This window comes from Micrococcus sp. KRD128 (assembly GCF_017168395.1).
GTDB lineage: Bacteria > Actinomycetota > Actinomycetes > Actinomycetales > Micrococcaceae > Micrococcus > Micrococcus luteus.
The window spans coordinates 101,445-157,755 of the sequence record NZ_JABFAX010000008.1; the positions used below are offsets into that span (position 1 = coordinate 101,445).

The 56,311-nt window shown below is 73.9% G+C and carries 50 protein-coding genes, 1 pseudogene and 1 riboswitch; of the genes and pseudogenes, 31 read left to right on the forward strand and 20 right to left on the reverse strand.

Going from position 1 to position 56,311, the window contains the following annotated elements:
* The 5 genes and pseudogenes from J1M44_RS03860 to J1M44_RS03880 all read left to right on the forward strand — a co-directional run.
* A pseudogene (locus tag J1M44_RS03860) lies at positions 1 to 277 on the forward strand (DNA-formamidopyrimidine glycosylase family protein); the annotation flags it as partial.
* 76 nt (positions 278 to 353) lie between these two features.
* Positions 354 to 1,604 carry a glucose-1-phosphate adenylyltransferase family protein gene (locus J1M44_RS03865; RefSeq protein WP_206480601.1) on the forward strand — a complete coding sequence of 417 codons (1,251 nt, stop codon included), beginning with the start codon at positions 354 to 356 and terminating at the stop codon, positions 1,602 to 1,604.
* Positions 1,605 to 1,650: 46 nt separating this feature from the next.
* Positions 1,651 to 2,697: a pseudouridine synthase gene (locus J1M44_RS03870; protein ID WP_206480603.1), complete on the forward strand. Its 1,047-nt coding sequence runs from the start codon at positions 1,651 to 1,653 to the stop codon at positions 2,695 to 2,697.
* The gene (locus tag J1M44_RS03875) at positions 2,694 to 3,299 is read left to right on the forward strand and encodes a DedA family protein (RefSeq protein WP_098471171.1); all 606 of its coding nucleotides are present in this window, start codon (positions 2,694 to 2,696) and stop codon (positions 3,297 to 3,299) included. Before J1M44_RS03870 ends, J1M44_RS03875 begins: the two co-directional genes overlap by 4 nt.
* Before the next feature lie 2 nt (positions 3,300 to 3,301).
* Entirely contained in the window at positions 3,302 to 5,638 is a 2,337-nt protein-coding gene (locus tag J1M44_RS03880) for a hypothetical protein (RefSeq protein WP_144824639.1), read from the forward strand.
* 12 nt (positions 5,639 to 5,650) lie between these two features.
* On the opposite strand, the gene J1M44_RS03885 is transcribed toward J1M44_RS03880, so the two are convergent.
* A complete protein-coding gene (locus J1M44_RS03885; RefSeq protein WP_144824638.1) occupies positions 5,651 to 5,974 on the reverse strand; it encodes a hypothetical protein in 324 nt (107 codons plus the stop codon).
* A 111-nt stretch (positions 5,975 to 6,085) separates the two neighbouring features.
* On the opposite strand from J1M44_RS03885, the gene J1M44_RS03890 reads away from it, so the two are divergent.
* From J1M44_RS03890 to J1M44_RS03915, 6 genes are all read left to right on the forward strand, one after another.
* The gene (locus J1M44_RS03890) at positions 6,086 to 7,213 is read left to right on the forward strand and encodes an oxidoreductase (protein WP_144824637.1); all 1,128 of its coding nucleotides are present in this window, start codon (positions 6,086 to 6,088) and stop codon (positions 7,211 to 7,213) included.
* A 56-nt stretch (positions 7,214 to 7,269) separates the two neighbouring features.
* On the forward strand, positions 7,270 to 7,809 hold the full coding sequence (locus J1M44_RS03895) for an NUDIX hydrolase family protein (protein WP_036316089.1): 540 nt from the start codon (positions 7,270 to 7,272) through the stop codon (positions 7,807 to 7,809).
* Positions 7,810 to 7,811: 2 nt separating this feature from the next.
* Complete coding sequence (locus J1M44_RS03900) at positions 7,812 to 8,711, forward strand: DUF6707 family protein (protein ID WP_225941407.1); 900 nt, start codon at positions 7,812 to 7,814, stop codon at positions 8,709 to 8,711.
* A gap of 117 nt (positions 8,712 to 8,828) precedes the next feature.
* The gene (locus J1M44_RS03905; RefSeq protein ID WP_144824636.1) at positions 8,829 to 9,401 is read left to right on the forward strand and encodes a GNAT family N-acetyltransferase; all 573 of its coding nucleotides are present in this window, start codon (positions 8,829 to 8,831) and stop codon (positions 9,399 to 9,401) included.
* A 74-nt stretch (positions 9,402 to 9,475) separates the two neighbouring features.
* Positions 9,476 to 10,270 carry a glutamine amidotransferase gene (locus J1M44_RS03910; RefSeq protein WP_144824635.1) on the forward strand — a complete coding sequence of 265 codons (795 nt, stop codon included), beginning with the start codon at positions 9,476 to 9,478 and terminating at the stop codon, positions 10,268 to 10,270.
* Between the two features lie 30 nt (positions 10,271 to 10,300).
* Entirely contained in the window at positions 10,301 to 11,260 is a 960-nt protein-coding gene (locus J1M44_RS03915) for an ornithine cyclodeaminase family protein (protein WP_102708196.1), read from the forward strand.
* Between the two features lie 48 nt (positions 11,261 to 11,308).
* On the opposite strand, the gene J1M44_RS03920 is transcribed toward J1M44_RS03915, so the two are convergent.
* A complete protein-coding gene (locus J1M44_RS03920) occupies positions 11,309 to 12,256 on the reverse strand; it encodes a helix-turn-helix transcriptional regulator (RefSeq protein WP_102708197.1) in 948 nt (315 codons plus the stop codon).
* A gap of 229 nt (positions 12,257 to 12,485) precedes the next feature.
* On the opposite strand from J1M44_RS03920, the gene J1M44_RS03925 reads away from it, so the two are divergent.
* The 3 genes from J1M44_RS03925 to J1M44_RS03935 all read left to right on the forward strand — a co-directional run bounded on the left by J1M44_RS03925 (position 12,486) and on the right by J1M44_RS03935 (position 18,147).
* A complete protein-coding gene (locus J1M44_RS03925) occupies positions 12,486 to 15,521 on the forward strand; it encodes a S8 family peptidase (protein WP_102708198.1) in 3,036 nt (1,011 codons plus the stop codon).
* Between the two features lie 114 nt (positions 15,522 to 15,635).
* On the forward strand, positions 15,636 to 16,979 hold the full coding sequence (gene tgt, locus J1M44_RS03930; protein ID WP_060775709.1) for a tRNA guanosine(34) transglycosylase Tgt: 1,344 nt from the start codon (positions 15,636 to 15,638) through the stop codon (positions 16,977 to 16,979).
* Between the two features lie 226 nt (positions 16,980 to 17,205).
* Positions 17,206 to 18,147 carry an endonuclease domain-containing protein gene (locus tag J1M44_RS03935; RefSeq protein WP_206480605.1) on the forward strand — a complete coding sequence of 314 codons (942 nt, stop codon included), beginning with the start codon at positions 17,206 to 17,208 and terminating at the stop codon, positions 18,145 to 18,147.
* Between the two features lie 100 nt (positions 18,148 to 18,247).
* Here the strand turns inward: J1M44_RS03935 and J1M44_RS03940 are convergent, their stop codons facing one another.
* Positions 18,248 to 19,462 carry an acyl-CoA dehydrogenase family protein gene (locus J1M44_RS03940; RefSeq protein WP_144824633.1) on the reverse strand — a complete coding sequence of 405 codons (1,215 nt, stop codon included), beginning with the start codon at positions 19,460 to 19,462 and terminating at the stop codon, positions 18,248 to 18,250.
* A 126-nt stretch (positions 19,463 to 19,588) separates the two neighbouring features.
* Here J1M44_RS03940 and J1M44_RS03945 point away from each other — a divergent pair, with 126 nt between their 5' ends.
* Complete coding sequence (locus J1M44_RS03945) at positions 19,589 to 20,194, forward strand: TetR/AcrR family transcriptional regulator (RefSeq protein WP_036341145.1); 606 nt, start codon at positions 19,589 to 19,591, stop codon at positions 20,192 to 20,194.
* Positions 20,195 to 20,204: 10 nt separating this feature from the next.
* Here the strand turns inward: J1M44_RS03945 and J1M44_RS03950 are convergent, their stop codons facing one another.
* The 3 genes from J1M44_RS03950 to J1M44_RS03960 form a co-directional block, all read right to left on the reverse strand.
* Complete coding sequence (locus J1M44_RS03950) at positions 20,205 to 20,840, reverse strand: GNAT family N-acetyltransferase (RefSeq protein ID WP_002856702.1); 636 nt, start codon at positions 20,838 to 20,840, stop codon at positions 20,205 to 20,207.
* Positions 20,841 to 20,939: 99 nt separating this feature from the next.
* On the reverse strand, positions 20,940 to 21,263 hold the full coding sequence (locus tag J1M44_RS03955; RefSeq protein ID WP_144824632.1) for a putative quinol monooxygenase: 324 nt from the start codon (positions 21,261 to 21,263) through the stop codon (positions 20,940 to 20,942).
* Positions 21,260 to 21,724, reverse strand: a complete 465-nt coding sequence (locus tag J1M44_RS03960; protein ID WP_144824631.1) for a DUF4126 family protein — start codon at positions 21,722 to 21,724, stop codon at positions 21,260 to 21,262. The genes J1M44_RS03955 and J1M44_RS03960 overlap by 4 nt, the downstream gene beginning before the upstream one ends.
* A gap of 131 nt (positions 21,725 to 21,855) precedes the next feature.
* Here J1M44_RS03960 and J1M44_RS03965 point away from each other — a divergent pair, with 131 nt between their 5' ends.
* From J1M44_RS03965 to J1M44_RS03975, 3 genes are all read left to right on the forward strand, one after another.
* Positions 21,856 to 22,701: a hydroxymethylpyrimidine/phosphomethylpyrimidine kinase gene (locus tag J1M44_RS03965; protein WP_144824630.1), complete on the forward strand. Its 846-nt coding sequence runs from the start codon at positions 21,856 to 21,858 to the stop codon at positions 22,699 to 22,701.
* 56 nt (positions 22,702 to 22,757) lie between these two features.
* Positions 22,758 to 23,813, forward strand: coding sequence for a hypothetical protein (locus J1M44_RS03970; RefSeq protein WP_144824629.1), 1,056 nt, complete (start codon positions 22,758 to 22,760; stop codon positions 23,811 to 23,813).
* 89 nt (positions 23,814 to 23,902) lie between these two features.
* Positions 23,903 to 24,388, forward strand: a complete 486-nt coding sequence (locus J1M44_RS03975) for a hypothetical protein (RefSeq protein ID WP_144824628.1) — start codon at positions 23,903 to 23,905, stop codon at positions 24,386 to 24,388.
* Positions 24,389 to 24,638: 250 nt separating this feature from the next.
* Here the strand turns inward: J1M44_RS03975 and J1M44_RS03980 are convergent, their stop codons facing one another.
* Both J1M44_RS03980 and J1M44_RS03985 read right to left on the reverse strand, forming a co-directional pair.
* On the reverse strand, positions 24,639 to 25,856 hold the full coding sequence (locus J1M44_RS03980; protein ID WP_227449178.1) for a sensor histidine kinase: 1,218 nt from the start codon (positions 25,854 to 25,856) through the stop codon (positions 24,639 to 24,641).
* A gap of 63 nt (positions 25,857 to 25,919) precedes the next feature.
* Complete coding sequence (locus J1M44_RS03985; RefSeq protein ID WP_002856694.1) at positions 25,920 to 26,093, reverse strand: hypothetical protein; 174 nt, start codon at positions 26,091 to 26,093, stop codon at positions 25,920 to 25,922.
* A 151-nt stretch (positions 26,094 to 26,244) separates the two neighbouring features.
* On the opposite strand from J1M44_RS03985, the gene J1M44_RS03990 reads away from it, so the two are divergent.
* Entirely contained in the window at positions 26,245 to 26,928 is a 684-nt protein-coding gene (locus J1M44_RS03990) for a response regulator (protein ID WP_002856693.1), read from the forward strand.
* Between the two features lie 11 nt (positions 26,929 to 26,939).
* Here the strand turns inward: J1M44_RS03990 and J1M44_RS03995 are convergent, their stop codons facing one another.
* The 4 genes from J1M44_RS03995 to J1M44_RS04010 form a co-directional block, all read right to left on the reverse strand.
* A complete protein-coding gene (locus J1M44_RS03995) occupies positions 26,940 to 27,773 on the reverse strand; it encodes a thermonuclease family protein (protein ID WP_095695293.1) in 834 nt (277 codons plus the stop codon).
* Positions 27,774 to 27,890: 117 nt separating this feature from the next.
* Positions 27,891 to 29,057 (reverse strand): glycine cleavage system aminomethyltransferase GcvT, encoded by a 1,167-nt coding sequence (gene gcvT / locus J1M44_RS04000; RefSeq protein WP_144824626.1) that lies wholly within the window; start codon positions 29,055 to 29,057, stop codon positions 27,891 to 27,893.
* A 12-nt stretch (positions 29,058 to 29,069) separates the two neighbouring features.
* Complete coding sequence (gene gcvP / locus J1M44_RS04005; protein WP_065572888.1) at positions 29,070 to 32,006, reverse strand: aminomethyl-transferring glycine dehydrogenase; 2,937 nt, start codon at positions 32,004 to 32,006, stop codon at positions 29,070 to 29,072.
* Between the two features lie 162 nt (positions 32,007 to 32,168).
* A riboswitch (glycine riboswitch) is annotated at positions 32,169 to 32,285 on the reverse strand.
* Between the two features lie 220 nt (positions 32,286 to 32,505).
* Entirely contained in the window at positions 32,506 to 33,777 is a 1,272-nt protein-coding gene (locus tag J1M44_RS04010) for an Nramp family divalent metal transporter (RefSeq protein ID WP_095695290.1), read from the reverse strand.
* 199 nt (positions 33,778 to 33,976) lie between these two features.
* Here J1M44_RS04010 and J1M44_RS04015 point away from each other — a divergent pair, with 199 nt between their 5' ends.
* Both J1M44_RS04015 and J1M44_RS04020 read left to right on the forward strand, forming a co-directional pair.
* Positions 33,977 to 34,348, forward strand: a complete 372-nt coding sequence (locus J1M44_RS04015) for an ectoine synthase (protein WP_036316136.1) — start codon at positions 33,977 to 33,979, stop codon at positions 34,346 to 34,348.
* Between the two features lie 83 nt (positions 34,349 to 34,431).
* A complete protein-coding gene (locus J1M44_RS04020) occupies positions 34,432 to 35,172 on the forward strand; it encodes a YoaK family protein (RefSeq protein WP_049146719.1) in 741 nt (246 codons plus the stop codon).
* Here the strand turns inward: J1M44_RS04020 and J1M44_RS04025 are convergent.
* On the reverse strand, positions 35,147 to 36,355 hold the full coding sequence (locus J1M44_RS04025; RefSeq protein WP_144824625.1) for an acyl-CoA dehydrogenase family protein: 1,209 nt from the start codon (positions 36,353 to 36,355) through the stop codon (positions 35,147 to 35,149). The two genes, J1M44_RS04020 and J1M44_RS04025, sit on opposite strands and share 26 nt — an antisense overlap.
* Positions 36,356 to 36,505: 150 nt before the next feature.
* Here J1M44_RS04025 and J1M44_RS04030 point away from each other — a divergent pair, with 150 nt between their 5' ends.
* Entirely contained in the window at positions 36,506 to 38,287 is a 1,782-nt protein-coding gene (locus J1M44_RS04030; protein ID WP_144824624.1) for an AMP-binding protein, read from the forward strand.
* Positions 38,288 to 38,366: 79 nt separating this feature from the next.
* Complete coding sequence (locus J1M44_RS04035; RefSeq protein WP_144824623.1) at positions 38,367 to 38,924, forward strand: MarR family winged helix-turn-helix transcriptional regulator; 558 nt, start codon at positions 38,367 to 38,369, stop codon at positions 38,922 to 38,924.
* 29 nt (positions 38,925 to 38,953) lie between these two features.
* On the opposite strand, the gene J1M44_RS04040 is transcribed toward J1M44_RS04035, so the two are convergent.
* Positions 38,954 to 39,727, reverse strand: a complete 774-nt coding sequence (locus tag J1M44_RS04040; protein ID WP_144819937.1) for an SDR family NAD(P)-dependent oxidoreductase — start codon at positions 39,725 to 39,727, stop codon at positions 38,954 to 38,956.
* Between the two features lie 179 nt (positions 39,728 to 39,906).
* Here J1M44_RS04040 and J1M44_RS04045 point away from each other — a divergent pair, with 179 nt between their 5' ends.
* The 4 genes from J1M44_RS04045 to J1M44_RS04060 are packed head-to-tail and all read left to right on the forward strand — an operon-like array spanning position 39,907 to position 44,363.
* A complete protein-coding gene (locus J1M44_RS04045) occupies positions 39,907 to 41,433 on the forward strand; it encodes a CoA-acylating methylmalonate-semialdehyde dehydrogenase (RefSeq protein WP_144824622.1) in 1,527 nt (508 codons plus the stop codon).
* Between the two features lie 34 nt (positions 41,434 to 41,467).
* Complete coding sequence (mmsB, locus tag J1M44_RS04050; protein WP_144824621.1) at positions 41,468 to 42,385, forward strand: 3-hydroxyisobutyrate dehydrogenase; 918 nt, start codon at positions 41,468 to 41,470, stop codon at positions 42,383 to 42,385.
* On the forward strand, positions 42,382 to 43,179 hold the full coding sequence (locus J1M44_RS04055; protein ID WP_078025387.1) for an enoyl-CoA hydratase: 798 nt from the start codon (positions 42,382 to 42,384) through the stop codon (positions 43,177 to 43,179). The genes mmsB and J1M44_RS04055 overlap by 4 nt, the downstream gene beginning before the upstream one ends.
* Positions 43,176 to 44,363, forward strand: a complete 1,188-nt coding sequence (locus J1M44_RS04060; protein WP_144824620.1) for an enoyl-CoA hydratase/isomerase family protein — start codon at positions 43,176 to 43,178, stop codon at positions 44,361 to 44,363. Before J1M44_RS04055 ends, J1M44_RS04060 begins: the two co-directional genes overlap by 4 nt.
* 88 nt (positions 44,364 to 44,451) lie before the next feature.
* On the opposite strand, the gene J1M44_RS04065 is transcribed toward J1M44_RS04060, so the two are convergent.
* Complete coding sequence (locus tag J1M44_RS04065) at positions 44,452 to 45,585, reverse strand: acyl-CoA dehydrogenase family protein (RefSeq protein ID WP_144824619.1); 1,134 nt, start codon at positions 45,583 to 45,585, stop codon at positions 44,452 to 44,454.
* Between the two features lie 165 nt (positions 45,586 to 45,750).
* Here J1M44_RS04065 and J1M44_RS04070 point away from each other — a divergent pair, with 165 nt between their 5' ends.
* Positions 45,751 to 46,701 (forward strand): acyl-CoA thioesterase domain-containing protein, encoded by a 951-nt coding sequence (locus J1M44_RS04070; RefSeq protein WP_206480610.1) that lies wholly within the window; start codon positions 45,751 to 45,753, stop codon positions 46,699 to 46,701.
* A 139-nt stretch (positions 46,702 to 46,840) separates the two neighbouring features.
* Here the strand turns inward: J1M44_RS04070 and J1M44_RS11625 are convergent, their stop codons facing one another.
* From J1M44_RS11625 to J1M44_RS04085, 3 genes are read right to left on the reverse strand one after another with little or no spacing between them, the layout of a single operon-like run.
* Positions 46,841 to 48,334, reverse strand: coding sequence for a cytochrome b/b6 domain-containing protein (locus J1M44_RS11625; RefSeq protein WP_241252751.1), 1,494 nt, complete (start codon positions 48,332 to 48,334; stop codon positions 46,841 to 46,843).
* A gap of 52 nt (positions 48,335 to 48,386) precedes the next feature.
* Positions 48,387 to 49,424: an electron transfer flavoprotein subunit alpha/FixB family protein gene (locus J1M44_RS04080; RefSeq protein WP_144824617.1), complete on the reverse strand. Its 1,038-nt coding sequence runs from the start codon at positions 49,422 to 49,424 to the stop codon at positions 48,387 to 48,389.
* Complete coding sequence (locus J1M44_RS04085; protein ID WP_063189076.1) at positions 49,421 to 50,203, reverse strand: electron transfer flavoprotein subunit beta/FixA family protein; 783 nt, start codon at positions 50,201 to 50,203, stop codon at positions 49,421 to 49,423. Before J1M44_RS04085 ends, J1M44_RS04080 begins: the two co-directional genes overlap by 4 nt.
* Positions 50,204 to 50,382: 179 nt before the next feature.
* On the opposite strand from J1M44_RS04085, the gene J1M44_RS04090 reads away from it, so the two are divergent.
* The 3 genes from J1M44_RS04090 to J1M44_RS04100 all read left to right on the forward strand — a co-directional run bounded on the left by J1M44_RS04090 (position 50,383) and on the right by J1M44_RS04100 (position 54,105).
* A complete protein-coding gene (locus tag J1M44_RS04090; RefSeq protein WP_144824616.1) occupies positions 50,383 to 51,297 on the forward strand; it encodes an NUDIX hydrolase in 915 nt (304 codons plus the stop codon).
* Between the two features lie 184 nt (positions 51,298 to 51,481).
* Entirely contained in the window at positions 51,482 to 52,900 is a 1,419-nt protein-coding gene (locus tag J1M44_RS04095; RefSeq protein ID WP_144824615.1) for an L-serine ammonia-lyase, read from the forward strand.
* A gap of 107 nt (positions 52,901 to 53,007) precedes the next feature.
* Entirely contained in the window at positions 53,008 to 54,105 is a 1,098-nt protein-coding gene (locus tag J1M44_RS04100; protein WP_260840801.1) for a YihY/virulence factor BrkB family protein, read from the forward strand.
* Between the two features lie 93 nt (positions 54,106 to 54,198).
* On the opposite strand, the gene J1M44_RS04105 is transcribed toward J1M44_RS04100, so the two are convergent.
* On the reverse strand, positions 54,199 to 55,227 hold the full coding sequence (locus J1M44_RS04105; RefSeq protein WP_144824614.1) for a thermonuclease family protein: 1,029 nt from the start codon (positions 55,225 to 55,227) through the stop codon (positions 54,199 to 54,201).
* A 149-nt stretch (positions 55,228 to 55,376) separates the two neighbouring features.
* Positions 55,377 to 56,309 (reverse strand): tryptophan-rich sensory protein, encoded by a 933-nt coding sequence (locus J1M44_RS04110; protein WP_144824613.1) that lies wholly within the window; start codon positions 56,307 to 56,309, stop codon positions 55,377 to 55,379.
* Positions 56,310 to 56,311: the final 2 nt, after the last annotated feature.

Genomic DNA, 56,311 nt, shown 5'->3' on the forward strand with positions numbered 1-56,311 from the left:
CGCCGCCCCCGCCGCGGGCGCCCGGCGCCGGACCACGGGCGTGCGCCCGAACCCGGGGCGACCCTTCGGGGTCGAGGTGCTGGTCCCGGCCGGTCCGCCACCCGGCACGGTACCCGGCCGGACGCCCGGCGCGCGCGGCGGGACGCCGTCGTACTGGGTCTACGGGCACGACCGCGCCCCGTGCCTGCGCTGCCGCGGCCCCGTCCGCCAGGAGGACTACGGCTCCCCCGAGGACGACGCGCGGCGGTTGTGGTGGTGCCCGCACTGCCAGCGCTGACCCGGACGCACCCGAACGGTGGCCACGTGTCGTCCCCGCTCCCTACGCTGAACCCGCCCCGACCCGAGGAGGAGTCATGGCCGACCCGTTCCCGAAGGACCCGGAGGGTGCCGTCGTCGCGCTCGTGCTGGCCGGCGGCACCGGCGGCCGCCTCATGCCGCTCACCGCGGCCCGCGCCAAGCCGATGGTGCCGCTGGCGGGCCAGTACCGGCTGATCGACGTCGTGCTGTCCAACCTGGCCCACTCGCGCCTGCGGGACGTGTGGGTCGTGGAGCAGTACCGCCCCTTCACGCTCAACCAGCACCTGGCCGGCGGCCGGCCGTGGGATCTCGACGGCACCCGCCACGGCCTGCGGCTCCTGCCTCCCGCGCAGGGCCGCTCCGAGGAGGGCTTCGCCCGCGGCAACGGCCACGCGATCGCCCAGCAGCTGCCGCTGCTGGAGCAGTTCGGCGCCGAGACCGTCGTCGTGCTCTCCGCGGACCACCTGTACCAGCTGGACCTGCGCCCCGTGCTGGCCGAGCACGCCCGCTCCGGCGCCGAGCTCACCGTGGTCACCACCGAGACGGACGAGGACCCCTCGCGCTTCGGCGTCGTGCAGGTGGACGACGACGGCGCCGTGACCGACTACGCCTACAAGCCGGAGGACCCGGCGGGCACGCTCGTGGCCACCGAGGTGTTCGTGTTCGACGTCGCCGCGCTCTCCGAGGTGGTCGGCGACCTCGTGGCGGGCGAGGACGAGGCGGCCACCAAGGACGAGGGTGAGACCGATGAGGACGGCGACCCCGTGGGCTCCTCCCTCGGCGACTACGGGGAGAGCATCATCCCGGCGTTCGTGGCGCGCGGACGCGTGCGGGAGCACCGCCTGGTGGGGTACTGGCGGGATATCGGCACCCTGGACGCGTACGTCCGCGCCCACCGGGAGATCCTCGAGGGCACCGGCCTGGACGTGGCCGCCGAGGGCTGGCCGCTGATCACCAACCCCCACCAGGCGCCGCCGGCGTGGGTGGCCCCGGACGCCCGCGTCTCCGGCTCGCTGCTCAGCCCGGGCTGCCGGGTCGAGGGCGAGGTGTCGGACAGCGTGGTCGGCCCCGGGGTGGTCGTGGCGGCCGGCGCCACGGTGCGCGGCAGCCTCCTGCTCGGCGACTGCGTGGTCCCCGCGGGCGCGGTGCTGGACACCGTGGTGGTCGACGTCGGCGGGGCGGTCCCGGCGCACGAGGTGACGGGGCGCGCCGCGCCGGCCGAGGAGGTCGTGGTGCTCACCCCGCAGGACCGAGGCCTGGCCGAGGACGAGACGACCGGCTCCGGCCGGCCCGGCCGGTCGGACTGAGCGGCGCCGGTCGGACGCAGCCGCGCCGGGCTGGGAGGATGGACCCGTGGCCGTCCCCTCTCCCCTCCCCCCGCGCAACGGCGTCAACGCCACGCGCCTGCGCCTGCCCGCCGCCGGCTGGCCCACCGCGCTGGACTACGTGCTCCACCGGTTCGGTCACGTGGACCCGGACGGCATCCGCGCGCGCTTCGCCCGCGGCGAGGTCGTGGCGGCGGACGGCACCGCACTGACGCCGGCGACGCCGCTCGGCGTGCATGACGACCTCTGGTACTACCGGGACGTCCCCGACGAGGCCCCGCTGCCCGTGACGCACACGCTCCTGCACCGCGACGAGCACCTCGTGGTCATCCACAAGCCGCACTTCCTGCCCACCACCCCGGGCGGCCGCTTCGTCCAGGAGACGGCGCTGGTGCGGCTGCGCAACGAGCTCGGCCTCGATGACCTCGTCCCCCTGCACCGGCTCGACCGGGCGACGGCCGGCGTCGTGATGTTCTCCGCGAACCCGGCCACCCGCGGCGCCTACCACCTGCTGTTCGAGCGGCGTGCCGTGGCCAAGACCTACGAGGCCGTGGCGCTCCTGCCGGACGCGCCCGACGACGGCGCCCGCCGCCCCGGTGCCCCGGCCGACCCCGTCCTGGGGCGGTTCCCGCTGACCGTGCGCAGCCGGATCCGCAAGGACAAGGGGGTCCTGCGCTCTGTGGTGGAGGAGATCCCGCCGGCCGCGTCGGGACGCCGGGCGGGCGCGCCGGTGCGGACCCGGCGGGCGAACCGGCCCCACGCCGGGGCGAACGCGGAGTCCCGGGTGGAGCTGCTGGGCGTCGGCGTCTCCGCCGGGACCCTGGCGGGGCGGCGCGTGGCGCACCTGCGACTCACCCCGCGCACGGGCCGCACCCACCAGCTGCGCATCCACCTGGCCGCCCTGGGCCTGGGCATCGCGTTCGACCCGTTCTACCCGGACCTGCTGGACCTCGCCCCGGACGACGTCACACGGCCCCTGCAGCTGCTCTCCCGGTCGCTGCGCTTCACGGACCCGGTGACGGGTGAGGAGCGGGAGTTCACCTCCCCCGCCGAGCTGCAGGAGCGACCGCGGTGACGGGCGGGGACCCGGCCGGCCTGCTGGACGCGCTCGGAGTGTGGTTCCACCCGCTCACCGCGCTGCTCGTGGCTCTGGACGCCCCGATCCCGCCCGTCCCGTCGGAGGTGGTGGTCATCGGCTCGGGCGCGCTCGCGGCGGAGGGCCGGGTCTCCCCCGTGGCCGCGGTGCTGGCGGCGTGGCTGGGCTGCTGGGCCGGGGACGTCGGCCTCTACGCGCTGTTCCGCCACGGCCTCGCCGACCGCCTGGACCGCTGGGCGTGGTGGCGGCGGATCCACCGGGGGATCCGGACTCTGCTGGTGCGGGTGGGCCCGGCGGGCAGCCTGGCGGGGCTGTCCGTGCTGCGGTTCGTCTCGGGCGGACGGACGGCGTCGATGGCGGCGGCCGGGATCGGCGGGATCCGCTGGCCCGTGTTCCTGTGGCTGTCCGGGGCGGGCTCGCTCGCGTGGTCCGGGTCCATGGTGGGGCTCGGCTGGATCACCGGCCGGGCCACCGGCCTGCCGTGGTGGGCGTCCGCGGTGGTCGGCATGGTGTTCGGTACCCTTGCAGGGTTGATGATCGCGGGGATCGTGGCCCACCGTCGCCGGGGCCGGAAGGGGTGAGCATGCAGGACGCGTCCTCCGAGTCCCGCGCCGCGCTCGAGCGCCTCCGGGACGCCTCGGCGCCCCGTCCCGACGACGACGCGCCGCGTACCCCCGCCGCGCGCCCCCGCCGCGCCCTGGCCGCGCCCGGGGAGATCTCCCGCCGCGATCTGCGCCGTCACGAGCGCGCCCTGCGCTCGGGCCGACCCGAGACCGCCGCCGAGCGCCGCGTGCGCGAGGACCGCCGCGCGGACGTGCACCGCGCCATGGACCGCCTGCGCACTCCGGGCGCTCCCGCCCAGCAGCGCCCACGCCGCGACCTCAGCGAGATCCTGGACCGCCTCGGGAGCCCGGACCTCGCCCGTTTCGCCGACCCGCTCGTCGGCACGGTCGAGCGCATCCTCCCCGCCCCGGGGCGGGACCCGGAGAAGGCCGCGGAGGCCGCACGCCGCCGCACTGCGGCCGAGGAGCGCCGGCGGGCCCGCCTGCGAGCCGGCCGGGAGCGCGCCGCCGAGGCCGCCCGTCGCCGGGCCACCGAGCACGAGCGGCTCGCCGCCGAGGCCGCCGCCGAGGCCCAGGCCCGCGATGCCGCCCAGGCTCGCGACGCCGCCGCCCTCCAGGCCCGCCTCGACGAGGAGGCCCGCCGGGCCCAGGCCGCGCGGGTGGCCCGCCGCCGCCGCGAGGAGGAGAAGCAGCGCCGTCGGCGTGACGCCGAGCGGCGCCGTCGGGTGGCGGCCGAGGAGAAGGCCCGTGCCGCCGCCGAGGCGGAGGCCCGCCGCCGAGAGCAGGAGGAACGGCGCCGCCGGGAGGCGGAGGTCGCCGCCGAGCGCGCCCGCGTGCAGGCGGAGCGACGGGCCCGCGAGGAGGCCGCGCTCGCCGAGCGGGAGCGGCTGCGGCTCGAGGCGGAGGCGGAGGCGGAGCGCCGTCGGCAGGCGGCCGAGGCCGAACGCCGTCGCCTCGAGGCCGAACGCGTCGAGGCCGAGCGGCGCCGTCGGGCCGAGGAGGCCGAGCGGCTCCGTCGCGAGGCGGAGGAGGCCGCCCGCCTCGAAGCCGAGCGACGTCGTCGCCAGACCGCACGCGTCCGCGCGCACACCGTGCTGCACGCCGAGCGCGCCCTCGCCCAGGCCCGGCTCCTCGAGGACCGCGCCCAGGAGGCCGAGCGCCGTGCGGCGGAGGACGCCGCCCGCCGCCGTCGCGAGCACGAGGAGCGGGAGTCCCGCGCGCTCGCCCGGGCCGCGCGCGAGCTCGAGGGCCCCGAGGTCTTCCCGGCCGCCGCCGACCGGCCGCTGCTGTCCGACCCGGAGGAGCGGCTCACCGACGAGGAGCTCTTCGCCCGGGCCCGGGTGGCCCTGCCCGAGTGGCGGCGGCGGCAGCGACTCTCCACGAAGGCGCAGGCCGTCCAGGCCGAGGCCATCGCCCACTCCTCGGCGGGGCCGGTCACGGGCGCCCTGCCCCTGATCCCCGGCTACACCCCCGCCCCGCCCGAGGAGCCGGCCGGCTCACCGACCCCTGCGGACCGACGCGGCCAGGCGCTGCTGACCGTCGTGTGGGCGCTGTTCGTGCTCTCGAGCGCGTGGGGCCTCGGTCTGGCCGGGCGCGTCCCGGGACTCGGCGCGCTCGACGCCGGCGCCTACCCGTTCACCGTCGACGGCCGACACGGCCCCGGCGCGAGCGTGTTCGGGCTGTCCCCGCTGCACCCGGCGATCTGGCCGGTGCTGTGGCTGCTGACCGGGATGTACGTGCTCCGGCAGTGGGGGCGGGGCCAGGGCGCGTCGCCGCGGCACCGCCGCATCCGAGGGGCGGTCGCGGGGACCCTGCTGGCGCTGGCCCTGTGGTTCCCCCTGGCCGTCCTGGCCCCCGGGGGCCTCGACGTCGTCCCGTGGCTGCTCGCCCTGGTCCTCATGCTCGGCGTGGTCCGGCGGCTCGGCGCACGCCCGGCAGCCCGCCGCGTCGCACGGGTGGCCGAGGACGGCGCGCTCGGCGTGCTGCTGGGCACCCTCCTCGCCGGCGCACCCACCGCGGTGGGCGCCGCCCTCCACGCCTGGGGCGTGCACGTCGACGGGTTCCCGACCGAGCTGCTCGCCCTGCTGGTGCTGGTGGCCCTGCTGCTGGCGGCCCTGCGCCTCGTGCTCGGTGGGCGCGGCCGCATGGGTGTGGCCCTGGGCATGGCCTGGACCCTGCTCTGCCTCGCCCTGCCCCGCCTGCTGCCCAGCCCGCTCGGGGCGCAGCAGAGCGTGTGGGTGGGTCTCGCGGCCGCCTTCGGGGCGCTGCTGCTGGTCACCGCCGCGGCCGTGCGCCGCTCCTGGGCCCGCCAGATCGAGCGCGACGCCGCCCGCCGGCCGCTCCCGGCCGGCGCCTGAGCCCGTCCCCGTTCAGCGCCCGGGCCCAGCGGGCACCGGGACCCACCGGCCGCCGTCGCGCCGGAGCACATCGAGCCGGCCCGTCACGGCGACGCCGGCCACCGCCTCCGCCATCCGCCGCGCCACCTCGGCGGCCTCGGCGTCCTCGCCGGCCCGGTGCGAGCCGGGCACCGTGAAGCGCAGCACGATCCGCGGGACGCGCGCGACGACCTCGATGTCCTTGGCCGCGAGCACGTGCGTGGCCTGGACGGCCGCCTCGGCCAGGTCCATGACCTCTTCGGGCTGGTGGCCGGGCAGGAGATCGCCGATCTGCAGGCGGGCGCGGTAGGAGGGCATGGGCCCAGGGTAGGGGTGGCGACTTCCCTCGTCGCACGGGCCGGGCCCGCCCGTCCGCCCGCGGCGGACGCGTGCCCTCCCGTGTCCGGACCCGCTCGTAGGGTGGGGCGCATGACTCAGACCGCCACCCCGCAGACCGACGCCCCCGCCGTGCCCGCGATCTTCGAACCGATCGAGATCAACGGCGTGCGCGTGCGCAATCGCCTGATCCTGCCGCCGATGTGCCAGTACTCGTGCGAGGCGCGCGACGGCGTCCCGCACGGCTGGCAGTTCCAGCACCTGGGCGCCCGCGCGGCCGGCGGCTTCGGGATCGTGGTGGCCGAGGCCACCGCCGTCACGCCCGAGGGGCGCATCTCCCCGTGGGACACCGGCCTGTGGAACGACGAGCAGCGGGACGCGTGGGCGCCGATCGCCGAGTACATCGCCTCCGAGGGCGCCCTGCCCGCCATCCAGCTCGGCCACGCCGGCGCCAAGGCCTCCACCGTCCCCATGCACCCGGGCGCGCCCGCCGGGCAGCCGATCCTCGAGGGCCCCGACTCCTGGGAGACCCTCTCCCCCTCCGGCGTGGCCACCAACTCCATGGAGATCCGCACCCACGCGATGCGGGTGGACGAGATCCGGGAGACCGTCCAGGCCTTCGCCGACGCCGCCGAGCGCGCCGACCGTGCCGGCTTCGGCGCCGTGCAGCTGCACGCCGCCCACGGCTACCTCATCCACCAGTTCCTCTCGCCGCTGACCAACACCCGGACCGACGAGTACGGCGGGGACTTCGAGGGCCGCACCCGCTTCCTCAAGGAGGTCGTGGCGGCCGTGCGCGAGGTGTGGCCCGCGGACAAGGTCCTCGGCATCCGCATCTCCGGCTCGGACTGGGTCGAGGGCGGTTGGAGCATCGAGGAGACCGTCCGCCTGGCGCAGGAGCTGCAGGAACAGGTGCACTGGTTCGACCTGTCCTCCGCGGGCATCGGGGACACCTACGAGGGCCCCCAGGGCCCGGGCTATCAGGTGCCGCTGGCCACCGCCGTGAAGGAGGGCACCGAGGGGATCGTGGTGTCCGCCGTCGGCTCGCTGACCGGCGCCGAGGAGGTCGCGGCCGTGGTGGACGAGGACCGCGCCGACGCCGTCTGCGTGGGCCGCGCCGCCCTGGCGAACCCGAACTGGCCGACCGCGGCCGCCCTCGCGCTCGACGTCCCCTCGGAGCAGGTGCCGATGGCCCGTCAGTACTTCCGCGCCAAGTGGTGAGCGGAACACGCGGGACCCGGTGTGCCCCCGGCGCGGAACTCCGGTAGAACAGAACCATGAGCGTGCGCACCCCCGACCCGAATCCGGGCTGGCTGTCCGACGAGGACCTCTACGAGGCCCGGCGTCGGCTGCCCATGGTGTATGTGGAGGCCATCCCGGTGCGGCTGGACTCCCTCGGCTACGTCACCGAGATCGGCCTGCTCTACGTGGCGGACGAGACCGGCACGTTCCAGCGGACGTTCGTCTCCGGCCGCGTCCAGTACCGGGAGACCATCCGCGCCGCGCTGATGCGCCACCTGGAGAAGGACCTCGGCCCGCTCGCGTTCCCGCAGCTGCCGCCGTCGGTGGTCCCCTGCACCGTCGCCGAGTACTTCCCGGCGCCGTCCGAGACCGGGCTGACGGACGACCGCCAGCACGCCGTGGCCCTGGTCTACGTGGTGCCGGTGACGGGTGAGTGCCAGCCGCGCCAGAACGCGCTCGAGCTGACCTGGCTCACCCCCGAGGAGGCCCTCGGCGAGGACATCCAGGCCGAGTTCATCGGTGGCCGCGGGGACCTGGTGCGCCAGGCCCTCGCCCACGTGGGATGGGGGCGCTGAGCATGGCACCGGTCGTCGGCGGCTATCTCCGCCATCTGAAGTCCCAGGACGTGCAGCCCGGGGACAGCTTCCTGACCCGCCGCGGCGAGCCCGCCCCGCCCGTGGCCTCGACCCGGGTGATGCGGGACGACTTCGGCACCCCCGCGCTCGTGATCGCCACCCTCGAGGGCGGCCGCGAGGTCAAGATCGCGCACGGCTCCGTGATCCGGGTCCGAACGGACCGCCCGGAGGAGCGCAGGGCCGTCCCGGACACCACCTTCTCCCCCGTGGACGCGGGATCCCCCGAGGAGCGGATCGTCGCCGTCGGCAAGCGCCACCTCGAGGACACCGAGCTGACCGCCACCGCGGCCCGGCTCTCCCACGGGTTGAACCTGCGCTCCGGCTCCCAGCTGGAGGACGTGTTCGGCATGGCCGAGCGGCTCTACCTGCTGCACGAGGACACCGAGGGCACGCTCGCCACCCTGGGCCTGCTGACGAACCTGCCGTGGGACGGGGCCGTGGGGCGGTGGAAGTCCATCCAGGCCGCGCTGTCCCTGGCGTCGCTGATCCTGCGCGAGGAGGGCGAGCACATCGCCGCCGCCAACCTCGGTCGGCGCCTGCTCGAGGCGGACGAGGTCCCCTCCGAGCCGGGCCGGGCGGCCCGGGTGCTCGAGGTGCGCCAGCGTCAGCTCAACGAGCCGCCGCTCTACGACCGGGAGATCTCCCGCGCCCTGCAGGCCCGCGACGCCGAGGCCGAGTATCAGTGGCGCCGCGCCCGGTTCGACCAGCTGCTGTACCTGCGCGCCCGCGGCGGCTCGGAGACGCTCACGGACGCCGACCTGGATTCCCGGATCGCCCGGGAGCTCGGCACGCTGCGCACCCTCGCCGACGAGCTCGAGGCGAAGGCCGCCACACGCCGGTGAGGTCCGGCCGCGAGACGGGCGTCGGGAGCCGACCCCGTCCCCGGTGACACGCCCTCCGGGGTGCGGTTCGTGTGGCGCACCTCACTTTCCAGCCCCTGTCGGGGCTATGCTCCCGGCATGACCGGCTCCGCACCCGTCCAGCTCCGCCTCCTCCGCGCCACGGACGCGCCCGCCGTCCTGGCGGCCTTCCACGCGGGCACCGTCGGCATGGCCGATCCCGCAGAGGTCACCGACGAGGCCTCCGCCCGCGCCTACGTCGACGGACTGGTCCAGGCGGAGGGGACGGACGCCATCGCCGTGGTGGAGCGCGGGACGGACACGCTGATCGGCTTGGTCGCCGTCGTGCGCGACGAGGCGCACGGCACCGGCGCGCTCACCGCCTGGCTGCATCAGGGCTGGCGCGGGGACGCGATCATGTCGCGTGCGGCGACCACCGTGGCGGATGCCGAACTGGCCGAGGGCGGCCTCGAGCGGATCGCGCTGGCCCACCGGGCGGACAGCCCGACGGCGGGGGCCGTCGCCCGGGCCGCCGGGCTCCGTCACGAAGGCACGCAGCGCGGCCGCCTCCGCGCGGGCGGGCGGCGGCTCGACGTGCACCGCTACGGCCGGCTGGCCACGGACCCGCTGCCCGAGGAACGCGTCCGTCCTCTGCCGTGGGCCTCCGACGCCCGCCCCTGGGCCGACCGCTGACCGCGGCCCGCCCCCGACGACGCCCCACGACGCCGCCACGCCATCCCGGCCCGATGCCCCGCTAGTCTGCCGGGATGACCACCCCGACCGCGGACTTCCCGAGCCCGGACCCACGACCGTTCCTCCTCGTCCAGACGCGCCCCGAAGACGACGCCGCGGCCGCCGAGGTCGAGGCCGTCCAGCGACTGGGAGGCTATCCGGAGGGCCGGCTGCGGGTGCTGCGCCTCGACCGCGTCGTGCAGCGCCCGGACGTGGCCACGCATGGTCTGGACTGGGAGGCGGAGCTCGCGGACGTCGTCGCCGTGATCCTGCCCGGCAGCCCGTTCACGGGCACCGATCCCGAGGAGACCAAGTCCCCCGTGCAGCGCGCCGTGGAGGCGGAGCTGGGCCGGATGCTCGACGTCGTCCGGCGCCGCGACCTGCCGTTCCTCGGCTGCTGCTACGGCGTCGGCACGCTGGGCCGGCACGCCGGCGGCGTCGTGGACAACGCGTACGGCGAATCGGCCGCGCCCGTCGAGGTCACGCTCACCGACGAGGGCGCCGCGGATCCGTTGCTGGCCGGGGTGCCGCGCACGTTCGCGGCGTACGTCGGCCACAAGGAGGCGATGAGCGCGCTGCCGCCCGGCGCGGTGCTGCTCGCCGCGGGCGCCGACTGTCCCGTGCAGATGTTCCGGCTCGGCACCCGCCAGTACGCCACCCAGTTCCACCCGGAGCTGGACCAGGCCGGGATCCTCGAGCGCCTCGAGATCTACCGCGACCACGGGTACTTCGCGCCGGGCGAGTACGAGCCCACGGTGGCGGGGCTGGCCGCCGTCGACCCCGAGCACCCCCGCCGGATCCTGGCGAACTTCCGCACGCTGTTCGGCTGAGCCGCCCGGCCCACCCCGTAGCGTGACCGCATGGACACGCACCTCGCCACCGCTTCCCTGCCCTGGATCGACGGCCCCGCCGTGCGCGCCGCCCTGAGCCCGCGCGCCGCCGTCGACGCGCTGGAGGCGGCCCTCGCCGCCGGCCTGGACCCGGAGGCCGACGCCCCCCGCACCCGCGTGTCCACCGCCGCCGGGCAGCTGCTGCAGATGCCCTCGACGCGCGGGACCGAGGTCGGCACCAAGCTGCTCACCCTCACGCCGGACAACCCCGAGCGCGGACTGCCCGTCATCCAGGGCGTCTACGTGCTGTTCGGCGCCCCGGGCACCCCCGGCCAGGCACCACGGGCCGTGCTGGACGGCGTCGAGCTGACGGGCCTGCGCACCTCCGCGGTGTCCACGCTCGGGGTGCGGCTGCTCGCGGACGCCTCGCCCCGGCACCTGGTCGTGGTCGGCACGGGCGTGCAGGCGTGGGAGCACGCGCTCACGCTCCAGGACGTGTTCGGGCTGGAGCGGGTGTCCGTGGTGGGCCGCGACGCCGGCCGGGCCGCCGCCCTGGCCGCGCGGATCACAGCGGAGCTGGGCGTGACCGCGAGCGCCGCGGGCCCGGAGGCCGTGGCGGAGGCGGACGTCGTGGTGACGTGCACGGCCGCGACGACCCCACTGTTCGACGGGACGCTCGTGCCGGAGCACGCGACGGTCGTGGCGATGGGCTCGCACACCACGGACGCCCGCGAGACCGACGACGCCCTGGCCCGCCGCGCGACCGTGGCGGTGGAGTCGCGGGACTCGGCCGCCCGCGAGGCCGGGGACGTCACCCTCGCGATCGACTCCGGCGCGCTGGCCGGGATCGAGGACACGGTGACGCTGACCGAGCTCGTGGCCGGGACCGCGCGTCGTCGGGAGGGCGCGCCCGCCCTGCTCGTCACCACCGGCATGCCCTGGCAAGACCTGGTGGTGGCGAGCGCGGTGGCGCGGGAGGTGCTGGGCTGAGCCGGGGCGGCCCGCTCCGCTTGACGCCCGCGGCGGTGACCTCGGCCGTCACACCCAGCCGCGGCGCGCAGCCTGCACGCCCAGCTGGAACCGGCCTTCCGCACCCACCCGTCGGGCAAGGTCGGCCAGGCGCCGTTGCACCGTGCGGTGCGAGAGCCCGATGGCGCGGGCCATCGCCTCATCCGTCATCCCGGAGCTGAGCATCGCCACGAGCCGCCGTTCCACCTCGGTCAGGACGTCACCCCCGAGGCCGTCAGCCCCGTCGTCTCCGCCCCGGGCGACGTCGGCGATCGGCAGGGCCAGCTCCCACTGGAGTTCGAACAGCCGCACGAACGCGTCGACGAGCAGGGATCCCCGCACCACGAGGGCCTCCCCCTGGCCGGCCGCACCGGCCAGGCCGACGAGCGCGGCGTCGTCGTCGGCGATCAGCAGCTTGAACGGCAGCCGCGGCAGGATCCGGCCGGTCTCTCCGGGCGTCGAGCCGAGGTGTTCCCACCGGTCCGGCGGCTCGGCCTGCAGGGACCGCCCCTCGTAGACCACGCGCCACGGCACACCGCGCGTCCAGGAGCGGGATTGCGCGTCGTCCGGCAGGGAGCCGTCATGGAAGTAGGGGCCGCGGTCGAAGCCACGGACGAGCCGGCGCGCCTGCCGCGCGATCTGCACGCCCGCGCCGACGATCTCCGGCCCTCCGACCACCACCTCCACGGCGTCGCGGGCGGCCCCGGGACGCCGGTGGAACTCCGCCCGCAGCGTCTCCGCGGTCTCCCGCAGGGCGTCTGCACGGGACTGGGCCCGGTGCGCCTCCGCCAGCAGGGGCCGGTGCGGGGGCAGTGCGGCGAGGGCCCCGTCGACGCCGCGGCGCACCAGGCCGAGCGCCTCCAGGCGGTCGACCGCGGCGGGGTCGAGGTCGGCGGCCAGAGTCTCGGGCCGGGCCAGGAGGGCGCGGAAGACGTCGACGTCCGCCGGGTCCAGCCCGGCGTGGCCCGCCATGTCCATGCGACCCCTCCCTTCCTGCCGGGCGAGCGGCCTCGGTCACGGCCCGACGCGCGGAGCTCCCCCGGGGTGGCGGGATCACGCCATGGCGTGTTCACGCTAGCGCACACCACCCTGTGACGGCTCTCACAGTGATGGGATGGCTCGAACGGCCCGCGGGCGGGCCGGCGCGGGTTCGAGGAAGCACCCCGTCCCCACCCGCGGGCCGGACCCACTCACCGAAGGGCTTTCCATGACTCACTCGCACTCCCGCCGCCAGCAGGCGCTCGGGATCACCTCTGCGCTCGCCCTGGTCCTGGCGGGCGCGGCCTCGGCCTCCGCCACGACCGACCCGGACGGCTCCGCCGTCGACGACGCTGTCGCCGCGGCCCCCGCGCCGACGCCGGATCCGGCGCAGCCGCGCACCGCCCCCGAGACGTTCGAAGACGGCGGCTACATCGTCCTGCTCGCCGAGCAGCCCGTGGCCTCCTATGACGGCGGCACCCCCGGGTTCGCCCCCACCAAGCCCGGCAAGGGCAAGGGCCGGGAGAACGGGTTCCAGCCGAAGAGCGCGAACGCCAAGGCGTACGCCGCCCACCTGAAGAAGAACCAGGACGCGACCCTGCGGCGCGCCGGCGCCGGTCCCGACACCCCGCACACCCGCTACACCACGGCCCTCAACGGCTTCGCGGGCACCTTCACGGCGGAGGAGGCCGCCGCCCTCTCGGCGGACCCGGCGGTGCTGGCCGTCGTCCCGGACGAGATCCGCCCGCTCGACACCGTCTCCTCCCCCGACGTCCTCGGGCTCACCGGCAAGAAGGGCCTCTGGGCCCAGGTGGTGGGCAAGAAGACGCCCGCACAGGACGCCGGTCGCGGTGTCGTCGTGGGGATCGTGGACTCGGGGATCCGTCCGGAGGCGCCGTCCTTCCAGGACCAGGGGCACCCGGCCGCCCCTGCCGACTGGGTCGGCGGGTGCGAGACCGGTGATGAGGACGCGTTCGCCACCGACTCCTGCAACGACAAGCTGATCGGCGCGAAGTACTTCGTCAACGGCTTCGGCACGGGACGCCTGGCGCCGGTCGAGACCCTGTCCCCGCTGGACGCAGGCGGTCACGGCACCCACACCGCGTCCACCGCCGCGGGCAACTCCGGGGTGAGCGCCGTCGTCGACGGTGTCGAACGCGGCACGATCTCGGGCATGGCCCCCGGCGCCCACGTGGCCGCGTACAAGGCGTGCTGGGAGGGCGTGCCCTCCGGCGGCTGCGCCACGTCAGACACGGTCGCGGCGATCAACGCCGCCGTCGCCGACGGCGTGGACGTGCTCAACTACTCCATCTCCGGCACCACGACCAACGTGGTGGACCCGGTGGAGGTCGCGTTCATGCACGCCGCGAGCGCCGGCGTGTTCGTGGCCGCGTCCTCCGGCAACTCCGGGCCCACGGTCTCGACGACGGCGCACCCGTCCCCGTGGATCACGACGGTGGCCGCCTCCACCCATGCGGTCTACGAGCAGACCCTCGTCACCGGGGACGGTCAGCGCTTCATCGGCTCGTCCATCACCGCACCGCTCGAGGCGGAGACCCCGATGGTCTACGCCGGCGACGTCGCCGCGGCCGGTGCCACCTCTGCCTCGGCGGCCCTCTGCCTGCCCGGCACCCTCGACTCGGCGGCCACCGCGGGCAAGCTCGTGGTCTGCGACCGCGGCGAGAACGCCCGCGCCGAGAAGTCCCAGGTCGTCGCAGACGCCGGAGGCGCCGGCATGGCCCTCGTGAACGTGACCGACGCCGGGCTCAACGCGGATCTGCACGCGATCCCCGCCGTGCACCTGTCCCACACGGAGCGGGACCGGCTGCTCGCCTACGTGAAGACGGACCGCCCGACCGGCCGCATCCTGGCCACGAACGAGGGCACCGCGACCCGCGTGCCCGAGGTCGCCGGGTTCTCCTCGCGCGGGCCGTCGCTGGCGGCGAAGTCCGGCCTGCTCAAGCCGGACGTCTCGGCACCGGGCGTGGACGTCCTCGCGGCCTACTCGCCGGACAACGGCGGCGAGCGGTTCGCCTACTCCTCCGGCACCTCGATGTCCTCCCCGCACATCGCGGGCCTGGGAGCGCTTCTGAAGCAGGCGCGCCCGGATCTGAGCCCGATGGGCATCAAGTCCGCCCTGATGACGACGGCGCGCGACCACGCCTCGGCCACCTCGCCCTTCGCGGGCGGCGCCGGGTTCGTCGACCCGCTGAAGGCACTGGACCCGGGCCTGGTCTTCGACTCGGACCAGCAGGACTGGTACGACTACCTCGCCGGCCAGGGCATCGCGTGGTCGAACACGGGTGAGCCGGTCTCGGAGCACCCCATCCCGGCCGCCGAGCTGAACGTCCCCTCCCTGGCGATCAGTGAGCTGTACGGCTCGCAGACCGTCACCCGCACCCTGAAGAACGTGGGCGGCAACAACGGCACCTGGACCGCCCACGTGGAGGGGCTCCAGGGCCTCGACGTCGCCGTGTCCCCGAACGTCATCCGGCCGACGCGCGGCAGCGAGCAGGACGTGGCGATCACCGTCACCGCCGCAGGTGCGCCCGCGGGCCAGTGGGCCACCGGCCACGTGGTGTGGTCCGGCCCCGCCGGCAAGCAGGTCCGGATCCCCGTGGTGGTGCGCCCCGGCATCGCCGACGCACCGGCCGCGATCACCGTGGCCCGCGACGCGGACACGCTGGAGCTGCCCGTGGTCTCCGGCATCGACGGCACGCTGTCCACCCGCGTGAACGGGCTCGTGCGTGGTGACCAGTACACCGGCTCCACCGTGCGCCGCGCAGTGTTCGACGCCTCGGACGCGGCTCTCACCGCCCACGACTTCGCGTACCCGCGGGGCTACCCCAAGGTCCGCATCGAGGCGGAGGCCGCGAACCCGGACGTGGATCTGGACATCTACGTGACCAGCTCGTGGTCCAGCTACCCGGTGGCACGGTCGGTCACGCGCGGCACCGGAATGGAGGTGCTGGAGCAGTCGATCATCAGCTCGGCCCCGCAGCACAGGATCTACGTGGTGGCCAAGCCCGGCGCGGACCTGAAGGACTCCGACGCGCCGATCGACTACACCCTGCGCGTGTTCTTCCCGAAGGACGGAGACGCGGGGAACCTCGTGTTCGACCCGGCGTCCGCGGACGTGAAGCCCGGGGCGGAGCACGTCTTCCAGGGCACCCTGACCACGGACGGCACGAGCGTGTACCTGGGCACCGTGGACATCCTCCACGGCAGCACGGTCGTCGACTCCACGAAGATCCGCGTGGAGTGACCGGTCCCGGCGACGGCTGCCGGGCCTGAGGACGGGGCGGTCTCCCAGCGGAGGCCGCCCCGTCGTCGTCCGCACGCCCGCTCCGCCCGACGCCCGCGCACTACCCTGGGTCCCATGCCTGAGACCCCCGCCGCCCCGACGCCGCAGCCCGCCTCCGGTGCCCCCGCGCATCCCTCGCAGTTCGGCTTCGAGGTGACGCACCGGCTGGAGACCGGCGGTGCGGACGGCGCCCCGCTCGGGCGCACTGGCGTGATCACCACGCCGCACGGGCGGATCCAGACGCCGGCGTTCATCCCCGTCGCGACGCAGGCCTCGGTGAAGGCCGTGCTGCCCGAGTCCATGGCGGAGCTCGGCGCGCAGGCGCTGCTGGCCAACGCGTATCACCTGTACCTGCAGCCCGGTGACGACCTCCTGGACGAGGCCGGCGGCCTCGGCGCGTTCATGAACTGGCCCGGGCCGACCTTCACGGACTCGGGCGGCTTCCAGGTGATGAGCCTCGGCTCGGGCTTCAAGAAGGTCATCGACATGAAGGGCCCCGGCGCGCCCGAGGGGCAGGGCGCCGACGACGCCGTCGCCCCCGGCAAGGAGCGCCTGGCCAACGTCGACGACGACGGCGTCTGGTTCAAGTCCCACCTCACCGGGGACCGGCACCGGTTCACCCCCGAGGTGTCCGTGGGCATCCAGCACAACCTTGGCGCGGACATCATGTTCGCCTTCGACGAGCTGACCACCCTGCACAACTCCCGCGGCTACCAGGAGGAGGCGCTCGAGCGCACCCGCCGCTGGGCCCAGCGCTGCCTCGACGAGCACGCCCGCCTCACCGGGGTGCGCGCGGCGCGGCCGTACCAGGCGCTGTTCGGCGTGATCCAGGGGGCCCAGTACGAGGACCTGCGCCGCAAGGCCTGCCGCGACCTCGCGGCGATGCGGGCCGAGTTCCCGGCCGCGGGGGAGCTCGACGGCGTGGCCTCCGGCTTCGACGGCTACGGCGTCGGCGGGGCCCTGGAGAAGGAGAACCTCGGGACCATCGTGGGCTGGTGCGCGCAGGAGCTGCCCGAGGACAAGCCGCGCCACCTGCTGGGCATCTCCGAGCCCGACGACCTGTTCACCGCCGTCGAGAACGGCGCCGACACCTTCGACTGCGTCTCCCCCACCCGGGTGGCCCGCACCGGCGCGTTCTACACCCGCGACGGGCGCTACAACCTGCCCGGGGCGAAGTACCGCCGCGACTTCGGGCCGCTGGATCCCGAGTGCGACTGCTACACGTGCGCCCACTACTCCCGCGCGTACCTGCGGCACCTGTTCAAGGCGAAGGAGATGGTGGCGCACACGCTCCTCTCCATCCACAACGAGCGGTTCACGGTCTCGCTCGTGGACCGGATCCGCGCGGCCATGCAGGACGGCACGCTCGCGGAGCTCAAGGCCGAGACCCTCGGCCGGTACTACGCCCCGAAGGGCTGAGCGGTGCTGGGTGCGCCGGCACGCTTCGGCGGGCGCGAGCCAGACGTTTCTGCTGTTCTGAGGGGGCTGTCAGGACCGATTCGTCTGGCTCAGCGCCGCGCGGACGCGTGGGGGACGTGAGCCAGACGATTCAGCGGCTCCTGCACAGGGCCGCCGACCCGGCTCGCCCTCCACGGCCCTCGCGGTCGCGGCGCCGGGGCCGCCCATGGAAGGAGAAGGTGGCGGCATGGTCGCCCCTCCTCCGCACGACGACGCCACCCTCAGCCCCGTCTTCCCGGTCGCCGCGGGGCTGCAGGCCGGCCTGACGGCCTCGCAGCTGCGCGGCCCCCGGTTCGACGCCCCGCACCACGGGCTGCGGCACACCGCCGGGGGTCAGCCCTCACTGGCCGACGTCGTCCGCGCCCTCCAGCGGACGAACCCCGGCACCGCGGCCACCCACGCCACCGCCGCTCGCCTCTGGGGGATGTGGCTGCCGCGGCAGTGGGAGCGCGGCCCCATCCATCTGGCGCGCACGCGGGCCGAGGGCAGGGCGCCGCGCCGCAGCGGCGTCGTCGGGCATGAGCTGCACCCGCAGGACCCCGTGCTGGTGCGCTCGGGGGTGCGGATCACGACGCCGGCCGCCACCTGGGCGGCGCTGGCGCAGCTGGGTCTGCCATTGGCCGACGTCGTCGCCGCCGGGGACAGCCTGCTGCAACGGGCTGACGGCCCGGCGGGCCGGCGTCACCCCGGCGAGCATCCGCGGTGCACCGTGCGTGATCTGGAGGCGGAGGTGCTCCGGGTGCGCGGGAGGCGAGGGACGCGGACCCTGCGGGCGGCCCTGCCGCTGCTCAGGGACGGCGCGGATTCGAGGGCCGAGACGCTCCTGCGACTGGCGCTGACCGACGCGGGTGTGCCGGATCCGGAGGTGAATCCGCTGCTTCTGCTGCGTGACGGGTCCACCGTCCGGCCGGACCTGGTGTGGCGGGAGGCCCGCGTCTGCGTGCAGTACGAGGGCGATCATCACCGGACGGACCCGCAGCAGTGGCGCCGTGACATCGAGCGCGACCGCCGGATGCAGGCCGAGGGGTGGATCGTGCTGCGCGTGGCCGCCAGCGTCTTCACTCGGCGCGGCCTCACCGCCCTGCTGCGCGACCTCGCCGCCCACCTGCGGCTCCCTCTGCCTGCGTGAGCCAGATGAATCGGCCGCCGAGCCAGACGAATCGGCGGCAGGGGGGCGTGCGTACCAGCAGAAATCTCTGACTCACGCCGCCGCCCCCGCTCGCATCATCTCACACGAACGCGCCGACCCCCGTGATCTCGCGGCCGATGATCAGCCCCTGCACGGTCTCGGTGCCCTCGTAGGTGTGGATCGCCTCGATGTCCGCGAAGTGGCGGGCCACCTCGTTCTGGATGAGGATGCCGTTGCCACCGAGCAGGTCGCGCGCGTTCGCGGCGATGGATCGCGCGGCGCGCGTCGCCGAGTACTTGGCCAGGGACGCCATCGGCCCGGTGAGCCGCCCCTCGTCCTCGAGCCGGGTCGCACGCAGCACGAGCAGCTGCACCTGGGTGAGCTGGGAGAGCATCTCGGCCAGGCGGGTCTGCACGCTCTGGGCCGCCGCCAGCGGCCGGCCGAACTGGACGCGCTGCCCCGCGTAGTGCACCGCCGCCTCGTAGCAGCCCACGGCCTTCCCGAGGGCGGACCACGCGACCCCCACGCGCGTGGCGAAGAGGACGCGGGAGGTGTCCTTGAAGGAGCGGGCCTCGGGCAGGACGTCGGCGTCGGGCACGAACACGCCGTCGAGGGTGATGTGGGCCTGGTCGATGGCCCGCAGCGCGACCTTGCCCTTGATGACCTCGGCCGTGTAGCCCTCGGACTCCTGGCGCACGATGAACCCGCGGACCTTCTCGTCCTCGGCGCTGCGCGCCCACACCACGGTCACCCCGCCGGCGGCCCCGTTGCCGATCCACTTCTTGTGCCCGTGCAGCCGCCAGCCGCCGTCGACGCGCTCGGCGCGGGTCTCCAGCGAGACCGAGTCGGAGCCGTGGGTCGGCTCCGTGAGCGCGAAGGCGCCGTAGAGCTCGCCGCGCGCCATGGCCGGCAGGTGCTCGGCACGCTGCTCCTCGCTGCCGCACAGCTGGATCGAGCGCATGGCCAGACCGCCCTGCACGCCCATCATCGTGGCGATCGAGCCGTCCAGGCGCGAGAGCTCCATCATGGCCAGGCCCGCTGCAACGCGGGAGACGTCGGGCAGCCCGTCCACGGGGACGCCGTCGCGCAGCAGGTCGGCCTGCCCCAGGCGGGCCACGAGGTCCAGCGGGTACTCGTGGCGGTCCCACGCCTCCCGGATCCGGGGCAGCACGTCCGGCTCGAGCGCGAAGGCGCGGGCCCGACGCCACACATCCTTCTCGGCGTCGGAGACGTCCGCGAGCGCGAGGTAGAAGTCGGTGTCCAGCGGCGTGGCGACGTCGTACTCGGGCTCGACGGTGGGCAGGGTCTCGGTCATGGTGGCCTCCCGGGCGGGGTCGGAGAGATGGGTGTGTCCGCCATCACCCTACACCAACTGACACGCCATCTCACAGAATCAGACGCAGTCTCACCTCCTCTCCGCGCCCGTGGCACCATGGCCCGCATGACGACGCCCGCCGAGGACACCCTCACCGCCCTGATCCACCTGCTGGACCGCGAGGGCTACGACGCCGTCACGGCCGACCAGCTCGCCCGCCAGGCCGGCATGAGCCGGGCCAGCTTCTTCCGCCACCTCGGCGGGAAGGAGGAGGTGGTCTTCGCCGACCACGCGGCGCTGCTCGCCCGCCTGGACGACTTCCTGCGCGGCACCTCCCTCGGCGTGCGGGAGGCCCTGGAGGAGGCGGTCCTCCAGGTCTTCCGGCATCACACCGCCGATCCGGACCGGGCCCGGGCGCGCTCCCGCCTGCTGCGCGGCTCCCAGGCGCTGCGCACGCGCGAGCTGCTCACCTCGCACCGCTACACGGAGCTGTTCTCCGGCTGGCTCGCCACGGCCCTGCCGGACACGCCCGCGCGCGGCGGGGTCGCCGTCGGGCTGGCGGCGGCCGTGGTGGCCGTCCACAACCGCGCCCTGCGGGCGTGGCTCCACGCCCCGGCCGACGACGCCGAGGCCGGCCTGCGCGCGGACCTCGCGGAGGTCATCGCGCGGCTCACGGCCGAGCCGGCCGAGGCCGAACGAACGCTCGCCGCCGTGCGCCGACTCGTGGGCTGACGCCCCGCCCTCAGCGGCCGGCGACCTGCGCGTTCTCCGCCCCGAACGCGGGCGGGTAGCGGAACTCGCCGGCCGGCACCTCCGCGCCGTCCTGGAGCGTGAGGATCTGCAGCGCCTCGGGTTGACGCGCGAAGGCCGCGTGCACGCCGTGCTCGGAGGCCCGGTGGAAGCCGAACTTCGCGTAGTACTCGGGCCAGCCGTAGACCACCACGACCTCCTCGCCGTCGGCCTGGGCCTTCTGGAGCAGAGCGTTGACGAGCGCGGTGCCGGCGCCCTCGCCCTGGTGCTCGGGCAGGACGCCGTGCGGGGCGAGGGCGATCACCTCGGCGTGGTCGATGTGGGCCCGGACCAGGGTGCCGTAGCCCATCGGGTCCGACTGCAGGTCCGTGCCGGGGATCGCGGCGGTCATGGCCACGAGGGAGTACTGGGGCAGCCAGCCCTCCGCGCCGCCGGCGAGCGCCTCGACGAGGTCGGCCTCGGCCGTGGACGCGAAGGCGAGCTCGGCGATCTGGCGGACGGCGCGGCGGTCGGCCGGATCGTCGTGATCGGCCTCGCGGGTGGACCAGCGGTGGCCGAGATCCTGGCCGGCAGGGACGTGGGCGGTGCGGTGGCCGGGGGTCTGGGTGCTGTTCTGCTCGGCGCTCATGCGCTCACCGTAGCCAGGGTGTGACCCCGGATACAGAGACGGCGCCCTGCGTCACGCTCGTGACGCGGGCGCCGTCGCCTCCTCTGGCCGGGGGCGGGCTCAGTCGATCTGCAGCTCGCCCATCGGGCCGAAGCCCTCCGCACCGACCTGCTCGGAGATGATCTGGGGCGTGCTCGCCAGCAGCGGGCGCATCGCGTCCAGGCCCTCCTGGAAGTGCGGGGACGCGACGTGGGCCTGCGCACCCTCGTCCGTGAACCCCTCGATCAGGAGGTACTCGTTGGGGCCGCCTTCCACCGGGCGGTACCACTCGAAGAACAGGTTGCCGGGCTCAGAGCGCACGTCCGCGGTGTACTTCGCGACGGCGTCCATCCACTCGTCGGCACGCTCGGGCTGGACGGTGAACTTCAGGTTGATGAGGATCATGCCGTCCATTCTGGCCCACCCGGGACGGCCGCGGCACGGCCTCGCGTCCGCCGGTCGCGGAACCGCCGGGCCAGCAGCCACAGGCCCACGACGACGGCGACCACCAGCACGGCGACCAGCACCGGCAGGAACAGCGCGGCCGCGACGAGGCCGGCCGCCGAGACGTCCTCGGCCGCCGAGAGCACGGGCGCGGCGGCCCCCACCGTGACCGTGTCGGCTCCCACGACCGTCTGGACGACGTCGTTGACCGCGTCCACCCCGGGGATCTTGTCCGCGACGAGCTCGAGCGCGAGCAGGGCGCCGAGGATCCAGAGGGAGGCGTCGGCGGCGAGCCACGTCCAGCCCGCGGGCAGGTCGACGAGCCCCGTGAACCGGTCCAGCAGACCCAGGGCGAGCAGGGGGATGTAGGCGTTGAGCCCGGCCGAGGTGGCCAGGCCCGTGCCGGTGAGCAACTCGAGCACGTCCGTCCCCGTCCTTCGCGGGTCGCTCGGGGCGCCCGGGCGGACGCTCCGGGTCCGAGGACCCTCGTTCCCCGGTGAACACCGCCGGCCGTCGGGCGCTTCCCGTCCGGGGTCGGTCCTACCATGGGCGCATGCCCCAGACCGCTCACTCCCCCCAGCACTCCGCCTCCACCCCCGCGCTCGCCCTGACCATCGCCGGGTCCGAGGCCACCGGCGGCGCCGGCGCCCAGGCCGACCTCAAGACGTTCCAGGAACTCGGCGTCTTCGGCATCGTGGCGCTGACCTGCATCGTCTCCTTCGACCCGGAGGACGACTGGAACCACCGCTTCTTCCCCGTGCCCACCGAGATCCTCCAGCAGCAGCTCGACGCCATCCAGGGCGACTACCCGGAGCGGCTGCGCACCGTGAAGCTGGGCATGCAGGGCTCCCCGGAGGTCATCCGCACCTCGGCCGCGGCCCTTCGCCGCGCCGAGTGGGACCACGTGGTCCTGGACCCCGTGCTCATCTGCAAGGGCCAGGAGCCGGGCCACGCCCTGGACACGGACCAGGCGCTCAAGGCCGAGCTGCTGCCGCTGGCCACCTTCACCACCCCGAACCACTTCGAGACGGAGCAGCTCTCCGGCATGACCGTGCGCTCGGTCGAGGACCTGACGGCGGCCGCTCGGCGCATCCACGAGATCTCCGGCGCGGCCGTCCTGGCCAAGGGCGGGATGCACCTGCCCGGCCCGGACGCCGTGGACGTGTTCGTGGACGGGGACACCGTGGAGGTGCTCTCCGCCCCGAAGATCGGCCAGTCCGGCGTCTCTGGTGCGGGCTGCTCGCTCGCCGCCGCCGTCACCGCCGAGTTGGCCAAGGGTGCCACCACGCTCGAGGCCGCGCGCCGCGCCAAGGAGTTCGTGCGAGCCGGCATCGCGCAGGCGGTGGAGGGCCGCACGCCGTTCGCCGCCCTGTGGCAGGGCGGCCTGCGCTCCGCTTGAGCGCGCACGTGGGCCGCTGACTCGTCCTGAGCCGGGCGGTGCGCCACACTGGGGGCATGAAGCTCCCCTCCCCCGCCCCTTCCGTCCCCGGCGAGGTCCACCACTCGGCGTCGTCCGTTCCCGTCGACGACGCGGAGGCCGTCGTCCCCGCGTTGCGCCAGCGCGCCCTCGCCCCGGGCGGCCGGCTCTACGGGCTGGCGGCGGCGGCCGCGGTCGGCGGGCTCACCCTGTTGGATCCGCACGCCCGCCGAGGGCGCGAGCGCCGGGCCCTCGCAGAGCTCGAGGCCGCCGTCAGCGGCACGTTCCTCGCGGCCGAGACCGCCGGCGCCCTCCACACCGCCGCGATCGCCGACGGCGAGGTGGCCCCCTCCCCCGCCGCGCGTGCCCTGCGCGGGCTCGGCGGGCTGGCCGTCGGCGGCGCGGTCGCGGCGGTCGCGCTGCGTGCCACCGGCCTGAACGACCGGATCGACGGTGCCCTGGTGCGCGGGCTCCAGCGGGTCGGCGTCCCCGCCCCGCGCGTCGCGCTGGCCGCAGCGGCCTCCCTGGCGATGCTGCTGGCCAACGAGGACGCCCGCCGGACCCGCCGCGACGCCGTCGAACTCGCCGTCACCGGCCCCGCTGGCCTGGACGAGGACACGGTCGACGAGGTCGAGCCCGAGGCCACCGCCGAGCTGCCGGTGGAGGTGCGCGTGCTGCTCGAGACCCTGCTCGACCCGGCGCTGGCCGAGGGCCGGGACCTGCCCGGGGCTGAGGCGCTGCGCTCCCAGCTGCCGCACGCGCGCACCGTCACCTCGGTGGCCGAGGCCATCCGTGAAGCCGGCGAGGTCCCGGACTGGGTGCCGCTCGTCGTCGAGACCGACGACGACATCCGTCGCGCGGTGCCGAACGACTGCGTCTGGCCCGTCCGCGGCCGCTTCGCCTCCGGCTCCGCGGGAGGGCACGAGCTCGAGCTGCGCCTGCAGGTGATCGACGGGGAGATCGGCGCCCTGACGGTGACCCTGCCCGCGGACGCCGAGGCGGACAGCGACGCCTGGGACGCGTTCCAGGAGATCGAGTCCTTCCCCGGCGTCGAGGACCTGACCTTCCACGTGGACGGCGACCGGCGGGCCTGACCCGGGCCCTCCCGGGGCCCGTCCAGCCCGGCCCACTACAGTGGGGACCCGCCCGACGTCGTCGATCCCCCTCCCGGAGAGTTCCCGCCATGACCACCCCCGCCCCGGTCGCGTCCGCCGCCCGTGCCCGTCGCCGCGCGACCCGTTCCGGCCCCCGCCCGCAGCTGCGCATGGGACTGAACGGGTTCCTCGTGGCCTGGCTGCTGCCCAACCTCGTGATGGCCGCCGTGGTGGCGATCCTGGCCGTGGTCCCGGGGCTGCAGGCCTTCGGCAGCCTGACACCGCTGCTGACGGTGGTCGGGATCGCCGGGCTGGTGGTGGGGCTGCCGCTGTGCCTGCTCGTGAACTGGGCGTTCCGGCACGTGCTCAACCAGTGGGTCCACGTGTTGGCGTACGCGCTGATCGGCATGCTCTACGGCCTGGTGGTGCTCACGCAGGGCGCGGCGGGCATCCTGCCGATGCTCATCCCGGTGATCGGCTTCCCGGCCGCCGTGCTCATGGCCCTGGGCCGGACGGCGGCCCGTCCCCTCGTCCGCACGGTCACCCCGGAGCCGTCGCCCGCCGAGCCGGCCTGAGCACGCCCGACAACGAGAAAGGACGATGGCCGGATGGCCATCGTCCTTCTCGGAACCGCGTCCGGGGCCCGCATCCCCTCAGGCATGTATCCCGGCTCGTGATTCGCACTGTGCACCGTCTCAATGGGGCATGACCCACTCTAGGAGGGACGACGGCGCCCCCGACAGTGGCGAAAGGTGCAGACTTTCGGGCTCTGATGTGAGGCAGATCACATGGGTCTGGTCCGCCGCTGCGGCGGCGTCGGCCTCGTCAGACGGACCTGGGGAGCACCGCGCGCACCCGCCACCCCCAGCCCCCCGGCCCGGCCTCGATCGTGCCGCCGAAGGTGGCCACGCGATCCCGCATGGAGTTCAGGCCCACACCGGAGGAGTTCCACTGCGGCGGGCCGGACCGCTCGGTGACGGTGTTCTCCACCTCGATCACCACCTCCGACCCCGCGTCGCGGAGTTCGATGCACACGCGCGCGCCCTCGCCGGCGTGCTTGGCGACGTTCGTGGTGGCCTCTTGGAGCACCCGGTGCAGGGTGGAGCGCACGGAGATCGGCATCGCGCTCTGGTCGCAGCGGACGTCCGTCACCACCGTCATTCCGAGACTGCGCAGCTCCTCGGCCAGGCGGGCCACGGACAGCACCGGATCCGCGGACGTCGCCCCGTCCGCGCCCCCCGCGGCGCCCGGCTCACCGCTCGGGTCCACGATCCCGTCCTCCTGGAGGATGGAGAGCATGCGCCGCAGGTCCCGCAGCGCGTCCTTCGCGGAGTCGCCCACCACATCCAGCACGCCCTGAGCCGCCTCCGGAGTGCCGAGGTAGCGTGCCGTCCGGGCCTGCATCGAGATGATCGTGAGGTTGTGCGCGACCACGTCGTGCAGGTCGCGGGCCAGGGAGCGACGCTCGGCCTCGGCGGCCAGCCGGGCCCGCTCCTCCGCCTCGAACACCCGGTGGCGATCCCGTTCCCGCCGGGCCAGGCTCTCGCGGATGAAGAGCCCGCCGCCGAGGCCCATGGACATGAGCAGCAGGATGAACCACGTCGCGTTCGACTGACCCACCGCGAACGGCTGGGCGACGCCCCAGGTCAGTGCCAGGACGGCGGCCGTGACGACGAACCCCCAGGAACGGGCGGTCGCCGCGACGGCCCCGAGGACCACGGGCGCGACGACGGCGAAGAGCACCTCGGAACCGCCGACGACGGTCGCGACGGCCCCGGGCAGGAGCAGGGCGAAGCCCACCGTGCTGCGCCACCACTGGGCGAGGAAGGCGCTGGTCGCCGACGCGATGGCGATCCCGTCCAGGACCGGGATGACGCCGTGGCCCGGGCCGAACAGACCGATGTCGGACGCGGTCGAGGCGAGCAGGAAGGCCGACCCGAAGGCGAGGTAGACGCGGCTCAGCGGCGCCGCGGCCCAGAACTCGCCCCACCGCAGGCTGCGCGGCTGACGCCACGTCGAGGAGCGGCGCGCCCGGGAGGGCACGCCGCTCCGGACGGAGGGGGTCGATGGGCTCGAATCAGGCATCGGGGGCGGACCGCCCCGGGGTCAGTCGCACCAGATGCCGAAGTGGCGGCACGTCCACTCCGCAGTGCCTTTGCCGAGGCCCAGGGTCGTGACGACGTCGTCCTCGGCCGAGGCCGCCGAGGCGGCGGCGGCCGGAGCGCCGACGAGGGTGGAGGCGAGCAGGAGAGCGGAAGCGAGGAGAGCGCGAGTCTTCATGGCCCCAGTATGTATGACGCCCGTCACAAATGGTGCACGCCGCGCACAGGCCGCGCCGCGGCATGGCGCAGATGACGGCCGGCGGGCACCCCGGCCTCGCCCCGACGCCGACAAGGTGGCATGCGCCACAGCACCGGTTACGCTGACCTGCGTGTCCGAAGAGCTGCGCATCCTGATCGCCGACGACCAGCCGCTCATGAGCGGCGCGCTCCGCGTGCTCGTCGACTCTGCCCCCGGCATGACCTGCGTGGGTGTGGTCGCCAACGGCGTCGAAGCCGTGGAGGCGTGCGCCGCCATCGAGCCGGACGTGGTCCTGATGGACATGCAGATGCCCCTGATGGACGGGGTGGAGGCCACACGCCGGATCAAGGACACCCACCCCGCGATCCGGGTCCTGGCGATCACCACGTTCACGTCCGAGGACTACCTCGTGCCGGCCCTGCGCGCCGGAGCGGGCGGCTACCTCCTCAAGGACGCGGAGCCGCCGGCCATCCTGGGCGCCATTCAGGCCGTCCATCGCGGCGAGTCCGTGCTCTCCCCCGCCGTGGCGACCAAGCTGCTCGCCTCGATCGAGCGGGACCGGCCGACGGTGGGCCCCACCTCGGTGCAGCCCGGCAGCCCCGACGGCTCCGACCTCACCGAGCGGGAGCTGGGCGTGCTGCGGCTGCTGGCCCGGGGCCAGTCGAACCCGGAGATCGCCGCCAACCTCTTCGTCTCCGAGTCCACGGTCAAGGCCAACCTCACGCGGATCATGGCCAAGCTGGAGGTCCGCGACCGCGTCCAGCTGATCATCCGGGCGGCCCAGCTCGGGCTCGTCACCCTCGCCCTGGACTGAGCGCGGCGAGGTCAGCCGCGGGCCGCGATCTCGTTGCGCCGCGTGTTGAGGTCCTTCAGGACCTGCATCCCGTGCTCCACCACCGGGTCCGCCTCGGCCAGGAGCGAGTCCTTGGCCGGGCCGTAGGCGAGGTCGGCGAACGTGCCGTTCTCCGGGTCGAGGGCCCGGACCTCCTGCTGCACCAGGCGCACCTGGTCCAGGCCGGCCGCGTACTCCACCGATCGCTCGTCGATCTTCGTCAGGGACGCCTCCGCGTCCTCCGGGATCTGCTCCAGGGCGAACTGGGCCTCGTAGAGCAGGTTCTGGTACGTGCAGGGCTCCTCGATGTCGTAGAGCCCCACGCCACGGCCCACGGCCTCCTGATTGGCCTGGGCGATCTCCTCCGCCAAGCGCTCGCTGACGGCGACCTCCGTGGGGGCGCCCATGCCGGCCTCCGCCATGGCCACGTTGACGGTGCCGCCGCCGATCGAGATGACCGCGCTCTCCATCCCCTCGGGCGCGCCCTCGTCCGAGGTGGTCATGCTCGCGGTCGCCCCCTGCGGCAGCCGATCACGCAGCCAGGCGTAGGACTCCTCCCCCATGCAGAGGTTGGGGCCGACCTTGAGGCCCTCCGGGTTGCGGCCCGCGCTCGTGACGCCGGCGAGGACCACGGTCCGCTCGGTGCCGCCTTGGTTCACCACCACGGTGTTGCCGTCCAGCACGGTGACGATGTCCACGCGGGCGGCGTCGGCGGCCACGCCGCGGAGGACGGTGACGATGCCCAGCAGGAGCAGGACGGCGGCGACGGCGAGGAAGACCAGCAGCCCCTTCAGGGGGACCCGGGCACGGGCGGCGACGTGAGTCATGCGGACTTCCTGCAGGTGGACGGCGGGACGGGGGGCCGCGACGACGGCCCGGAGCCCGAGTCTAGCGAAGGGCCCCGGGACCGCCGAGCGGCGGGCCGAGGGACGGCTGCGTCGGGCTCAGCGCTCCCGGCGGTAGAACGGCGTGGCCACCACGGTGAACGGCTCACCGCGGCCGCGCAGGTCCACCTGCAGGGACGTGCCCTCGGCGGCCACGTCGCGGCGGACGCGGGCCAGGGCGATGGGGTGTCCGAGGGTCGGGCTGGGGGCGCCCGAGGTCACCTCGCCCACCCGCTCGCCGGACTCGTCCAGCACGGCGTAGCCGTGCCGGGCGGCACGCCGGCCCGCACCCTGCAGCCCCACGACGACCTCCTCGACGTCGTCCTTGCCGACCAGCGCGGACCGGCCGACGAAGTCGGCCTCCTTGCTCGCGGGCACCGCGAAGCCGACGCCGGAGGCGTGCGGCTGGTGCCCGGTGTCCAGCTCGTTGCCGTAGAGCGGCATGCCCGCCTCGAGGCGCAGCGAGTCCCGCGAGGCGAGCCCGCACAGCGTCAGTTCCACGCCCGCCTCGTCCGCGGCCGAGAGCATCGTGTTCCACACGGCGGAGCCGCGGTCACCGGCCTCGGCGGTGGAGGCGGCGGGCAGGAACAGCTCGAAGCCGTCCTCACCGGTGTAGCCGGTGCGGGCGACGACGGCGGTGACGTCGCCGGCGTCCGTGGGCACGGTCAGGGTCAGGTGGCCGTAGTACTTCAGCTCGGCCAGCTGCGCCGCGGCCTCGGGCATGGCCCGGGCAAGGATCGTCTCGGCCTGCGGGCCCTGCACGGCCACGAGGGCGGTGGTCGAGGACTCGTCCTCGACGACGGCGTCCCAGCCCGACGCCCGCTGGTTCAGGGCGGTGTGGACCGCGGCGATGTTGCCCGCGTTGGGCACCACCAGGTAGTCGGGCTCGGAGCCGGCCTCGCCGTCGTCCATCCGGTAGACGATCGTGTCATCCAGGATGGTGCCGGCGTCCGTCAGGCACAGGGCGTACTTGGCGCGGCCGGGCTTCAACGTGGAGAGCACGCTCGAGAGGGCGTAGTCCAGCATGGCCCCGGCCTCCGGGCCGGTGACCCGGATCTCGCCCATGTGGGAGAGGTCGAACAGGCCTGCGGAGGTGCGGACGGCCTTGTGCTCGGCCAGCTCGGAGCCGTACTTCAAAGGCATGTTCCAGCCCCCGAAGTCCGTGAACGTGGCGCCCGCGGCCTCGTGGACCGGGTGCAGCGGGGAGTTGCGCGTCGAATCGCTCATGGGGTGATCCTCTCAGTCCTCGTCGGCGGTGTCGGCCACGGCGTCCTCGAACGCCTCGGGCGGCGGGCACGAGCACACGAGGTTGCGATCGCCGTAGGCGCCGTCGATGCGGCCCACCGGCGGCAGGTACTTGTCCAGACGCAGGCTCGGCACCGGCGTGCCCGCCTGGGCGCGCGAGTAGGGGCGGTCCCATTCGTCGGCCATCAGGACGTTGAGGGTGTGCGGGGCGCGGCGCAGGACGGAGTCCGCCACGGTCTCCGGGGTGACGGCGGTGATCTCGGCGTGGATGGCCTCCATGGCCTCGATGAACCGCTCGATCTCCTCGAGGTCCTCGGACTCGGTGGGCTCCACCATGAGCGTGCCCGCCACGGGGAACGCCAGGGTCGGGGCGTGGAACCCGTAGTCGATGAGGCGCTTGCAGACGTCCTCGGCGGTCACGCCCGTGCGGGCCGTGAGCTCGCGCAGGTCGAGGATGCACTCGTGCGCCACGAGGCCGTCGTTGCCCGTGTACAGCGTCGGGTAGAGGGGCGCGAGGCGGCGGGAGATGTAGTTGGCGCCCAGCAGCGCGTGCTCGGTGGCGGAGCGCAGGCCCTCGGCGCCCATCAGGTGGATGTAGGCCCAGGAGATGGGCAGCACGCCGGCCGAGCCGTGCGGGGCCGCGGTCATCAGGGCCTCGCGGGAGGGCAGGTACGGCACCAGGTGCTCGCCCACCGCCACGGGGCCCACGCCCGGGCCCCCGCCACCGTGCGGGATGCAGAACGTCTTGTGCAGGTTCAGGTGGGAGACGTCTCCGCCGAACTCGCCCGGCTGGGCCAGGCCCACGAGCGCGTTGAGGTTGGCGCCGTCGATGTACACCTGGCCGCCCGCGGCGTGCACCGTGGCGCAGACCTCCTTGACGTCGGCGTCGTAGACGCCGTGCGTGGAGGGGTAGGTGATCATGATGGCCGCGATGCGGCCCTCGTTCGCCGCGATCTTGGCGTCCAGGTCGGCGGCGTCGATCGTGCCGTCGTCGGCGGTGGCGACGACGACGACCTTCAGCCCCGCCAGCACGGCCGAGGCCGCGTTGGTGCCGTGGGCGGAGGCCGGGATCAGGCAGATGTCCCGCTCACCCTCACCGCGGGCCAGGTGGTACTGACGGATGGCCCACAGGCCCGCGAACTCGCCCTGCGAGCCGGCGTTCGGGGCCACCGAGACGCCCGCGTAGCCGGTGATCTCGGCGAGCTTGGCCTCCAGGTCCGTGATCAGGAACCGCCAGCCCTCGGTCTGGTGGTCGGGCGCGAACGGGTGGATGGAGCAGAACTCGGGCCAGGAGATGGCCTCCATCTCCGCGGTGGCGTTGAGCTTCATGGTGCACGAGCCCAGCGGGATCATGGTGCGGTCCAGCGCCAGGTCGTAGCCGGAGAGGCGGCGCAGGTAGCGCAGCATCTTCGTCTCCGAGTGGTGGGTGTTGAACACCGGGTGCGTCATGAACGCGGAGGAGCGGCGCAGCGCCTCCGGCACGGCCGGGGTGGCCACGGCGCCCTCGTGCGCGGAGGCCGGCAGGGAGCCCGCGTCCAGGCCGAACGCCGTCAGGACGGCCACGAGGTCGGCGTCGACGGTGGTCTCATCGGCCGCGATCCGCAGGGTGTCCGCGTCCACCAGGCGCAGGTTCACGCCGTTCTCCTCGGCGGCCTGCAGGACCTGCTCGGCCCGGCCGGGCACGCGGACGGTGATCGTGTCGAAGAAGTGCTCCTCGGCGACCTCGACGCCGCCGGCCCGCAGCGCCTCCGCCAGGCGGACGGCCTGGGCGTGGGCGTGGCGCGCGATGCGGGCGATGCCCTGGGGGCCGTGGTAGACGGCGTACATCGAGGCGACGATCGCGAGCAGCGCCTGGGCGGTGCAGATGTTGGACGTGGCCTTCTCGCGCCGGATGTGCTGTTCGCGCGTCTGGAGGGCGAGGCGGTAGGCGGGCTTGCCGGCGTCGTCGTGGGAGACGCCCACGAGGCGGCCCGGCATGCTGCGCTGCAGGCCCTCCTTCACGGCCATGTAGGCGGCGTGGGGGCCGCCGAAGAACAGGGGCACGCCGAAGCGCTGCGTGGAGCCGACGGCGATGTCCGCGCCCTGCTCCCCGGGCGGGGTGATCAGGGCGAGGGAGAGGATGTCCGCCGCGACGGTCACGAGGGCGCCGGCCTCCTTGGCCTGCGCGATGACGGCGGCGTGGTCGTGGATGCGGCCGGAGTCGCCGGGCTGCTGCAGCACGACGCCGCACAGGCCCTTCTCCTCGACCTCGGCGCGGACGTCCTCCGGGATGCCTGCGGAGAGGTCGGCCACGCGCACGTCGATGCCCACGGCCTCGGCGCGCAGGCGCACCACGGAGAGGGTCTGCGGGAAGAGGTCCGCGTCGAGGAGGGTGACGCCGTCGGTCCTGCGGCGGTTGGCGCGGTGCATGAGGAGCACGGCCTCGGCGGCGGCGGAGGCCTCGTCCAGCAGAGAGGCGTTGGCGATGTCCAGGCCGGTGAGGTCCTGGACCATCGTCTGGTAGTTCAGGAGGGCCTCGAGGCGGCCCTGGGAGATCTCCGGCTGGTACGGCGTGTAGGCCGTGTACCAGGCCGGGTTCTCCAGCACCTTGCGGAGGATGACGCCCGGGGTGACGGTGTCCGAGAAGCCCTGCCCGATCATCTGGGTCTTCATGACGTTGCGGCCGGCGATCTCGCGCAGCTGCTCCAGAACCGCGGACTCGGTCAGCGGGGCGGGCAGCTCGAGGGGCTTCGGCTGGCGGATGCCGGCGGGGACGGCGGTGTCCACGAGGGCCTCGAGCGAGTCGTAGCCCAGGGTCTGCAGCATGTGCTCGACGTCCGCGGGGCGCGGGCCGATGTGGCGGGCCACGAAGGGGGCCGAGGCGGTGTCCTTGGGCTCGACGCGCTCGTGGGGCAGCGCGGTCGTGCTCTCGGTGGTCTGGGGGCTGGTCACGGGGTACCTCCGGGGGGATCCTGCCGTGGTCACGGCGTGGGTCTGCTCCTCCCCGCTCTGTCATGGACCTGAGAGTTTCCGACGCCCGGGTGGGCGGCTTGCACCGTCGGTGGTCTCGGTCCGGACGCGGGCGCGGCGGAGTGAGACGCTTTCCAGAGCGCCTGACCCCACGCGGTACGGATGCCTGAGAGATTCCCGGGGAGGGTTTGCTCCTTCGGCGGCCTGCTCACGCGGCCGGCCGGGGCAGGACGCGCGCCGACGCTCTCCCGCGCGGGGCATGCGGCGTGCCGTCAGTATCCCACACGTGTAGGCCGCGTCACAGGGCCGCCGGGAGGGGTCGAGACGGGGCGTGTCGGAGCGCTTTCGTTGACGAAACGGCGGCGTGTCGAAGCGCTTTCGTTCAGGAAACGGGTGACGGGAGGAATGACTCAGTCGCATGCCGTCGGCTCACGACAGTCGGTAAGGGACGTCATTCGGCGGCGCGCGTCATCGCCGGGCCTCAATCCCACAGCCCGGCAAGCCCGCCCAGCTGGTAAACCGCGAGCCCGATGACGACAAGACAGACAAGCCCTCCCAGGGCGTTGGCCAGTGGGCCGTTCCGATGCGAGCCCATCAGCCGACGACTGTTCATCACGACCATCAGGAACACGGCCACGATGGGCAGGAGAAGCCCGTTCGCCGCCTGTGCGATGACGATGACCTCCGTGGGATTCGTTCCCGTCAGGGCAATGACGGCACCGATCGCAAGGACTGCGCCCCACACGATGCGAGCAGGGACGCTGCGCAGATCGGTGTCCTGGCCCAGTGTGCCGGCAATCGCGTACGCCGCGCCGAGCGGGCCAGCTACGGCGGACGTGAACCCGGCCGCGAACATGCCCGCCGCGAACACCCAGCCAGCCGCGTCCCCGAGGAGGGGTTCCAGGGCGGAGGCGAGGTCCCGACCGGTCTCGGCCTGCATGCCCTTGACGTACATCCCACCGAACGCCGTCGCCATCACGGCCAGAGTGATGACACCTCCGACGGAGATCGACACCGCCGTGTCCGTCCTCGCCGCTCGGAGAGATTCCCGCGAATCCAGACCCGGCCCCCATTTCTCCTGCACCAAACTCGCGTGCAGGAAGAGGTTGTAAGGGACCACGGTGGTCCCGATCAGTGCGACCGCCAGCAACGCCGTGCCGGGTGGCAGCCGGGGAATGAACATGCCCATCAAGAGGTCGCCGATCGGAGGCTGAACTAGGACAGCAGTGACGATGAACAGCAGCCCCAATAACCCGACCATGACGGTCAGCACCCGCTCGATCAGTTTGTAGCTGCCCGTCCAGAGCAGAACGCCGATCGTGAGGACGATCCCGATGACGACCACGGGCTGGCTGAGTCCGGTCACACTAGTCAAGGCGAGGGCGGTGCCGACTGTGTCACCGCCGGCGTAGGACGCCCCTCCGATGCCGATCGCCGCGACGACGAGGATCGCCATGACAAGTCGTGCCGGCACCGAGGAGAACACCTCGCGCAGAGCGTGTCCCAGACTCATGCGGGTCGCGAGGCCCAGCCGTCCCGACATCTCCTGCAAGACGATGGTGGCCAAAATTGAGAAGACGACAGCCCAGGCCAGGACGAATCCCTGCTCGGCACCGGTAACGATGGAGGTTGTGATGGTCCCCGGCCCGATGAAGGACGCGGCGATGATTAGCCCCGGACCGAAACGACTAGGCCTCTCGTCTTGGGGCAACACCTCATTGGAGAACCGGCCATCCCTCGCCTGCGTTGCCATTGCGTCTCCTCCATCTCCGGGCCGCATGGGTCAAGATGAAGCGTATGCCAGGTGTGATACACATCATAGTGGATCTGGACTATTTCATCCCATATGAGCCCTCACGTGTTGCCCCTCACAGTCTGAGACGGGCATCCCTACGATGGAGCCAGGGCTACGGCCCCTTGCCCGACCCACAGAGCTCGCCGAAAGGAACGCCATGTACACCCGCAGCCGGAACGACGTCGAGAAGGTCGAGTGGGGCGGAGGCACCTCCGAACGCCTCCTCACCGCGAAGGACGAGATGGGCTTCGCCGTCGCCCACACGATCGTGCGCGCCGGATCGTCCTCGAAGCTCCAGTACCGCAACCACCAGGAGGCCTGTTACTGCATCGCGGGCAACGGCTCCGTGGTGGAGCCGGACGGCACCGTTCACGAGATCACGCCGGGTGTCATCTACGTCCTGCCGGACCACGAGCCGCACGACCTGCGCGGCGGCACCGAGGACATGCACCTGATCTCGGTGTTCAACCCCGCCATCACCGGCGACGAGAAGCACACCCTGTCGGAGGACGGCTACTCCAGCTACTGAGCCCGGGCACGGTGACGGGAGGCGTCGACGACGGCGCCTCCCGCGTCGGCGCCGACGGCGGCGTCCGGTCGTAGGGTGGCGGGGTGCTCAACCTGTGCGCCCCCGAGCGCACCGTGCGCCGCAACACCCACCTGGCGCTGGTGCTGACCGCGATCGCGGGGATCCTCAACTCCGTGGGCTTCGTCGCCGTGGCCACGTACACGTCCCACATGACGGGGATCGTGGCGTCCATGGCGGACGCGGCGGTCCTCCACGCCCCGGGTCTGGTCGGCACGGGCCTGCTCGCGCTGGCCATGTTCATCCTGGGCGCGGTCGTCTGCGCGCTGGTGTTCAACTGGGGCCGGGTCAACGGCCTCCGGTCGCGGTACGCCAACATCCTCCTGCTCGAGGGCGTCGGCATGCTGGTGTTCGGCCTGCTCGCCGAGCACGTCCGCGATGCGCACCGGCCGCTGGTCGTGGTGGCCGTGCTGTGCTTCACCATGGGCCTGCAGAACGCCTTGATCACCCGCATCGGGGCGTGGCCGATCCGCACCACGCACGTGACGGGCATGGTCACGGACATCGGCGTCGAGCTCGGCAAGATCCTGTACCGCAACGGCCCCGGGGCCGCGGCCCCCGTCGTCGGGGAACCGCGGCGCGTGGGACTGCTGGCGCTGCTCGTGGCCCTGTTCTTCCTGGGCGGGGTGGCGGGCGCGGCCGGCTACCTCTGGCTGGGCTTCGAGGTGGTCATCCCGGTGGCCGGCGTGCTGCTGCTCATCGCCCACCGCCCGCTGATCCAGGACCTGCAGGACGCGTGGCTCACACGAAAGCCGAGACACCGGTGAGGGCCCGCCCCACGATCAGGGTGTTCATGCCGTAGGAGCCCTCGTAGGAGTAGATGGCCTCCACGTCCCCCATGATCTTGGCGATCTCGTGCTCCGTGAGCAGGCCGTTGCCGCCGAGGGCGTCGCGGGCGAGCGCCGCCGAGGACCGGGCCAGCCGGGTCGAGGTGGCCTTGGCCATCGCCGCGTGCATCATCTCCATCCGCCCCTCCTGCCGCAGGGCGTCCACCTGGAGCATCATCCCGGCGGAGGCGGCCAGGTTGCCGGCGACCTCGGCGATCTGGGCCTGGATCAGCTGGAACGCGGCCAGCGGGCGGCCGAACTGCTCCCGCCGCAGCGCATAGGAGCGCAGCACGTCCAGCACGCCCATCTGCGCGCCGACGCCCTGCCAGCCGACCCACATGCGCGAGTCGCGCAGCAAGGCACGGGTGGCGGCGAAGGTGGTGGCGCCGGGCAGGATCGCGTCCGCGGGCAGGCGCACGTCCAGGGTGATGTCCGCGTTCTGCATGATCCGCAGGCCCATCTTCCCGCTGATCTTGGTGGCCTCGTAGCCGGGGGTGTCGGTGGGCACCACGAAGCCCTTGATCTCGCCGTCGGCGGTGTCGCGCGCCCAGACGAGCGCGACGTCGGCGATCGTGCCGGCCCCGATCCAGCGCTTGGCACCGCGGATGACCCACTCGTCGCCGTCGCGGGTGGCGGTGGTGGCGAGGCCGCCGGCGATGTCCGAGCCGTGGTCCGGCTCCGTGAGGCAGAACGCGCCCAGGGCGTCGAAGGATTCGAGGCGCCCCTGCCACGTGGCCTTCTGCCGCTCCGAGCCCAGGCCGGCGATCATGCCGAGGTTGAGCTCGTTGTGGATGCCCACGAGGGCGGACAGGGACAGGTCCACGCGGGCGATCTCCGCGTGCACGAGCTGCTGGAACAGCGAGGACGAGCCGTCCAGGACGAGGCGCCCCAGACCCAGCTCGGCCAGGCCCGGCAGCAGGTCGAACGCGAACTCCTCGGCGTCCCAGTACCGGGTCAGGTGCGGCCGCACGCGGGTCTGGAGGTGGTCCTCGATCGCGTCGAGCTGGGCACGCTCGGCCGGCTCGAGGCGGTCCCGCAGGCGCAGCAGGTCCACGTGGGGCAGGCCGGGGGTGACGGCGGGCGCGCCGGAGGCGGGGACGGGGCGGTCGGCGATGGCGGTCATGGCTCTCCTTCGGGGGCGGTCCGACGACGGCGGGCGGTTTCGCCGCGAATCCGACTGTAGGACTTCCAACTATCCAGGTCTGCCAGTAGTGTTCCAGATCACAGACCCCCGGCCAAGGATCCGTTCAGCAGCCATCCCGAGGAGGGACCCATGACCGTCCAGGACCCCACCGCCGTCGCCGCCCCGTCACCGACGGAGGTGTTCCGCGCGGCCCGCGACCTGCTGGTCGAGTGCCAGACCGACGACGAACGCGCCCTCGCCGAGTTCGAGTGGCCCCACTTCGAGCACTTCAACTTCGGCTTCGACTGGTTCGACCGCCTGGCCCAGGACCCGGCCCGCGCGGACGTGCCGGCGCTGATCATCGCCGAGGACGACGGGCGCAGCACCGAACGCACCTTCGCCGAGCTCTCCGCAGCCTCCAACCGGGTGGCGAACTGGCTCTCCGCGCAGGGCCTGCGCCGCGGCGACCGCCTCATCCTGATGCTGAACAACCAGGTGGAGCTGTGGGAGTTCATGCTCGCCTGCATCAAGCTGCGGGTGGTCATGGTGCCCACCACCACGCAGATGACCTCCGGGGACCTCGAGGACCGCGTGACGCGCGCCGGCGCCGCGTGGGCCGTGGCCGGCGCCGAGGACCTGGCCAAGTTCGCCGGCGTCGGCGAGGGCCTGCACCTGGTGCACGTGCCGGGCGTCTTCGCGGAGGGCCCGGCGCGCCGCGCTCCCGAGGTCGCCGGCCACACCGTGCTCTCCTACGACGACGCCGCCGACGCCGCCACCGAGCTGGCCCCGGCCGAGCCGACCCCCGCGGACGAGACCCTGCTCTTCTACTTCACCTCGGGCACCACCTCGAAACCGAAGCTCGTGGAGCACACCCACACCTCGTACCCGGTCGGCCACCTCACGACGCTCTACTGGATCGGTCTGGAGCCGGGCGACGTGCACCTCAACGTGGCCTCCCCGGGCTGGGCCAAGCACGCGTGGTCCAACTTCTTCGCCCCGTGGATCGCGGAGGCCACGATCTTCGTGCACAACGCCCGCAAGTTCGACCCCGCGGCCCTGATGGCCAACATGGAGCGCTACGGCGTCACGAGCTTCTGCGCCCCGCCCACCGTGTGGCGCATGCTCATCAAGGCGGACCTGGCGCAGCTGACGACCCCGCCGACCAAGACCATCTCCGCGGGCGAGCCGCTCAACGCCGAGGTGATCGACCAGGTGCACAAGGCGTGGGGCACCACGATCCGCGACGGCTTCGGGATGACCGAGACCACCTTGCAGATCGCCAACACCCTCGGCCAGAAGGTCGTCATCGGCTCGATGGGCCGCCCGCTGCCCGGCATGGACGTCACCCTGCTCGACCCGCTCACGGGCCAGGAGGCCGAGGAGGGCGAGATCTGCCTGCGCCTCGACCCGCGTCCGGTGGGCCTGCTGAAGTCCTACTACGGCAACCAGGAGAAGACGGACGAGGTGTTCCGCGACGGCGTCTTCCACACCGGTGACATCGCCCGCCGCGACGAGAACGGCGTGCTGACCTATGTGGGGCGCGCGGACGACGTCTTCAAGTCCTCGGACTACAAGGTGTCCCCGTTCGAGCTGGAGTCGGTGCTGGTCAAGCACCCGGCCGTGATGGAGGGCGCGATCGTCCCCACCCCGGACGAGCTGCGCCTGGCCGTGCCGAAGGCCTTCGTCACCCTCGCCCCGGGCCATGAGCCCACCGCGGAGACCGCCCGGGCGATCCTACAGTTCACGCTCACCCAGCTGCCCCCGTACAAGCGCATCCGGCGCATCGAGTTCCTCGAGCTGCCGAAGACCATCTCGGGCAAGATCCGCCGCGTGGAGCTGCGCAAGGCCGAGGTCGAGCGCGCCCAGACGGGCGCCGCTCCGGACGGCTACGGCACCGAGTTCCGCGAGGAGGACCTGGACCTGCAGCGCTGACCGGGCCGTTCCCCGCCGCCGCCCCGTCCTCGTCCGGCGGTGGCGGGGGACCCCCGGTGCGCCGCTAGTCTGGAGCGCCATGAAGAAGCCACCCCTCGCCCAGGACCCCATCCGGGAGGCCGCCCGGAACTGGGAGCGTCACGGATGGGGTGACGTCGCCCGCCCGATGGCCGCCATCACCTCGATCATGCGGGCCCAGCAGATCCTGCTGGGTCGGGCGCAGGCCGCGCTCAAGCCCTACGGGCTCACCTTCGCGCGGTACGAGCTGCTGGCGCTGCTGAACTTCTCGCGCGAGAAGCGGATGCGGATGTCCAAGGCGTCCGCGCTCCTGCAGGTCCACCCCACCTCGGTGACCAATGCGGTGGACCGGCTCGAGGCTGCCGGGCTGGTGGAGCGCACCCCCCACGAGTCGGACCGCCGCGCGCTCGTGCTCGCCCTCACGGACGAGGGCCGGCGCGTCGCTGTCGCCGCCACGGAGACGCTCAACGCCGAGGTCTTCGGCCGCTCCGGCTTCGACCCGGCGGACGTGGACACCCTCATCGACGTCCTCGGCCGGTTCCGCGCCGAGGCCGGCGACTTCGAGGCCGACGGCCCCGACGCCGGCGCGCCCACGACGGCGGAGCACACCTCCTCCTGACGCGCCCTCCGGCCTCCGGACCGTCCGGCTCAGCGGGGCTCGAGGCGCACGGCGCCGTCGAGCCGGATGACCTCGCCGTTCAGGAACGGGTTGGACACGATCTGCTCGACGAGCAGCGCGTAGTCCTCGGGTCGGCCGAGCCGGGCCGGATGCGGGGTCTTGGTGGACAGCGCCTCGCGGGCGGCCTCGGGCAGGCCGGCCATCATGGGCGTCTCCATCAGGCCGGGGGCGATCGTGACCACACGGATCTGCGAGGAGGCGAGCTCGCGGGCCGCGGGCAGGGTCAGCGAGACCACGGCGCCCTTGGAGGCGGAGTACGCGATCTGGCCGATCTGCCCGTCGTAGGCCGCCACGGAGGCGGTGTTGACGATGACGCCGCGGTCCTCGCCGAGCGGCTCCTGCGCCTTCATCGCGGCGGCGGCCTGGGCCATCATCGACACGGTGCCGACCGCGTTGATCGCCAGGACCCGGCTCAGCACCTCGGCGGACAGCGGCCCGTCGCGACCCACGAGCTTGCCCGGCGTCGCCACCCCGGCGCAGTTGACCAGCACCCGCAGCGGCCCGGCCTCCAGCGCGGCGGCCACGGCCTCCCGGGCGGTGTCCTCGGCGGTGACGTCGCCCGTCACGAAGCGCGCACGGGGACCGAGGGCGGCCACAGCGTCCGCGCGGACGGTCTCGCCCTCGCGGTCCGGCAGGTCCACCACCACGACGGCGGCGCCCGCGTCCGCCAGGCGGCGGGCGGTGGCATGGCCGAGGCCCGAGGCCCCGCCGGTGACGATCGCGCTCTGGTTCGACAGGTCCATGGGCGGACCCTCCCTTCCTCCTCGGGATACCCCCCGAGTTCGATAGTTGCATGTCCTACGTTCTCATCTTAGATTAGCGGATGAGTAACCCAGATCACACGCACGGCCGGGGCCGCCCCGCCCGCCGTGGGCGGCGCCGCCCGGCGTCCGCCTTTCGCCTGGACCCGCGAGGAGCCCCCATGTCCGAGAAGACCGCGCCCACCGAGACCGCCCCCGTGATCCCCCACTTCGTGCACGGCGAGCGGCGCGAGGGCGCCTCCGGTCGGCACAGCGACGTCTACCACCCGGCCACGGGCCGCGTGGCGGGCCGCGTGGCGCTGGCCTCCGCCGAGGAGATCGACGCCGCCCTGGCCTCCGCCGAGGAGGGCTTCGCAGCGTGGTCGAGGCTGAACCCGCAGCGCCGCGGCCGCATCCTCCTGCGCTGGGTGGACCTGATCAACGAGAACATGGACGAGCTGGCCACCGTGCTCGCCCAGGAGCACGGCAAGACCTTCCAGGACGCCCAGGGCGACATCCAGCGCGGCATCGAGGTCGTGGAGTTCGCCGCGGGCGCCCCGCACCTGCTCAAGGGTGAGTTCACCGCCGACGCGGGCACCGGCATCGACGTGCACTCCATCCGCCAGCCGCTCGGTGTGGCCGTGGGCATCACGCCCTTCAACTTCCCGGCGATGATCCCGCTGTGGAAGGCCGGCATCGCCCTGGCGGCGGGCAACGCGTTCGTCCTCAAGCCCTCCGAGCGCGACCCCTCCGTGCCGGTGCGCCTGGCCGAGCTGGCCCTCGAGGCCGGCATGCCCGCCGGCGCCCTCAACGTGGTGCACGGCGACAAGGCCGCCGTGGACGCGCTCATCGAGGACCCGCGCGTCAAGGCCGTCGGCTTCGTCGGCTCGACCCCGATCGCGCAGTCCATCTACGCGCACGCCGGCCGCATGGGCAAGCGTGCGCAGTGCTTCGGCGGGGCCAAGAACCACGCCGTGGTCATGCCGGACGCGGACCTCGAGATGGCCGCCGACGCCCTGGTGGGCGCCGCCTTCGGCTCCGCGGGCGAGCGCTGCATGGCGATCTCGGTGGCCGTCCCGGTCGGCGAGGAGACCGCCGACCGCCTGATCACGCTGCTCCGCGAGCGCGTGAAGGACCTCAGGGTCGGCCCGTCGCTCGAGGCGTCCTCGGACTTCGGCCCCGTCGTCTCGAAGGACGCGAAGGAGCGCATCGAGGGCTGCATCGCGGCCGGCGTCGAGGCGGGCGCCGACCTGGTCGAGGACGGCCGGGGCGTCGTCGTCGAGGGCCACGAGGACGGCTTCTACGTGGGCGCCACCCTGTTCGACCGCGTCACCCCGGAGATGAGCATCTACCGCGAGGAGATCTTCGGCCCGGTGCTCTCCGTGGTCCGCGCGAAGGACTACGAGGAGGCGCTCACGCTCGTGAACGAGCACGAGTTCGGCAACGGCGTGGCCATCTTCACCCGCGACGGCGACGCCGCCCGCGACTTCTCCACCCGCGTGGACACCGGCATGGTCGGCGTGAACGTGCCGATCCCCGTGCCGATCGCCTACTACACCTTCGGCGGCTGGAAGGCCTCCGGCTTCGGCGACCTGAACCAGCACGGCACGGACGGGCTGAAGTTCTACACCAAGACGAAGACCGTCACCACGCGCTGGCCCTCCGGCGTGCGCGAGGGCGCCAGCTTCGTGATGCCGGCCGGCTCGTGACCGCCCCGCAGCCCGTCCCGACCAGGAGGACCCCATGACCACCGTTCTGTTCCTCGGCCTCGGCCACATGGGCGGCCCCATGGCCGCCAACCTCGCCGCCGCGGGCCACCGCGTGCTCGGCTTCGACCTCGTCCCCGAGGCCCTCGAGAAGGCCCGTGCGGCCCGCGTCGAGACCGTCACGGACACGGCCGCGGCGGCCGCGGAGGCCGACGTCGTGCTGACCATGCTCCCCCACGGACGCCTGGTGCTGGACGTCTACCGGGGTGAGGACGGCGACGGCGGCCTGCTCGCCGCCGCCCGGCCCGGCACCGTGTTCTTGGACTGCTCGACCATCGACGTCGCCGAGGCTCGCGAGGCGGCCGCGGCGGCGGAGGCGGCGGGCATGCGGGCGGCCGACGCGCCGGTCTCGGGCGGCCAGGTGGGTGCCGAGGCCGGCACCCTCGCCTTCATGGTGGGCGCCTCGGACGAGGTGTACGCCGAGGTGCTGCCGCTGCTCGAGGTCATGGGCGCGCGGATCGTGCACTGCGGGGCCGCCGGCCTGGGCCAGGCCGCGAAGATCTGCAACAACATGGTGCTGGGGGTCACGCAGATCGCCGTCGCCGAGGCCTTCGTCCTGGGCGAGCGCCTGGGCCTGCAGCACCAGGCCCTGTATGACGTGATGAGCAAGGCCTCCGGGCAGTGCTGGTCCCTGACCACCAACTGCCCGGTGCCTGGCCCCGTCCCCGGCTCCCCCGCGAACCGGGACTTCCAGCCCGGCTTCGCCGGCGCCCTGATGGCCAAGGACCTCGGGCTCGCGCTCGCGGCCCTGGACGAGCAGGGCGTGGCGGCCGACCTGGGGCGCCTCGCGCAGGCCAAATACGCCGAGTACGCCGCCGGGGAAGGCGCCGCCCGCGACTTTTCCGGCATCATCGAGGACATCCGAGCATCACACACGGACAGGAGCGAGGCATGAGCGAGCAGACCACCCCGGACGGCGCCGAGTCGCCGATCATCGTGGAGCGGCAGGGCCGGGTCGGCCACATCCGCCTGAACCGGCCGAAGGCCCTGAATGCGCTGAACGAGGCGACGATGCGTGCCGTCGTCGCGGCGGTGCAGGAGCTGGACACCGACCCGGAGATCGGGGCGATCCTGCTCTCCGGCTCCCCCAAGGCGTTCGCCGCCGGCGCGGACATCAAGGAGATGGCCACCAAGGAGTTCTCCGAGATGTACGCGGCCGACTGGTTCGCCGGCTGGGACGGGCTCACCCGTGCCCGCACCCCCATCGTGGCGTGCGTGACCGGCTACGCCCTCGGCGGCGGCTGCGAGCTGGCCATGATGGCCGATGTGCTCGTGGCCGGCGAGGGCGCGAAGTTCGGCCAGCCCGAGATCAACCTCGGCGTCATCCCCGGCATGGGCGGCTCCCAGCGCCTGACCCGCGCCGTGGGCAAGGCGAAGGCCATGGACATGATCCTCACCGGCCGCATGATCGGGGCGGAGGAGGCCGAGCGCATCGGGCTCGTCTCCCGCGTGGTGGCCGACGAGAAGGCCCTCGAGGAGGCGCTGGAGGTGGCCGCGACCATCGCGTCCAAGTCCAAGCCGGCCTCCTGGATGGCCAAGGAGGCCGTCAACGCCGCGTTCGAGACCACGCTCGCCCAGGGCATCGCCTTCGAGCGCCGCGTGTTCCACGCCGCGTTCGCCACGGCGGACCAGAAGGAGGGCATGGACGCGTTCACGGCCAAGCGCGAGGCGGGGTGGCAGCACCGATGAGCGGCGCGCAGTCCACCGCGACGACGGCCCCCGCGGCCGCACGGGACGGCGCGGCGGGTGAGGTGCTCCTCGAGGTCCGCGACGGCCTCGGCCGCATCACGCTGAACCGTCCGCGCGCCCTGAACGCGCTGACGCAGGACATGGTCCGGGCGATCGACGCGGCCCTGACCGACTGGGCCGCGGACCCCGCCGTGCGCGGCGTGCTGATCCGCGGCGCCGGGGAGAAGGGGCTGTGCGCGGGCGGCGACGTCGTCTCCCTGCGCGCCTCCCTCCTGGCGGGGCGGTTCGCGGAGGCCGAGGAGTTCTTCCGCGACGAGTACGCGATGAACGAGCGCATCGCCGCCTACCCCAAGCCGTACGTGGCCTTCATGGACGGCGTCGTCCTGGGCGGCGGCATGGGCGTGTCCGCGCACGGCTCGCACCGCGTGGCCACCGAGCGGACGCGCGCCGGCATGCCCGAGACGGCGATCGGGTTCACCCCCGACGTCGGCGGCTCCTTCCACCTCGCCCGCGCACCCTTCCAGGCGGGCCGGCACCTGGCCGCGACCTCGGCGCACGCCTCCGGTTCCGACGCGGTGGCCCTGGGCCTGGCGGACGTCTTCGTGGAGTCCGCCCGGCTGGACGAGCTCGAGCAGGCCCTCGCCGCGGCGTTCGGCGCCCTCGGCTCGGCCGCGGACGCGGGCGGGCGCGACGAGGCCGCCTTCGCCGCCGCCGACGAGGTGCTGGCCCGGTTCGCGGTGGCCGAGGACGCACGGCCCGCGTCCGCGCTGGTGGCCGGCCGGGAGTGGATCGAGGACGCCTACGGCCGGGAGACGGCCGCCGAGGTCCTCGCCGCCCTGGACGAGCGCGCCGCCGCGGGCGGGGAGCACGCCGAGGCCGCGGGGCAGGCCGCCGAGGCCATCCGCACCAAGTCCCCGACCGCCGTCGCCGTGGCCCACGAGGCCCAGCGCCGGCTGGCCGCGCGCGGGGCGGACCTGACCGTGGCCGACGCGCTGCGCCAGGAGTTCACGATCGCCACCCACCTGATGCGCGAGCCGGACATGGCCGAGGGCATCCGCGCGTTGCTCGTGGACAAGGACAAGGATCCGACGTGGAGCCCGGCCCGGCTCGAGGACGTCTCGGCCGAGGACGTGGCCGGGCACTTCGAGCCCGTGCCCGGGGTGGACCCGCTGCAGCTCGGCTGAGCCCGCCCCGACGGACGGCGCCCCGTGGTCACGAGTGGTGACCGCGGGGCGCCGTGCTGTGTGGGGCGACCGGGCGGGGCCCCCGACGTCAGCCGATCAGGCCGCGGCCCACGATCATGCGCATGATCTCGTTGGAGCCCTCGAGGATCCGGTGCACGCGCAGGTCCCGAACGAGCTTCTCCACGCCGTACTCGTGCAGGTAGCCGTAGCCGCCGTGCAGCTGCAGGGCGGTGTCGGCGGCCTCGTAGCCGTGTTCGGTGGCCACGAGCTTGGCCATGGCGCACAGGCGCACGGTGTCCGGGTCGTTGCGGTCCAGGGCGTCCGCGGCGCGCATGAGCATCGTGTGGGCGGTCTCCAGCTTCACGGACATGTCCGCGAGCTCGAAGACGAGGGCCTGCTTGGTGGTGAGCGGCTCGCCGAACGCGCTGCGCTCCTTGAGGTAGCGGGTGGCCTTGTCCAGGGCGGCCAGGCCGCCGCCGATGGAGCAGGCGCCGATGTTCAGGCGGCCGCCGTTGAGGCCCTTCATGGCGATGCGGAAGCCGTCGCCCTCCTCGCCGAGGCGGTCGGCCACGGGCACGCGGACGTCCTCGAAGATCACCTGGCGCGTGGGCTGGGTGTGCCAGCCCATCTTCTTCTCGTTGGGGCCGAAGGACAGGCCGGGGGTGTCCTTGTGGACCACGACGGCGGAGATCCCCCGGGCGCCCGTGTCCGCGGTGCGGCACATCACCACGTAGCAGTCGGACGCGCCGGCGCCGGAGATGAACTGCTTGACGCCGTTGAGGACGTAGTGGTCGCCGTCGCGGACGGCGCGAGTCTTCAGCGCGGCCGCGTCCGAGCCGGCGCCGGGTTCGGTGAGGCAGTAGCTGGCCAGGTGCTCCATGCCCGCGAGGTCGGGGATCCAGCGGGCGCGCTGCTCGTCGCTGCCGAAGGAGTCGATCATCCAGGCGACCATGTTGTGGATGGAGATGTAGGCGGCGGAGGCCGGGTCCGCCTTGGCGAGCTCCTCGAAGATCAGGATCGCGTCCGTGCGCTCCAGGCCGGTGCCGCCGTGCTCCTCCCCCACGTAGATGCCGCCCAGGCCGAGCTCGCCGGCCTCGGCGAGGACGTCCACCGGGAAGTGCTTCTCGGCGTCCCAGTCGAGGGCGTGCGGGGCGACGCGCTGCTCGGCGAAGTCGCGGACGGCGTCGACCAGGGCCTTCTGGTCGTCGGTGATGGGGAACATGGGTTCGTCCTCCTGGGGCTCGGGCCGGCCGCGCGGGCGGTCCACGACGGGGTGGTGCGGGGGTGACACCGCGGGCGGCGACAGGGTGTGACTGTCGTCACCACGATAATAGGACATCCAATGATTAGCCGTGTCGCCGCCGGACCGTGGGCTAGCGTGCTCCCCGTGCAGACCACCACCAGCCCCACCGCGGACTCGCCCACCACCGGCCCCCGCTCCCACCCCTCCGGCCGCACGGAACAGCTGTTCGGCATCCGCCGCCACGCGCTGATGACCGAGCGGGACGGCGCCCTCAACCCGGCCGCGTTCGAGGTCGGCCCGTGGTGCCTCGACCTGGACGGCCGGCCCACCGGCGCGGCGGCCACCGTGATCATGGACAACGCCACCGCGGTGGCCGTGCACCACGCGGCCCGAGACATCGAGACCGTGGTCACCACCGAGCTGCAGGTCAACGTGCTCGGCCCGCTGCCCGCCTTCGACGCGGCGGCCGTCACGGCCGGGGACGAGGACGGCCCGCTGCTGGAGTGCTGGACCCGCCCGCTGTCCTGGGATGCCGCCGGCGGCGTGGCCCGCGCGTGGCTCGAGGACGCGGACGGGCGTCGCGTGGTCGAGGCGACCGGCTGGTTCCAGTCGGTGCCCGCCGGCGCGCCGGAGCGGATGGCCGAGTTCGTCGCCGCCGGACGGCTGCCCCGCGGGGCCGAGACCCGCGTGCCCATGCCGGGGCTGCTCGCCGCCCGCCCCGAGTCGCTGCCGACGGCCGCTCCGGACGTGCGCCCCGCCGTCGCCGCCGCGACGGCCGCCGGCGCCCGCTTCGCCCCGAAGCCGGAGCTGGCCAACCCGTCGGGCGCCGTCCACGGCGGGGCCATGACGCTGCGGGCGGTCACCGCCGCGCAGGCGGCCATGCCGGACCGCGAGCGCTACGACGTCCAGGCCGTGCGCGTGGTGTTCGTGCGCCCGGGCCACGGCGAGATGGTCGCCCTCACGCGGGTGCGGCACGCGGGCCGGTCCCTGCGCCTCGTGGACGTGGACCTCGTGCCGGTCGGCGCCGACGGCGTCCCCGTGGCCGACAAGCCGATGGTCCAGGTGCAGGTCACCTTCCGCGCTGCCCGGAGCTGACGCCCCGCACGCCCGAGCACCCGAGCGCTTTCGAACGTGAGAGAGGCCCTATCCCACGTTCGAAAGCGCTCATTCCCCCGACATCACGTTCGAAAGTCCCGGTGGGGGGAGGAGGAGGCGTCGCCGTCGTGGGGTCGGCTCAGCGGCCCACGGTGCCGAAGCGGGAGGCCACGGGGGCCGTGAAGGCGGGCTTCAGGAAGAACCAGGCGGCGGCGGTGACCGCCACGCTCACGAGGAACACCACGAGGCCCCACGCGTCGGTGGCGCCGCCGCGCGAGGTGTACATGTGGTTCAGGTTCGTCAGCAGGCCCGTGAAGGCCACGAGGAACACGTGCACCAGGATGAACGCCACGAAGAAGACCATCACCGGGAAGTGCACCTTGCGGGCCACCTCCATGGGGAACGCCTTGTTCAGTCCCTTGGCCTCCGTGGGGAACCACGAGGACATGCGCCAGCCCGTGAGGGCGGCGAGCGGGGCGGCCACGAACACCACCAGCGCGTAGGAGAGCATCTGCAGCGCGTTGTAGTGCACCCAGCCGTTCTCCGTGGGCCAGTCCAGGGACAGGTATTGGATGCCGGCGGACAGGGCGTGCTGGAACACGTGCGGGTCCGTGGGCACGATCCGCGCCCAGTGGCCGGTGACGATCAGCAGCACCACGAAGATCGCGCCGTTGAGCAGCCACAGCGCGTCGAGGGCCTGGTGCATCCAGATGGTGAGCGAGAACTTCTTCGGGGTGTTGCCCCGCGCGGAGAACAGGCCGTCCTTCGTCGGCGTGAAGTTGGCCGGAGGCCGTGTCTCGTGACGGATCTGCAGGCCCGTCCGGATGATCAGCACCATCAGGAACATGTTCAGGAAGTGCTGCCAGCCCATCCACCAGGGCATCCCCTCGGGGGTGCCCTCGGGCAGGACCGGGTGCCCGTCGTAGGTCGCGATGAAGTCCGCCACCGGGTCCAGGCTCCGCAGCCAGCGTCCGGCCAGCACCGCGAGCAGCGCCAGCACCACGACGCCGGCCACCGCCGGCAGCGCCTTGCGCAGACGGGACGGGGCGGCGGACTCGGCGGCGTCGGTGTCCGCGGTCCGCGCGGGCGTGCCGGGGGCGGCACCGGGGGCGGCCCGGGTGTCCGGCGCGGTGGGGGCCGGCTCCGCGGCCGACGCCGCGGCCACGGGGGCGGCGACGGCCGGTTCCGCATCGGCCGGCTCGGCGACGACCGGCCGGGCCGGCGCCGCGGCGGCAGGCTCGGCCGCGGACTCGGCGGTGGCCGGCTCCGGTGCGACGACCTCCTGCACCACCGTCTCCGGCGCGGTGGGGGCGCCCACGGCGGCCAGCTCGGTGAACCACTCCCCCTCCCGGGCGAACGGCACGTACCCGGCCATGCGTCGCCGCTCCGCGAGCGGCACGAGGTCGGACTCCACGGGCGCGGCGGGCGCACCGGTCGCGGCGGCGGCGACGGCGGCCGCCACGTCCGGCACGACGGGCTCGGTCTCCGCGGGTGCGGGGGCCCGCGTCGGGGACGCTGAGGCGGCGATCGGCTCGGGGGCGGCGGGCCGCGCCGGAGCGGCGGCCGGGGTCGGCTCGGTCTCGGCCGGGGCGCCCTTCAGGGGGACGTAGCCGGCCATTCGCTGCTTGGGCATGCTTCTCCTCGTCCGAGGGGCGCGGTCCGCAGCGGACCGCGCCCGCACCGGTTCAGCCGCGGCGGGTGCGCAGCTGCTCGATGACCTGCGGGACCACCTGGAAGATGTCCCCGACCACGCCGAAGTCGGCGTGCTCGAAGATCTCGGCGTCCTCGTTCTTGTCGATCGCCACGATGGTCTTGGCGGTCTTCATGCCGGCCAGGTGCTGGATGGCGCCGGAGATGCCCAGGGCGATGTACAGGTTCGGGGACACGATCACGCCGGTCTGGCCCACCTGGCGCTCGGCCGCGGTGTAGCCGGAGTCGACGGCGGCACGCGAGGCGCCCACGGCGGCGCCGAGCTCGTCGGCGAGCTGCTCGACGATCGCGAAGCCCTCCTCGGAGCCCACGCCGCGACCGCCGGCGACGACGGTCTTCGCGCCGCGCAGGGGCGGACGGGCGGAGTTCTGCGTGCGGGCGTTCACCTCGAGCACCCGGGCGCCGGCGGTCACCGGGCCGAGCTCGGCGGCGGCCAGCTCCACGACCTCGGGTGCCTCGACGGCCGGGGCCCGGTCCGCGACGGCGCCGGGGCGCACGGTGATGATCCGGGGGCCGCCCTCGCCGGTGGACTCGCTGAGGTAGTCGCCGCCGAACACGGAGTGGCGGGCGATGACCTCGTCGTCGGCCCAGCGCAGCCCCACGGCATCCGCACACACGGGGCCGCGGGCGCGGACGGACAGGCGGCCGGCCACCGCGCGGGACTCGGGGCTGCCGGAGAGCAGCACGGCCACGGGCGCGGTGCGGGCGGTCGCGGCGGCGAGGGCCTGCACGGCGGCGTCGCCGAGGGTGGTGGCGGCGTCGTCGGCCACGAGGACGTGGACGCGCGTGGCGCCGTACTCCCCCAGACGGGCGACGGCGGCGTCCCTGCCCTCCGCGCCGGTCACGAGGACGGCCTCGGGCACGCCCACGGTGGCCGCGGCGCCGAGCAGCTCGGCCACGACCGGGCGAAGCGCGCCGTCCGCGCCGATCTCGGCGTGCACCAGCACGGTCTGAACGCTGTTCGCGGCGTCGGTCTGCGTCGTCATCTCGGTCTCCTCCACGTTCGCGCTCACACGAGCCCCCGACCCGCGAGGAACTCCACCAGCCGCTCGGCGGCGGTGCCGTCGTCGGTGACCTTCTCGCCCGCGGCACGCTCGGGACGCGTGTCCGCCGAGACCATCACGGAGCGGTAGGCGGCCTCGGCCGGGCCCGCGGCGATGCCGAGGTCGGCCAGGGACAGCACGGTGAGCGGCTTCTTCTTGGCCGCCATGATGTTCTTGAAGTTCGGGAACCGCGGCTCCGCGGTCTTCTCCGTCAGGCCCGCCACGGCGGGCAGGGCGACGGCGGCGCGCACGTCCGCGTCCGAGGTCGCCACGGTGCCGGTCAGCTCGCCGTCGGCCAGCTCGGGGGCCTCGGCGTGCGGCAGGTAGGGCCGCTCCAGGAGCTCGGCGACCATGGCGGGCACCACGCCGGTGCCGCCGTCCGTGGACAGCGTGCCGGCGAGCACGAGGTCGGCGCCCTCCTTCTCGACGGCCGCGGCGATCACGCGAGCTGTCTGCACGGCGTCCGAGCCGACGAGTGCGTCGTCGGTGATCTGCACGGCGGAGTCCGCGCCCATGGCCAGCATCTTGCGCAGGGTCTTCGAGGAGTCCTCGGGGCCCACCGTCAGGGCCACGACCTCGATGTCCGCGCCGGCGTCCCGCCAGCCCAGGGCGACCTCCATGACGCGCTCGCTGATCTCGTCCGGCACGGGCTCGGCCGCGCCGTCGCGCACCACCCAGCCGGTCTCCAGGCTCAGCTCACGCTCCTGCCACGTGTCCGGCACCTGCTTGGCCAGCACCAGGATCTTCACGGCCTCTCCTCCTTGGGTCGCGGTCTCGCCCCGGGGCCTCCGCCCCGAGCACGGTGACTTACGCTACAGACTACGGGTCCGCGCACGTCCGGGCCGCATGACCCGCGCGCGGGAGCGGCCGGGGCCGCCGTCGTCGGCCCGTGCGTCCGGACCATGATCGCCCGAACCGAGGAGGCACCGTGAGCCCCGCCGCCCCGCCCGCCGAGCGCCCGGCTGCCGAGGACCGGCCCCGGGTCCCGGCGGTGCCCGCCTCCTCCCTCGTGCTGGTCCGGCCCGGGGCCGGCGGCGAGACCTCGGTGTTCACCGTCCGCCGCGCCGGGACCATGGCCTTCAGCGCCCACGCCACGGCCTTCCCCGGCGGCCGCGTGGACCCCGCGGACGACCTGCCGGACCGGCTGTGGGAGGGCACGGATCTGGCCGACTGGGGCCGGCGCCTGGGGCTGCCGCACGAGCCCGTGGACGCCCACGGCACCCTCACGGGACTCGACCCCGCCGAGGGCGCCGGCCGCGTGCTGGCCGCCGCCGTCCGGGAGACGTTCGAGGAGACCGGAGTGCTCCTGGCCCGGGACGCCGCCACCGGCACCCCCGTGGACCCGGCCCGGGTGGCCGCGTTCCCGGAAGAGCTGCGCGGCGCCGTCGAGCGCCACGAGGTGGACTTCGGGGAGCTGCTCGACCGCGAGGGACTGCGCCCCGACGCCGGCGCGCTCGTGCCCTGGTCCCGGTGGATCACCCCGCACGGGGGCCCGCGCCGCTACGACACGTTCTTCTTCGCCGTCCACCTGCCGCAGGGCCAGTCCCCCGAGCGGATGTCCTCCGAGGCGGCCAGCCACGGCTGGGCGTCGCCCGCCGAGCTGCTGCGCCGCTTCCGGGCCGGCGAGGTCAACCTGATGGCCCCCACGTGGTGGCAGCTGCGCACCCTGGTCGACGCCGGCGAGGACATCCACGTGGGCCGCTCCCGGTTCGAGCCCCTCGAGGGGGTCATGCTCGTGGCCGGGCAGGGGCCCGTGTTCCCCCACGCGGACGAGTATCTGCGTGACCTGACGGCGTTCCGTGCGGCCGCGCAGGTGGAGGAGTCCAAGGACAACATCCTCTGAGCGCTCCCGGCTCCGGTCCGTGCGGCGGGCGACGGGTCGGAGAGCACCGCGGGCCACGACCCGCGGCCCCATGGCCTGCCGGGCCCCGTGCCCCTAGTCTGGTCTGCACCGGATCACCCGGCCCCGCGCGTCCGGCCCCCACCCCCGGCCACCGCGCGTCCCGCTCGCACCCTAGGAGCACTGCATGGCGCTCAGCGTCCTCGACCTGTTCTCGATCGGCATCGGCCCGTCCTCGTCCCACACCGTGGGACCCATGCGCGCCGCCCGCCGCTTCACGGACAGCATGGGCCAGCACGGCGTCCTCGAGCGCACGGCCCGCGTCCACGCCGAGCTGTTCGGCTCGCTGGCGGCCACCGGCGTGGGCCACGGCTCGGACACCGCGGTGCTGCTCGGCCTGGCCGGCCAGGACCCCGAGACCATCGACCCGGACGCCTGCACCGGGCTCGTGGCGGAGATCGTCACGGGCGGTCGGCTTCCCCTGGACGGGCGCCACGAGATCGCCTTCGACCGGCAGGCGGACCTGACGCTGCACATGCGCGAGTCCCTGCCCGGGCATCCGAACGGCATGCGCCTGACCGCCTACGACGACGCCGGCGAACAGCTCCACACCCGCGACTACTACTCGGTGGGCGGCGGCTTCGTGGTCACCTCGGACGAGCTCGAGGCCGAGCTGGACGCCACCAAGGACGTCAACCGCACCGATGACGGCGACACCGGCGAACCGTACCCCTTCTCCACGGGCGCCGAACTCGCCACTCGCTGCCGCGAGGCCGGCCTGAGCATCGCGGAGCTCATGCTCGCCAACGAGGCCACCCGGCACGACCTCGACGAGCTGCGCACCCAGCTGCTGGCCATCTGGGCCGTCATGGAGGAATGCGTCCACAACGGCGTGACCCGCACCGAGCCGATCCTGCCCGGAGGACTGCGGGTCCGCCGTCGGGCCCCCGCGCTGCGGGAGCACCTGCTCCAGACCACCAACCGCACCGACCCCATGTGGGCCATGGAGTGGGTCAACCTCTTCGCGCTCGCGGTGAACGAGGAGAACGCCTCGGGCGGGCGCATCGTCACCGCGCCCACGAACGGCGCCGCGGGCATCATCCCGGCCGTCATGCTCTACTACATGCGCTTCGTGCTCCCCGAGGGCGCCACGCAGCAGGAGCGGGACGACAAGGTGGTCGAGTTCCTGCTCACCGCGGCGGCGATCGGCATCCTGTACAAGCGCAACGCCTCCATCTCCGGCGCCGAGGTCGGCTGCCAGGGCGAGGTCGGCTCGGCCTGCTCCATGGCGGCGGGCGCGCTGTGCGCCGTGCTCGGCGGCACCGTGGACCAGGTGGAGAACGCGGCCGAGATCGGGATCGAGCACAACCTCGGGCTGACGTGCGACCCCGTGGGCGGCCTCGTCCAGGTGCCGTGCATCGAACGCAACGCGATCGCGTCCGTGAAGGCCATCAACGCGGCCCGGCTGGCGCTGCTCGGGGACGGCTCGCACCGGGTGACCCTGGACCAGGCCATCACGACCATGCGCGACACCGGCGCGGACATGAAGTCCAAGTACAAGGAGACCTCGCGCGGCGGCCTGGCCGTGAACGTCATCGAGTGCTGATCGCCCGGGTCCGCGGCCCAGCGCCACTCCGGTCGGGACGGACGGGACACCCGTCCGCTACCGTGGGGCCCGACCCGCACCCTGCCCCCGAGCGCGAGAGGACCGACGTGGCCATTCATCCTGTGGACGCGACCCTGGAGGCCGCGAAGATCGATCCCGACCAGCGTGCCGAGAGGCTCAAGGGCGTGAAGCTCGACGGCGCCGGCTGGAAGTACGCGCTCACGCGCGCGCTCAAGGAGTTCGGCAACGACGGCGGCACCGACCTGGCCGCGAAGCTCACCTACTACCTGGTGCTCTCGCTGGCCCCCTCGTTGCTGGCCGTGTTCTCCATCCTGTCCCTCGTGCTCGCCTCCAACCGCGGGGCCATCGACGACCTGCTGGGGCAGCTGACCGGCCTGGTCCCGAGCGACTACCAGCCGCTCGTCACGAACCTGGTGACCACCATGAGCGACTCGGCCAGCTCAGGCGGCGGGATCATCGCCCTCATCATCGGCATCGCGACCGCCCTGTGGTCCGCCTCCGCGTACGTGAAGGCGTTCAACCGCTCGGCCAACACGGTGTACGGCTACGAGGAGGGCCGCGGCCTGGTGAAGCTGACGCTGACCAACCTGCTCACCACGCTCATCCTGATCGTGGGCATCGTGGTCGTGCTGCTCTCGCTGGCGCTGAACCGCTCGCTCGTGGACGGCTTCCTCCAGCCGATCGCCGGCCCGCTCGGCATGACCGGCGTGGTGAACTTCCTCTCGGACACGTTCCTGCCGGTGTGGGCGTGGGTGAAGTGGCCCGTCGTCGTCCTGATCCTGCTGGTGCTGATCGCGACCCTCTACTACACCACCCCGAACGTCCAGAAGCCGCGCTTCCACCTCTTCGGCCCCGGCAACATCGTGGCGCTGGTGGGCATGGTGCTGGCCGCGGTGGCCCTGTCCGTGTACTTCACGCAGTTCGCCGGCTACTCGGCGTACGGCGCGATCGGCACGATCATGGCGCTGCTGTTCGCCCTGTGGATCTTCAACATCGTGCTGCTGCTCGGCCTGGAGGTCGACGCCGAGGTGGAGCGTGCCCGCCAGCTCGAGGCCGGCCTGCCCGCCGAGGCTCGGGTGCAGCTGCCCCCGAAGGACGTGGCCGGGGTGGAGAAGCGCGCCGAGAAGCAGACGGCCGTGGAGGAGCGCGGCTACGAGCTGCGAGCCGTCCACGAGGGCCGCTGACCGCACCCGGCGCGGCGCCGAGCGCACGTTCGGCACGGACGACGACGGCCGCTCACCTGGCGAGGTGGGCGGCCGTCGTCGTGCGCGGGGCCCTCAGCGCTGGGCCGCGCGGTAGCCGTCCGCCTGGGCCGCGGCGGCGGAGGCGTAGCAGTGGCGCGCGTTGGTCCTGCCGTAGTGCTGCTGACCGGGCACGTGGTAGATGCCCGAGTTGTCGTTGGCCTTGACCGGGTGGGAGTCCGGGCACACGGAGTCGGCTCCGCGCACCGGCCCCGCGTCGCCGGCCGCGGGGGCGGCTTCGGGTGCGGGGGTCGCCTCCGGGGCGGGGGCCGGTGCCGCCTCCGGGATGGGCTCTGCCGCGGTGCCGCACTCCCCGGAGAACCTGCCGACGCCGTTCGCCCGGGCCTGCTCCCACGCCGCCTCGACCTCGGGCAGGAAACGGTCGTTGCCGTCGAAGACCGCCGGCTCGCCGTAGCCCAGGCGGGCCATCTCGGCGTTGACCAGGACGCCGTCGGCGTACACGCCGGCGAGGAGGCGGTCATAGCGGTCGTAGAGCCGGCGGTCGTACCGCAGCACCACCGTGTCGCCGGGGCTGATCATCGACTTCAGCGCCGCCGTCGCCTCCGGGCCCATGCACTCGACCGGCTTCGAGGGGTGACGGGTCTCGGGGGTGTCGATGTTGAGCAGGCGCACCCGCGTGGACACCTCGCCGAGGGTCACGCGGAGCGTGTCGCCGTCCGAGATCGACTCGACCGTGACCACGTCTCCCTCGACGTCGGCCGGGGCGGCGGGCGCCGCCGGCTCGGCACTGCGGGAGCCTTCAGCAGTACGCGACTCCTCCGCGGCACGTGAGGCACGCGACTGCGCAGCCTCGATCGAGGACGACGCTGCGGCGCGCGAGCTCTGCGCGGCGGAGGATGAGGCGGCCAGCGACGACGCAGCGGCACGGCTCGTCGCAGCCGCGTCGACGGAGGGGGTGGGCGTCGTCGGCATCGTGCTGACCGACGCGGAGGTGTCGGCGGCGCTCTCCGGGGTGACGCCGTCGTCGGCGGCGGTGCAGCCGGTGAGCAGGAGCAGGGACAGTGCGGCCGCGGGGAGCGCCGCGCGCAGACGGGCAAGGGGCACGAGGATCCTGGAGTGGGTGGGACGGGGCACGACGAAGGCCCCGCCGTGAGGCGGGGCCTTCGGATCACCACATCATCGCATGTGAGAGGCACAGGTGTTGCCGCACGTCACGACAGCATCGGTCCCCGTTCCATCGACGACGACGGGGGTCAGCGGCGACCGTCGATGGGGTCGCCGCCGCCGTCGAGGGCGTCGAGGACGAGGTCGCGGGCCTCGCCCGTCGCGGACCGGCGGGAGAGCAGCAGCGCGGCCAGCCAGCACAGCAGGACGATCGCGGCGCCGCCCCACGCCAGGAGGGCGAGGCTGCCCGAGAGCAGCCCCGTGCCGTCCGCGCGGCCGACGCCGATCCACACCAGACCCCACGCGAGCGCGAACGCCGGAGCCGGGCGGCCGCCGTTGTACACGGCCGTGAACGCGCCGATCAGCACGGCCACCACGAGCATCACCTTCGCCCAGAAGGACGACTGCCCCGGATCGCCGACGACGCCGGTCGAGGCCAGCCACGCGGCCAGGTTCGCCACGGCGGCGATCGAGACCCAGCCCAGATGCAGGCCCTGCACCCCGTCCAGGAGGATCCGTTCGCCCCAGCTGTGCGCGCGGACCGATTCGAGGAGCACCAGGATCCACGCCAGGCACGTCAGCAGCAACGCGATCACCACGACGCTCAGCCCCAGCAGCCCGGCCTGCACCGTCCAGATCCACGCGGCGTTGAGCAGCACCGAGACCAGGATCCACGGTCGCAGGCGGTCGTGACGGGCGGACTGGGCCGAGGGGAGGAACTGCCACACGGCGTAGGCGAACAGGCCCGCGTAGATCACGGACCAGATGCCGAACGCGGGGGTCGCCGGGGACACCCAGGTGGCGTCCGGGCCGAGCCAGCCGCCCGCGGCCTCGGCCACGGGGGTCAGGCCGCCGACGACGCCGGAGCCCAGGAACGCGGCCACGACCGCGAGGATCACGACCACGAGCATGGCCACCCGGCCGCCCGTCGAGGCCAGCCCCGTCCCCGAGCTGGGGACGCGCGCCGCGGTGTCGGGGCCGAAGGGGCTGCGGGACGGGCCGAGGTCGGTGGCGGTGCTCATGG

Coding starts and splice junctions, on each gene's coding strand:
- J1M44_RS04040 (WP_144819937.1), bottom strand. CDS start 39,727: ATGGACCTGTCGAACCAGAGCGCGATCGTCACCGGCGGGGCCTCGGGC.
- J1M44_RS03885 (WP_144824638.1), bottom strand. CDS start 5,974: ATGCCCTCCTACCGCGCCCGCCTGCAGATCGGCGATCTCCTGCCCGGC.
- J1M44_RS03970 (WP_144824629.1), top strand. CDS start 22,758: ATGAAGCTCCCCTCCCCCGCCCCTTCCGTCCCCGGCGAGGTCCACCAC.
- mmsB (WP_144824621.1), top strand. CDS start 41,468: ATGACCACCGTTCTGTTCCTCGGCCTCGGCCACATGGGCGGCCCCATG.
- tgt (WP_060775709.1), top strand. CDS start 15,636: ATGCCTGAGACCCCCGCCGCCCCGACGCCGCAGCCCGCCTCCGGTGCC.
- J1M44_RS03880 (WP_144824639.1), top strand. CDS start 3,302: ATGCAGGACGCGTCCTCCGAGTCCCGCGCCGCGCTCGAGCGCCTCCGG.
- J1M44_RS04015 (WP_036316136.1), top strand. CDS start 33,977: ATGTACACCCGCAGCCGGAACGACGTCGAGAAGGTCGAGTGGGGCGGA.
- J1M44_RS03945 (WP_036341145.1), top strand. CDS start 19,589: ATGACGACGCCCGCCGAGGACACCCTCACCGCCCTGATCCACCTGCTG.
- J1M44_RS03985 (WP_002856694.1), bottom strand. CDS start 26,093: ATGAAGACTCGCGCTCTCCTCGCTTCCGCTCTCCTGCTCGCCTCCACC.
- J1M44_RS03940 (WP_144824633.1), bottom strand. CDS start 19,462: ATGACCGAGACCCTGCCCACCGTCGAGCCCGAGTACGACGTCGCCACG.
- J1M44_RS04025 (WP_144824625.1), bottom strand. CDS start 36,355: ATGACCGCCATCGCCGACCGCCCCGTCCCCGCCTCCGGCGCGCCCGCC.
- J1M44_RS04010 (WP_095695290.1), bottom strand. CDS start 33,777: ATGGCAACGCAGGCGAGGGATGGCCGGTTCTCCAATGAGGTGTTGCCC.
- J1M44_RS03865 (WP_206480601.1), top strand. CDS start 354: ATGGCCGACCCGTTCCCGAAGGACCCGGAGGGTGCCGTCGTCGCGCTC.
- J1M44_RS03890 (WP_144824637.1), top strand. CDS start 6,086: ATGACTCAGACCGCCACCCCGCAGACCGACGCCCCCGCCGTGCCCGCG.
- J1M44_RS03920 (WP_102708197.1), bottom strand. CDS start 12,256: ATGGACATGGCGGGCCACGCCGGGCTGGACCCGGCGGACGTCGACGTC.
- J1M44_RS04045 (WP_144824622.1), top strand. CDS start 39,907: ATGTCCGAGAAGACCGCGCCCACCGAGACCGCCCCCGTGATCCCCCAC.
- J1M44_RS11625 (WP_241252751.1), bottom strand. CDS start 48,334: ATGCCCAAGCAGCGAATGGCCGGCTACGTCCCCCTGAAGGGCGCCCCG.
- J1M44_RS03950 (WP_002856702.1), bottom strand. CDS start 20,840: ATGAGCGCCGAGCAGAACAGCACCCAGACCCCCGGCCACCGCACCGCC.
- J1M44_RS03925 (WP_102708198.1), top strand. CDS start 12,486: ATGACTCACTCGCACTCCCGCCGCCAGCAGGCGCTCGGGATCACCTCT.
- J1M44_RS04030 (WP_144824624.1), top strand. CDS start 36,506: ATGACCGTCCAGGACCCCACCGCCGTCGCCGCCCCGTCACCGACGGAG.
- J1M44_RS03935 (WP_206480605.1), top strand. CDS start 17,206: ATGGTCGCCCCTCCTCCGCACGACGACGCCACCCTCAGCCCCGTCTTC.
- J1M44_RS03975 (WP_144824628.1), top strand. CDS start 23,903: ATGACCACCCCCGCCCCGGTCGCGTCCGCCGCCCGTGCCCGTCGCCGC.
- J1M44_RS04065 (WP_144824619.1), bottom strand. CDS start 45,585: ATGTTCCCCATCACCGACGACCAGAAGGCCCTGGTCGACGCCGTCCGC.
- J1M44_RS04110 (WP_144824613.1), bottom strand. CDS start 56,309: ATGAGCACCGCCACCGACCTCGGCCCGTCCCGCAGCCCCTTCGGCCCC.
- J1M44_RS04095 (WP_144824615.1), top strand. CDS start 51,482: ATGGCGCTCAGCGTCCTCGACCTGTTCTCGATCGGCATCGGCCCGTCC.
- J1M44_RS03895 (WP_036316089.1), top strand. CDS start 7,270: ATGAGCGTGCGCACCCCCGACCCGAATCCGGGCTGGCTGTCCGACGAG.
- J1M44_RS03955 (WP_144824632.1), bottom strand. CDS start 21,263: ATGATCCTCATCAACCTGAAGTTCACCGTCCAGCCCGAGCGTGCCGAC.
- J1M44_RS04035 (WP_144824623.1), top strand. CDS start 38,367: ATGAAGAAGCCACCCCTCGCCCAGGACCCCATCCGGGAGGCCGCCCGG.
- J1M44_RS04060 (WP_144824620.1), top strand. CDS start 43,176: ATGAGCGGCGCGCAGTCCACCGCGACGACGGCCCCCGCGGCCGCACGG.
- J1M44_RS03905 (WP_144824636.1), top strand. CDS start 8,829: ATGACCGGCTCCGCACCCGTCCAGCTCCGCCTCCTCCGCGCCACGGAC.
- gcvT (WP_144824626.1), bottom strand. CDS start 29,057: ATGAGCGATTCGACGCGCAACTCCCCGCTGCACCCGGTCCACGAGGCC.
- J1M44_RS03910 (WP_144824635.1), top strand. CDS start 9,476: ATGACCACCCCGACCGCGGACTTCCCGAGCCCGGACCCACGACCGTTC.
- J1M44_RS03915 (WP_102708196.1), top strand. CDS start 10,301: ATGGACACGCACCTCGCCACCGCTTCCCTGCCCTGGATCGACGGCCCC.
- J1M44_RS03965 (WP_144824630.1), top strand. CDS start 21,856: ATGCCCCAGACCGCTCACTCCCCCCAGCACTCCGCCTCCACCCCCGCG.
- J1M44_RS04055 (WP_078025387.1), top strand. CDS start 42,382: ATGAGCGAGCAGACCACCCCGGACGGCGCCGAGTCGCCGATCATCGTG.
- J1M44_RS03995 (WP_095695293.1), bottom strand. CDS start 27,773: ATGACTCACGTCGCCGCCCGTGCCCGGGTCCCCCTGAAGGGGCTGCTG.
- J1M44_RS03900 (WP_225941407.1), top strand. CDS start 7,812: ATGGCACCGGTCGTCGGCGGCTATCTCCGCCATCTGAAGTCCCAGGAC.